This is a genomic window from Streptomyces vinaceus, assembly GCF_008704935.1.
GTDB lineage: Bacteria > Actinomycetota > Actinomycetes > Streptomycetales > Streptomycetaceae > Streptomyces > Streptomyces vinaceus.
In genome coordinates, this window is record NZ_CP023692.1 from 3,614,950 (window position 1) to 3,670,581 (window position 55,632).

Below are 55,632 nucleotides of genomic sequence, written 5' to 3' on the forward strand. Positions count from 1 at the left end.
TGACCCTGGTACCGCGATCCGTACCGCTCACTCCCGTAGGGGTACTCGGCGGGCGAGCTGAGCCGGAACATGCACAGCTGCCCGATCTTCATGCCGGGCCACAGCTTGATGGGGAGGGTGGCCAGGTTCGACAGCTCAAGCGTGACGTGGCCCGAGAAACCGGGGTCGATGAACCCGGCGGTCGAATGCGTCACCAGCCCCAGGCGGCCCAGGCTGGACTTCCCCTCCAGTCTGGAGGCGATGTCGTCGGGCAGCGAGACGACCTCGTAGGTCGAGGCGAGCACGAACTCACCGGGGTGGAGGATGAAGGCCTCGTCCCCCTCCGGCTCGACCATGCGGGTCAGGTCGGGCTGCTCGACGGCGGGGTCGATGTGCGCGTAGCGGTGGTTCTCGAACACCCGGAAAAAGCGGTCGAGACGTACATCGATGCTGGAGGGCTGCACCATCGATTCCTCGAACGGGTCGATGCGAACCCGTCCGCTGTCGATCTCGGCCCGGATGTCTTTGTCTGAGAGAAGCACGTCCCGAGGATACGCAGTGCGCACGGGCCACCCCCAATCGAGAGCGGCGCCGCGCGCCCCGCGGACCGCTATCGCTTGACGGCCGCCGACCCGACGGGCACGGCGTGCCTCAGCCGCGCACACCGCGGGCACCGCAGCAGCCGCCCGGGCCCGATCCGGCCGGCACCGAGGTGCTGCAGCGGAAACGAAGCGGTACTGAAAACGTGCCCTTCGGCACAACGGACGACGGTGTTCTCCATCGAGTCCCTTTCCCCAACCTGCCGTACTGCGACGAATCGCCACATTAGGGGATGATCGCGACCCGCTCCAGCCGCCACTCCAACACCGCCGGCGCACCACGACGCACGCGTACGTTACGCCCCAACTCCCGCCCCCACGACTGTCGGTGCACCCCACACACGACGACGACCCCGCGGCCGATTCACCGGGGGTCGATCATGGGGTAGAGTGTCCAAAGATACCGCTCCAGGCAACTGGAACGTTATGCGGATGTAGTTTAATGGTAGAACATGAGCTTCCCAAGCTTATAGCGCGGGTTCGATTCCCGTCATCCGCTCCAAAGCAAAGCCCCAGGTCAACGACCCGGGGCTTTTGTGTTGCCTAGACCTCTCTACCGTTCCCGTGCCAGATCCGTGCCAGATGCTTGCTCGGCGGCCTTGGCCCGCAGGCTCTGGACCCGGGCATCGATACCGGCGGCGACCTCCCGCTGACGCTCAAGGTTCGAGTGCTGGTAGATCATTGCCGCCTTCTCCGAGGACTGGCCGGCCCGCACCATCGTGTCCTTGAGGGTGGCGCCCGACTGCGTCGAGAGGGTGTGCCCGGTGTGACGAAGGTCGTAGAAGGTGAACGTCTCCGGCAGCCCTGCCGCCTTACGCGCCTTCTTCCACTTCCGACCGAACGTCGTACGCCGGAACGGTGCTCCCCGCTCCCCCACGAAGAGCAGCCCATCCGGCTTCTGCTCGGCGTACAGGTACATGTGCGTCTTGAGATCGCCCGCCATGAAGCGCGGCAGAACGATGAACCGCTTACCCGCCTCGCTCTTGGTCTCACCGGGCGCACGCCGACCGGTGTTGAGCTCCGGCTCGGCGCGACGCACCCAGACTCCGCAGTTCACAAGGTCAACGTCCGGGCGACGCAGCCCCGCTTGCTCCTCGGGCCGAGCCGGACCGTACGCGGCGATGTAGACCATCAACCGCCAGCGCGCCCCCATGGCCTTGGCGAGGGCATCGACCTGGTCCACGGTGGCGGTGGACCGCTCGGCAGGCGACTCCTTGCCCGCGCCCTTGATCCGGCAGGGGTTCCGCCTGATCAACTCGTCGTCCTCGGCGGTCCCCATGATCCCGCTCAGCAACCGGTACGACTTGGCGACGGTCGTACCTCCGGTGACCTTGAGGCACTCGGCTCGCCAGGTGCGGACCCGGGGCGGGGTGATCTCGTCGAGGTCGTACTCCTCGAAGGCCGGCAGGATGTGGAGCCGCAGTAGCCGCCGGTACAACTCGTCGGTTGTGGCGCCAACCCCCCGCTCATCCACCCACTGAAGCGCGTACTCCTTGAAGTTGACCGCGCCCGCGTCCGGGTCCCGCCAATCCCCCTTATTGATCTCGGTCTGCTTCTCGGCAAGCCAGTCATCGGCGTCCCGTGAGGTCGCGAAAGTCTCGGGAGCCGGTCTCATGACCCCATCTGGCCCCGGATAGCGAGCCTGGAACCGCCCGGACGGCAATTTCCGAATGGCGCCGAACACGCGCTTCCGGCCTTTGCGGTTACCACCCACTAGGCAGCCCTCCGAAAGCGCGACCGCTGCGGCCGACGCGGCTCGACGGTGTGGGCAGCGATGTACTCCTGTACGGCGCTCTCCGGAATCCGCACGTGGGTGCCGACCTTGACGTACCGGATGCGCCGCTCGGCGACGAGCCGCCGGGGGAACCGCACGGTGGTGCCGAGGAGTTCGGCGACCTGGACGACGCTGAGGTAGCGCTCATTCATGCTGCTCTCCTTGCAGGGCTTCGCGAGCGGTCTGGCGGTTGAGTTGGATGTCGCGGGCGATGGAGGCGGCGAGGACGGATTCACCCGGGGAGTGGCCGTGGCCGGCGTACTGCCAGGAGGCGAGGACCAGGACGGTGTCCGGCTCGATGTCGACGAGGCCGCGTGCTTCGCGTTCTTGGGCTGCGCGGTAGTCGGCCCGGGTCTGGCGCAGGGCCCCGAGGGTGGTCGAGTAGGCGCGGGACTTCGTGGAGAAGTGGCCGCGGAACCCGAGCATGTGCGACCACGCGGCAAGGCGCCGGTCCGGGTAGAGCGGGTCGAGGTCGAGGCAGGCCGTGATGAGGCGGGCGGTGTGGTCGGGGACGTCGAGGAGGACCAAGGCCTCACGGTTGCCGATCCGGCGGTCGAGGGTGCCGGTGTTCTCCGCCGCCTTGGTGGCGTACTTGGCGACGTAAGAGGCGACGGCCTGTTCGGTGATGTCGGAGCCGTCCCCGAATGCCTTGATCGGCCGGACGTCGAGTTGCGTGCCCCACCGGAAGGTACGGGCGGACTGCTCTCCGGCCGCTGGCACGGTGATCGAGGTGTACGAGTGGGCGACGGCGCTTCGGATCGCGGCGGTCAGCAGTTCGGTCGTGGCCCAGGAGGGCGGCGGGCTGTCCGGCCCGTCAGGACCGTCAATCCGTACGACGGCGTGGAAGTGGATGGCCCCGCGCTTCTGGAACTCGGCGACCTTGCCGTATGAGAGGCGGGCCATGTCCTTCAGCTCCCGTTGGGTCAGTCCGGCGTGCCCGGCGATCTCGCGGCGCAGGCGGGTGGTGAAGCGCTGCCAGAGCTGTCCGGCGTGGTTGTTGAAGAGGACGGCGCCGGCGTAGTCGTACATCGCAGGGTCGAGGGCGGTGCCGAGTTCGGCGTCGTGCTCCTGGTGGTGGATGCCGCAGCGGCAGGGGCGACCGCCGGAGGGACGGTTGTGGACCGGGCCGAAGGAGGGGGCGGTGAGCGTGGCGAAGACCCGAGGGTGCTCGCGGACGGTGGCGGGGATGTCACGGCGGTCGTCCCCGGCGAGGCCTGCGCGGATCAGTTGGTACGTGTCTCCGGCGTAGGTCCAGGCGCAGGCGGGGCACCGGGACACGCGGCGGTTGCCGCAGGCGATGCGGAGGCGGCCTCCGGGTTCGACCTCGGTGGAGTAGCGGTGCAGGGTCTCGCCGGTGGTCTTGTCCTTGGCGAGGGTCCAACCGGTGATGTGGATCGGGTCGGAGCAGCCGCCGGTGCGGTGGATCTGGTCTTCCCAGCGGGCGTAACCGGGAGTCCCGGCCACCTTGAGCATGTCGCTCAAGGTGGCCGGGTCCCAGTCCGCGAGGGTCGCGGAGTCGGTCACCAGCGCCGCCCCCGTCGCGGTCGGGGGGTGTTGGCGTTGTCGCAAGACGGTCCCGAAGCCGGGCCGCTCGGCTTGCGGCTGACCTCACCGCGGGAGGCGTCGTGGTCCTCGTGGGCGTAGCGAACCCGGTGCTGGAAGACGTTCTCGGCGCCGATGTCCTCGGCGACCTGCTCCAGGTTGTACTTGAAACGGTCGTCGTCGCTGATGGACGGCTTGCGGTTGAAGATGCCCATCAGACGCGCACCCCCGCGGCAGTGGTGCGGACGAGCCGGAGGCCGGTGCCGTGGCAGGCCGGGCAGTGGGCGGTGATGGTGCGCAGGTGGCCGGCGCGGTCGCGGCCGCCAAGCGTGACGGCGACGGAGGCGTGTCCGTCGCAGTTCGGGCAGATGCGGCGCGGCGGGAGTGCGGCGCGGTCCATGATGGTGGTCCTTTCGATTGCGGTCGGGAGGTGTCGGCTGTCCGGGCGGCGGCGATGCTTGGTGGCTTGTGCGCCGCTCGGGAGCCGGTCAGTGGGTGATGTGGCGGGTACTGCGGCGGCCGGTGGTGCCCTTGGCCGCGTACATGGCCGCATCGGCGGCGGTGAGCGCGTCGCGAAGCGACGGCAGGGGCAGGTTCGCCAGTCGGCAGGAGCCGACCGAGACGGAGACCGGCAGCTCCTGGCCCTCGTACGTCATCGGGGTGTTGAGTGCGGCGGTCAGGTCGTCCAGGGCCCGGGAGTAGTCGGGGTGGCGGTGGACGGCGACGAACTCGTCTCCGCCGAGACGTCCGGCGATGCCGTGGCGGCCGCACCAGGCGGTGAGGCGAGCTGCCGTGGTGGCGAGCGCGGCGTCCCCGGCAGCGTGGCCGTACGTGTCGTTGAGGGCCTTGAACCCGTCCAGGTCCAGGAGAAGGACGACGGAGTCATTGCGGCGGATGAAGCGCTCGGCCTGGTGAGTCCATCCGGCGCGGGTGCGCAGGCCGGTCAGCGGGTCACGGCGGGCGGTGGCGAGTCGGCGGGTCAGTAGACCCGAGTGCGCGGCCCAGCCGACGAACGGCAGGCATAAGGCGAGCGATTGGGGGTCCACGATGCTCCTTCGTGCGGTCGGTTGTGATGGCGGAGCGGGCTCCGGGTGGCGGCGATGCTTGGTGGCTTGTGACGCCTGCGGAGACCGGCCGGTCAGTGGTTCTTGAAGTCCTGGCGGAGTGCGCGGACGAGGAACAGCAGGACGACGCCGCTGACGGACAGGGCAACCGCGGTGACCGCGACGGCCAGGAGCAGCGAGACGGCGACGGACGCCAGGGCGAGGACTCCGGCCACTCCGCCGGCGGCGAGGGCGAGCGCGGTACCGGGCGACTGCTGGACCAGGCCGCCGAGGGCGCCCGGGGCCCTGTGCGGGACCGTCGCCCCCTCGGGCTCCTCGACGGGCGCCGGGGTCGGGCGGATCGTCGCCGGGCTGTAGGTGTCGGGGGTGGGGTACTGAGGCTTGAACACGGCTGTTCTCCTTCCTGGATGGACTACTTGTTGATCGCGGTGTCGATGGCCGGGGCGAGGAAGCTGCCCGCGAGGAGGAAGCCGCCGAGGAGGATCACGGCGACGAGCCACCAGGGCGGGCGGGTGAGCTTCACGCCGAGGACTCCTACGGCGAGCAGGGCGAACCAGAGCGGGACATCCATGGCGGTGGCCTTTCGGGAGCGTCAGCTGACGCGGCAGCGGTGAGTGCGGGCGGCGAGCTGGGCGGCGGTCGAGGAGCTGTAGTCGGAGGACCAGCCGCATCCGTCGGTGGTGCAGACAGCGGCGTCCTTGGTGCGACCGCGACGGTCGCGATAGGTGCCGATCTGGACGGGGCCGATCTTCATGAGCGAGCGGAAGCTGATCCAGGCGGGCATGGGATCTCCTCTCAGACGAGCTGGGCGGCGATCGCGTCGGCCAAGGCGGGCGGGACGCCAAGCCGGGCGCGCAGGGTCTCGGCGTCGATGTCCGAGCCGGTGCGGGTCCGGTGGTCGGCGGCGATCTTCTGGGCGTGGGCCACGAGGGCGGGCGGTGCCGTGACCGTCGGCGCCGGGGCGGCCGGTTCAGGGACGGGCAGGGCGGGGAGCTCGGCGGTCTGTACGCCGGGTTCTGTCGCCCGCTCGACCACGGGCACGGGCAGGGGCGCCGCTTCGGGTTCAGGCTCGGGGTCGGAGGCGATGGGCGTCGTAGGCCGGTGGACCAGGAGCGTTCCGCCGAGGAAGGCGAGTGCGGGCCATCCGGCGACGAGGATGCGGAGCCAGTCCGGGACGTCGGCCAGATCGAGAAGGCCGGCGGTCGCGACGTTCGCGCCGAGCGAGGCCGCCAGGGCGACGGCGAACCAGGACCAGGCCGAGCGCGATGGTTCTCCCGCATCCCGCAGGGAGCGCAGGCGGTGCCAGGCGGCGACGAGGAGCAGATCCACGCTGACCGGGTAGGCCCAGGCCTTCCAACCGTCCTGTCCGGCGGCTTCGGCGAGGTCGTGCAGGTGGGCGAAGGAGAGGGCTCCGGCGATGACGGCCTGGACGAGGACGGCGTCCGGGCGCAGGCGGGCGGTCACGTCCCCGGCTGGTCTGAGGAGCGGCGCTCGCTGAGCATCAGCGCGATCTCCTCCTCGGAGAGCCACCGCCAGGAGCAGTCGTCGATCTCGTGATCGGAGCCGGTCTTCTCTCCGTTGTCGTCGCCACAGAGCGTGCAGAACATGGGGTTCTCCCGGATCTAGACATGGGTGGGGCAGGGACCTGGCGCGATGAGGCCGCGCCGACCGGGCGAGAGGGGTGATCAGAAGGCGGGAGCCGAAGCGGTCTTCGGCTGGACCTTGCCGACGTGGACGCGGACAGGGAGCGCGGGCCGGAAGGGATCCAGCTCCGGGATGCTCGGGGTGCGGTGCGCGTGGGCGTTGCAGGTGTCCACGGCCTGGCGGAGCGTGGTGTGCGGGGCCCGGATACGGGACCAGCCGCCGGAGGAGTCACCGGCCACGGCGGTGCCGGGGCGGTCCCTGTCGATCTGGACTGCGGCGAGGACGGCGTCCGGGGAGATGTCCCCGAAGGCCATGTTCGCCGAGGTCTCGTCGTTGACGCGGTGGGCGGTGCGTCCGGTGAGCTGGGCGCGAAGCATGGTGATGCCCTTGCCGAGCTCGGAGCCGAAGCGCTGGCCGCAGATCTCCAGGTGGATGCCGGCGGCGCGGCCGAGCTGGGCGAGGCGTACGAGGTCGGTGACGATCTGGTCCCGCCGGGTCTCCTCGGCCCTACTGGCGGCGAGGGCCAGTTCGGCTACCTCGTCCACCACGACCACGACGGGTACGGGGCGTAGGTGCGCCGGGAGATCCCAGATGTCAGCGGTGATCTCCGCATCCGGCAGGCTGACGCTGATGCGCTGCTCGGCCCGGATGACCTGGTAGACGCGGCCCATGTACTGCACGAGCGCGGTGAGCAGGTCGGCTGCGTCGGTGGGATTGTCCGCGAGGGCCGTGAACCGCGCGGCCAGTGGGAACAGTTCCACACCGTTCTTACAGTCGATGCCGACGAGCGCGACGTTCTGCGGTGCCAGCCCGGAGACGAGCGTGCGCTGATAGACGGACTTCCCCGACTTGGTGGCGCCGACGTTCAGCGCGTGCGGGGCCTGCCGGTAGTCCCGGTAGTGGAGCTCCCCGTCCTCCCGCAGGGCGACAGGTATGCGGAGTACCTCGGAGGGTGGAGCAGTCGGCATGCGCACGAGCTTGAGGACGTCGTACCCGGTCATTCGCAGCTCCACGACGCCGGACCGGATCTCGCGGGAGACGACGTTGTGCAGAGCGAAGGAGTGCCGTAGCCGGTCGGAGGAGGCGGAGAAGTCGAACGCGTCCTGCCCGGGCCGGAGTTTCAGACGGAGGACCAGCCCGGTCGCGGTGGGCCGCAGCCGCAGGATGCGCGGCGAGCGGGCTTCGGGGACGGGGCGGTTGGTGACGCGGGCGAGGGCGAGTCGCCAGCGGGCGGGCGGGACGGTGAGCCCGCAGGCGTCCATCGCCGACCGGTAGCGGATCAGGACGCGGATCGCGGCGAAGGTGACCCCGAAGGTCATCCAGTACCAGGTGGGCCGCTGCCAGCGCAGGACGAGTGCGAGGGCCAGGACCACCAGCAGCGTGACCCATAAGGCGGTCATGCTCAGCCTGCCTTGGCCAACGAGGTGACGGCGACGGCGCGGAAGCTGAGTCCGTGCCGCTTCTGGCCGTTGAACTCGTTCTCCCACGGGCGGGCGACGAGACCGGTCAGCGCGACGGGGGTGCCGGTGACGAGCTCACCGGAGATGTCGGGCTCGGCGACGGTCACGGACACGACCTCGGCGTTGCCGTTCATCACGAACAGCACGTCCACGGTCATGAGGTTGTTGCCGCTCTCGTTGTCGACGGCGACCTGTCCCGTCTTCTTGTCGCGCAGCTTGAGCTGCGGGGGCTGGGCGACCATCACGGTCGCGCCGGTGGTGTCCACGGGGATCTGACGCACGGAAGATCACTCCTCTATAGGGGTGGAACTCCGTCACTCATGTATAGGAGCGACATGAAGAAGAGTGCCTGACTCCTATACATGAGTCAACCCGCTACGAAGAGAAACTCGCAGCGGGCTGTGGTGAGTTGAGCGGGCGTCAGTCGCGCGCAGGGATCCGGTACTCGAATACGAACTGGTCAGCGGCCATGAGGGTGTCGCAGACCTCGACGACGCGGCCCTCCTCCGTGACGGCGTTGCGCAGCAGATGCACCACGGGGGCGCCGGGGCTCAGCGACAGCTCGGTCGCTTCGGCCTTGGCTGCCGGCCGGGCCTGGAGCGTCTCCACGTACTCGGCGAAGACGTGACCGTGATCCTCCAGCCGCGCGTAGATGCCGCCGGGACCGGGGTTCTCCGCGAACAGCTCCGGGATGTCCTTCACCACGTCCCACGGCAGGTACGAGCTGGCCGTCTCCACCGGGGTCCCGTCCCGGAAGTACAGCCGACGTCGGGCCAGGACCTGAGTCCCCGCGGTGACCCCGAGGCGTTCCGCAATCTCCTCCGGCGCCTCCATGGGCCCGATGAACAGCACGCTCACCTTGGCCTCGGCACCGGACTGCGCGGACTCAGCGAGGTATGCAGCCCGCCCTTCCTGCCTATGCGTACGCCGGAACCGATCCGAGGACCGGTGCCGTACGGGCGGCCGGGCCTTCACCATCGAGCCCTTGCCGTGCCGGGTCTCCACGAGCCCGCTGGCCCGGACTTCCACCATGGCCTTACGGATCGTCCCACCGGCGACGCCGTAGCGCTCGATGAGCTCCGACTCACTCGGCACCATGTCTCCTGGCTCCAGCGTGCCGGCCCGGATCTGCTGAACGATGTCGTCAGCGATCTGCACGTAGCGCGGCACAGCCCCTCGGCCACCTCCTGCTGCGGTTCCCATAGTCCTTCTCTTCCTCCTATGCTCCTGTACATGAGTACGGGTTCCCCGCAGGTCAAGTCAACGCCACTGCACTCCGTGTCCGTAGCCGGGGCAGTGCTGCGCGAGGACGGCCGACTCCTGGCGATCCGCCGAGCGGACAACGGGACTTGGGAACTGCCGGGCGGAGTCCTTGAACTCACCGAGTCCCCGGAGGCCGGCGTCCGCCGCGAGGTCCTGGAGGAGACGGGCATCGAGGTCGAGGTCCAGGAGCTCACGGGGGTCTACAAGAACACGAGCCGAGGCATCGTCGCCCTGGTGTTCCGTTGCAAGGCGACCGGCGGCGCCGAGCACACCTCGGAGGAATCGACCGCGGTCGCGTGGCTCACGCCGGACGAGGTCTCAGCACAGATGTCCGAGGTCTTCGCGATCCGCCTCTTGGACGCCCTGGACGATGAAGGCCCCCACGTCCGCAGCCACGACGGCCGACAGCTGATCTCAACGCCCTGACCAGCCGGTCACGCATCCGCCCACACGCGGCGATCCCTGGCGACGCTGTAGACGCGTTCGATCTGGGGTGGAGTGAGCTCACCGGACAGAGGACCCAAAGAGGAGACCGCCCGCTCCTGTAAGACTCGGACGCCGAGCTGTGTAGGCACCACATCGATCTTGAGGGCGCCCACAAAGACCAGGACCGCTCGCACGGGCACATCGAAGTCGCAGTGGGTCGTCAGAACCTTGCGCGCCCGCTCGGCCTCGGCCCGACTCTTGATCACATAGGGCTGGGCCTTGCCGCCGTTGACTTTCACCATGTCGTCGCCCACCCACACTCGTTTCTGCGGATGGTGCTTGGTGTTGATCGCGAAGACTCCGCCGGGCCCAATCAGCAAGTGATCGATGTCCACTTGGCGCGGTAACGGAATCGAGTGCAGCACCCGCCAGCCCTGACGTTCGAGCCGTTCAAGCTCCTGCCCGACACGACGTTCGCCAGCCAGCCCCGTGCGCCATGAGTCCTCATCAGTCCTACGCCGCAGCAGCCAAGCCACGAAGCGGTACCAAAGCCCCGGACCCGACTCGGCAAGCCGCTGCCGCAGCTCCTCACCAGGTCGATTCTTCGCGAGATCGTTCTCAGGCGTCAGCAGGGGCAGCCCAGGACGGATTCGATCACCTGCCGACGGCACCGGGGGCGGAGAGGGAGACGGAATCGGATCGGAAGCCATCTCAACCAGCCGGGCCAGCACATCGCCGGCAGCATCCCGATACTCGCTGCGCAAGACCGTGATCTCCCCAGTCCTACGGTCCATCCAGGCGACTGCTGTCCCGTCGGGCAGGTTCACGTATAGGCGATCATGCCCGTACCGCTTCCACGAGGTCACCTTCAACTCATCCACCAGGCCCCCAGCCCCCGCAGGAATGTCAGGGCCATGGGACCAGTGGACCAGGGGAGCCACAAGAGCGCCCCTGCGATAAGACTTTCCCTACTTCATCAAGCACCCGGCTGCGCTCCGCTCCGCCGGGCGGGCTTCCCGGCTCCGCTCGGGGCGACGCTCCTGCCTTCGGCCCGCTCCGCCCCCGCTGCGCCGACGCCCGCCCCTGCAAGGCGGGATAGGCCAAGGGGCATGAGGCAGTCCCCAACGGCCTCCGGTCCCATCTGTCACCAACATGCCTCCGGCGGGGGCGCTCCGACTCCGGGATGGCGGGGGCGCCGCGGGCGAGTGCCGGCCGTGGATGGCTGGGGCGGGGAACTCCCATCCCGTCTGCCATCGGCCCAGGACAAGCCGAGCAGACACGGCGCCGGGCGTCCAGGTCGTTCGTACAGTGGCGCGCTCCACCTGGACGCCCGGCACCGCGTCCGCTCCACATGCGTGTGGGCCGACGGCAGACGGGATGGGAGTTGGGGCGAGTGGTGGGCGGGCCCACGAACCGGCATGACAGCCCTACTGGTTTGCAGGTCAAGGAACTTGAGTGCCCGTCATCGCGCCGCGTTGTCGGTGGCGCACGCTACGCTTATAAAAATCGCTCCTCATGTGAGGGGGCGTTCCTATAACCCCTAGGGAGGGGTGTGTGATCGGGAACTCCTGGGCCAGGCCTGATGAGCACGGCGGCCACGAAGAGCAGCTTGCGGAGCTGGGCCTCAAGTACGAGTACTTCGAGCAGCTGATCAGGGAGGGCGAGGAGGCCCGGGCCGCCGCAACGAAGGACGACGCGAACAATGCAGCCGGGACCTTCGACTACTTCGCCAGGGTGCGCACCCTGAGGAACCTGCTCAGGACCGAGGAGCAGTGGCACCGCTACGACCCCAAGCAGTCCCCGCTCACGGTGAACCCTGACAAGAGCATGGGTATCGGCGTACTGCTCGGAGACGCCCGCACAGGCCTCCCCGGCAACCCGCAGCCGCGGAGCCACCGTCCGGCCGGCGTCGCGAAGGAGTCGTTGGTCGCCCGGAACCAGGACATCGACCCCGGACTCTTCCCGATGCCGCTGGCCGAGGAAGAGCTTGAGGCCCAGCGCAATGAGGACGAGTACGCCAACTTGACCACCTGGTACCTGCTGACCTTCCGCTACACCGCGAGGAAGCAGGGGTTCATCGAGGTGCGGAGCGAGCTGTCTCTGCCCAGTAGGGTTGGCCCTCGCGGCAAGATCGACAGTTGGGACCGCAGGATCCTCCTGCCTGCCATCCGCTTCAAAAAGACGTTCGATTACCCTGATGGCGACACCGGCTTCGACGTTGCCGTCGAAGAGTGGTGAGATAGGGGCGAAGCGGGCATACGTGAGGGTGGCGGTAGTAGATGGTTTCTTCGTCGCGCATCGCCATCGCTCGCAAGCGGAGAGGGCTCACTCTCGCAGAACTCAGCGAACGCGCGGGAGTGAGCCTCCAGAGCTTGTCGAACTACGAGACTGGGCGCACCGATCCCGCTAGCGAGACCTTGGCGAAAATCTCGGCAGCCTTGGACTTCCCTGAGTCCTTCTTCCACAAGTCGAGTATCGAGCTGCTGCCCCTGGAAGCGGTGTCATTCCGCGCGCGCAGCAAACTCGCCGCAGCACCCAGAGATGCTGCTCTAGCTGCAAGCACTCTGGCATTGGAGCTTAACGAATGGATTTCCAGCCGCTACAAGCTCCCCACCTCTCACGTTCCTACACTCGGACGACTCGATCCAGAATCCGCAGCTGATGTTCTGCGCGCCCGGTGGGATCTAGGAGATGCGCCAATTTCGAACATGGTGCATTTGGTTGAATCGCGTGGCATTCGAGTTTTCTCTCTCCCGCCAGAATTCTCCGATGTTGACGCGTTCTCCTTTTGGCGCAACGGGACTCCTTTTATCTTCTTGAGCACATTGAAGAGTGCGGAAAGAGGGCGATTCGACGTTGCGCATGAGCTAGGTCACCTGGTGCTCCACGGCGAGGAGCGTGAGCTGTACGGGCTAGCTGCCGAGAAGGAAGCAAACGCGTTCGCCAGCTCGTTCCTCATGCCGCGATCGAGCGTGGTAAATATCATGCCCGATTCCCCCCTGCCTTCCCAAATCATCGCCGCCAAGCGCGTATGGAAGGTTGCGGCTATGGCTTTGACTTATAGGCTGCATGACCTAGGGATCCTTTCGGATTGGCACTACAGGAAAGCCTGTGTGGAGCTAAGCAAGAAGGGATACCGATCATCAGAGCCGCAGGGAATGCCGGGGCGCGAGAAGTCTCAACTCCTGGAGAAGGTTTTCCATATGGCGCAATCCAAGGGAATCTCTTTGCGTCACGTGGCAGACGAGCTTGATGTCAGCGCGCAGGAATTGAGTAGCTGGATATTTGGCCTCGTCGTCACCGTTCGCGCGGGGTCTGGCCGCCCTGCTACAAAGCCGACATCCTCGAGGGCCCGTCTCACAGTCGTCCGCTGAGCGGCAGCTGCCTACGACCAAGGATGCGCACCCACGGCAGCAGTGGTCCAGCCTTGGCAGCTCACGTGAGCGCAACCCGCGGAACGCACTGGTGCGGTGACGGCGCGGCCTGTTTGACCACTCTGACTGTGCCAGACGCGTGCCAGGTAGGGCGGGGAACGGCGGTCAACGGCGGGCGTCAGGGCGGGCCATGGGGTCCTCCCTGGCGCCCGTTCTCGCTGGTCACACGCCGGACGAGGCGTGGAAGATCGGTGATTCCCAAGCTTATAGCGCGGGTTCGATTCCCGTCATCCGCTCCACACGAAAGCCCCAGGTCAGCGACCTGGGGCTTTGTCATTGCCTAGACCTATCCAGCTCCGCAGTGCCCTCCGCGTGAACCGGGAGATTCCGTCGCGATACCGACGAATCCGCACGCGTGATCGAGATTAGGGTGTCCCTCAAGCCGCTGAGGGGGAGTTCGTGGACGTAGACATCAAGACGCACTATGTGCGGCAAGGTGCAGGGGGCGCCCGCACGGTCGCCGAAGGGGCACTGGATGACCTTCGCACGTCACTCGATTCGAGCGACACGGCAGCCGACGGCCACCACGGCTGGGCCTCCGCCGCGGCGTTGAAGCGGTGCGCGGCCGCGTGGGAGGACCACATGGTCGACCTGGGGAAGCAGATGAACACCATGGCGGACAACCTCCACACCACGGCCAACGCCTACGACACCACGGACGCCCAGGCGAGGGACGCCTTCGGGAGGCTCCAGCACGGCCTCGCCGATTTCGGAAGGAACTGACCCGTGGTCGCGTATCACGACCTGTACGACTGCCGCGTGCACCAGTGGCAGAAGGCTGCGGACGACTGGGTCGACCTCGCCCGGCGCTCTTCTTCCGCCTGCGAGGACATCCGCGCACAGGGCAAGAAGCCGCTCGACGACCACTGGGCGGACGCCACCGGCAAGACGGCCGGCAAGCGCCTGGAGGACCTCGCCAACCGTCTGGAGTCCGGCGGCGACATCATGAAGGGCGTAGCCATGGTCCTCGACGCGCTGGCCCATTCCATGGGCTTCGCCCAGCGCACCCTTTTCCACGCGGTCGAGCTGGCGAGCGAGCACGGGCTGAGCATCCAGGACGGCCGCGCCGAGGGTGCGTACACGGGCGCCGCCCCAGTCGGCCCGAACGTCCCGCAGAACGTGCGCGACGCCTACACCAAGGAACTGGGACACATAGCCGAGGTCAACGGGCTGATAGAGGAAGCCCTGTGCGAGGCCTCCCAGGCGGACGCGAAGGCCTCCACCGAACTGGACAGGCTGGCAACGACCATAGGCGTCGCCGACACCTCGCAGGCGCACAACGAGATCCTGGTCGAGGCGTCCCATGTCGAATTCGACTTGCTCAGGGCGGACATCCCGGTCGGGAAGGACCCGCACCTCGTCCGCGCCTGGTGGGACGGCCTGACGCCGCAGCAGCAGAAGGACCTCATGCGGGCCGATCCCGTGACCATTGCCGACCTCAAGGGCCTGCCGCCCGAGGTCGGGCACGAGCTCCGCGGACCCGACGGCAAGATCGACCGGGTCGAGATGGTGCGGTACGCGCTCGACCACTGGGACAAGCTGGACGATCTTGAGTTCAAGAACAACTGCGCCAATTTCACCTCGTCGGCTCTTGAGGCCGGAGGGATGCAGAAGAAGTTCGACTTCTGGATGGGGCCACGCGGGGACAACACCTGGGGACGTGAGAGCGGCCTGGGGGTGGACTGGATCGACCAGCGGGCATACCACTCCCGTTCGTGGTCGCAGGCCAAAGGCCTGCATGGCTTCCTCCTGCGCAACGGCGGCGAGGAAGTCGCGAGATCGGAAGCACGCCCTGGCGACGTGATCTTCTACGAGCAGGTCGCTCCCGACCCGGACGAGCCGCAGGGCGAGATCTACCACGCTGCCGTGGTGACCTCGGTGACCCCTGATGGCGACGTCAAGTTGACTCAGCACACCAGCTCGTTCCAGAACGTGAGTCTGGACAGCCGCGAGCATGTTGCCACCAGGAACCACGGCGAGCAGCGCATCCACATCGTCCGACCGCACCCGAATTGGTACTGATGGAAACCTCCTCCTCAGCCGCGTTGTCCGGCGCCGCGCAGGACCGCACGGTCACGCCAGGCATGGTGATCACGGCACTGCTCGTTCCGGTCGTGGCCGTTCTCGGTGTGGTCACCTCCTTGCGCGTCCAAGACATCGACCGTGACTGGGTACACCGGCAGCAGGCGGCCTGTCGGCACATGCCTTTCCCGAACATGGAATACGTCGTCGCGTGGTCGGGACCGATCCTCGGCGTGGCGGCCATGGCAGTCTGCGCACTGCTCGCCCGGTGGATCCGCCGCCGCTGCGGCATGCGGCTCTGGGACACGTGGCCGGGGCTCTTGGCCTTCGTCTGCGCCATGCTCAACATACTGGCGATTCTGCTGGAGCTGTTCATGCTGTGGGCCACGTACACCCCCGACGGGTCCGGGCCGATCCTGGGCGACTGCGGGTAAGAAACGGGGCGTTCACAAGCCGTGGAGCGTGCCTGGCTGGTTCGTGGCGCATCTGGGTGCCTCCAGGGCAGGGCCGTGCCACAACGTGCCAGTAGGGGCGGTGAACAACGACCAACAAGGGGTTCGTCGAGACAGTCAGAACAGGGGCACCGTTTAACATTTCCGCAGGTCAGGTGCCATTCCCGTGGTCAAGTGCCGCGTGATTCCCAAGCTTGTGGCGCGCGTCCGATTCCCGTCATCCGCTCAGATACGAAGGCCCAGGTCAGCGACCTGGGCCTTCGTTGTTGCCTAGACCTCTTAGGCCTCGCCGCTTACCGGAAGACCTGACACCACAGCCGCTATGAGAACGAGGCGCGCGGGCTGTCGGCGGTGCGTCCGCGAACTGCGGTGCAAGGCTGGGAACCAGCACGCCCTGGTCTGGTGCGAAACCCCGCTGCCTGCGATGCGGACCCTCGAGGCGATCAACCGCTACCTGCACAATCGTTGCCCATCCGCCCTCCTCGTCGCCGGCACGCCAGGAGCGTGATCCAGCGAGGCGGCCATTGCGGTCGTACGGACCGTGCCGCACCCCGAAGCCCGAGCGGGTGATCGGCACTCCATAGACCACATGACTCATGGAAAGCCGCTATGAAGGTTGCATGTCCGCACTCTTCCCTGAACCACCTAGCCCCGCCCTCGCCGGCAACCTGGATGCCGCAGGCCGCGTCGAGGTGGGTGACGCGCTCCTGGTTCAGTTCCCCAGTGATACGGCTTGCCGTACGAGCGCCTTCAAACGAGCAGCCACCCGCTACGGTCTGCCAGTAGCCAGGGCAAGGGAGTACGTGGCCCTTGCCAGGTGGTTCAGCCCCGACATGCGCGCGCGCATCTTCGCTGATGTCCAGGTCTCCTACTCCGTCTTGAGGGAGGCAGCCTGCGACTATTCAAGGTCAGGTATGCCTGATCACCAACGCTGGGACGCTCTTCGCTCGTTGATCGACACCGCCGCCGAGCAAGGTCTGAGGCGCGTGACGGCGAGTGAGTACCGATCCGCAATCGGTTCCCGGCAGATCCCGAACCAAGCCAGTGCCATGCCGGCCGAGGCAGTGGTCCGACAGCTGGAGCGCCCTGATGTCTGGCAAGCCGTGGTCGACTACATCGTGACTGACCCTGCCAGCCGCCGAGAAGTACTGTTGCGACTCTCGGCCTAGAGCCTGTCGTCAAAGTGATCTTGGGTTGTGGATCATGGAGTGATGATATGCCGCCATGAACTGTCCGATGCCGAGTGGGAGCTCATACGTCCCTTGCTGCCCCGGCCTGCGCTGGGGCGGCCCCGGCAGGACGACCGGATGGTCCTCAACGGGATCGTATGGAAGTTCCGCACCGGTGTCCCCTGGCGGGACGTGCCCGAGCGGTACGGCCCGTGGGCCAGCCTCCACACCCGCTTCCGGCGCTGGGCGGCGGACGGCACGTTCGACCGGATGCTGCGGGCCGCGCAGGCGAACGCGGACGCGGCGGGTGACATCGACTGGCTGGTGTCGGTCGATTCCACCATCGTCCGCGCCCACCAGCACGCCGCCGGGGCCCGAAAAGGGGGCACCAAAACCCGGCCCTCGGCCGGTCCCGGGGCGGCCTGACCAGCAAGGTCCACCTCGCCTGCGACGCGACCGGCCGCCCGCTCGCATTCGTCCTGACGGGCGGGAACACCAACGACTGCACCCGGTTCACCGCGGTGATGGACGCCATCCAGGTGCCCCGCCTCGGACCGGGCCGGCCCCGGAGCAGACCCGATCGCGTCATCGGCGACAGGGGCTATAGCTCCAAGGCGATCCGCACCTGGCTGCGGCGCCGCGGCATCAGGCACACCATCCCTGAGCGTGCCGACCAGGTGCGCAACCGGGCCCGGAAAGGAAGCCTCGGCGGCCCACCTCCGGCCTTCGACAAGGAGGTCTACAAGCACCGCAAGGTCGTGGAACGGTGCTTCAACCGCTTGAAGCAATGGCGCGGGATAGCCACCCGATACGACAAGACCGCCGAGTCCCACCAAGCAGCCGTCTCCCTCGCCTCGCTCCTGATGTGGGCGTGACACGTTGAAGTCACTTCTTACAGGGGCTCTCCGGCGCGACGGTCAGTCCGAGAAAGGACTCCGGTAACGGACGCTGAGAACGGCTCTCGTTCGGTGCGCGGCAGCGGCACTTCGACCAGTTTGCCGTCATAGATCATCCATAGGCCGAAGCAGTCGTCCTCCTCGTCACGAACGAGGACTTGAACGGAGTGCGGATCCGGCCATGCCAGAGACTCCAGGTGGCTCAGCAACCCACGCCAGTTGTGGCGGATGAACTGAACAACCCACGCGTAACACTCTTCGGACGGCGTGCGCAGCCCGGCGAACATATGGTCATCCACCGGTGTGAAGCACTGGTGCCAATCCCGGCTGTCGCTGGGGCGAGTGAGGGGTTCCATGACCTCTTCGGCCCGTCGCGCCAGGACGATGACCTCTGTGTATCGACTCATCAGCCCATCATGACCGTGCCCCGTCAGAATGGGACCGAGAGGCGATCACACTTTGACGACAGGTCCTAGCGCTCTCACCCAACCCTGCCTTCAAGCCGTTTGTGCCCTCTCCCCATCCCGTGCCAGCCGCGTGCCAGATGCGCAATCGGCTCCCATTCCGCTCAGGGCACGCATTCGGGCATCGATCCCCGCGGCGGCTTCCCTCTGACGCTCAAGGTTCGAGTGCCGGTAGATCATCGCCGCCTTCGCCGGGGGCTGGTCGGCGCGGACCGTCGTGTCTTCCACCCACTGGAGGGCGTACTCGCGACAGTTGACCGCCGCTGAGGCCTCGTCCTGCGAGGTCGCGGAGCGGGTCTGCCGGGCTTGAGGGTGTGCCGACTTTGCGTCGGTGTGCGGTCAGGGGAGCGTTGTGAAGATCCGGTCCAGGTGGTGGCTGAGCACCGCGATCGCCGACTCCGGGCTTCGCTGGCCCACGAGGATGCTGGTGCCCATGGTCGCCGCCATCGCGAGCAGGCTGATCGCCTCCGTGCGCGCGTCAGCGTGCGGATCCGCCAGGCCGGCCCCCTGCGCCTGCTGGAGGAGTCCGGTCACGGCGTTCTCCGCGGCGTCGGGGTTGTCGATGAAGGGCTGGGCGGCCAGCGCCTCGTCGGTCACCGACAGGATCGCGTAGGAGCTGTACAGCAGGTGGAACGTGCGGCTCTCCTCGTCGGTCGGCAGCGAGGCCAGCAGCAGGGCCTCGATGGTCGTGCGCGGGCCCGGGTCCGGACCGGCGGCCGCCAAGCGGGCGCCCACCCTCGCGGTGAAGCGGTCGGTCAGGTGCTGGAGGCCGTAGAAGAGCAGCTTCTCCTTGGTCTCGAAGTAGTACTGCACGAGCCGGAGCGACACACCGGCCTCCGCGGCCACGTCGCGCATGCCGACGGCATGCAGACCCCGCCGCCCCGCGACCCGGATGAGCGCCTCGGAGATCTGGGCGCGCCGCTCCTCGTGATCCACGCGCTTCGGCATGTTCCCGCATCTCCGCCTGTCGACAGTGGGTTCCCGCTCGGGTGCCCGAGCCCCTTCATGGTACCGATGTACCACATTGATGATACGGTCGTACCACGAAGACCGGATTCCACACCGGAGGTGCCGCCGTGCCCGAGAACACCGCCCGCGTACGCCGCGACGTCGGCCGCTACGTCAACGACGACCTGCGCGACCGCTACTTCGCCGCCGCCGACGTCCTGTTCGCGATGGGCGCGCCGGCCCGCTCCGAGACGGACGTGGAGACGAGCTTCGGCACCACCCACGTCTACCGGTACGGCCCCACGGCCCCCGCCGCCGAGGCCCGGACCCCGATCGTGCTGATCCACGGCGCCGGTTACAGCTCGGCCATGTGGTACCCGAACACCCCCGGACTCAGCCTCGACCGCCCCGTCTACGCCCTCGACACCCCCGGCGACGCGGGCCGCAGCGTGCACCGCGAGCCCATGTGGCAGCCCGAGCGCGCCGCCCAGTGGATGGACGAGGCCCTCGACGCGCTCGGCCTCGACCGGGTCCACCTCGTGGGCTCCTCCTACGGCGGCTGGCTCGTCCTCAACCAGGCCCACCGGCGGCCCGGACGGCTGGCTTCGGTCACGGCCCTCGATCCCGGCGGCCTGGAGAAGGTCGGCCTGCGCTTCTTCGCGTGGATCTTCGTGAGCCTCTTCGCCACCGTCGCCCCGAAGGCACTGCGCCCCCGGCTCGCCAGGTGGCTGGACCAGCCGGTCCTCGCCATCCCCGAAATGCGCAAGTGGATCCAGCTCGGCGCCCGCGCGTACCGGATCCGCCGCCCCGCACCCCTGCCGCTCGCCGAGGACGCGCTGCGCTCCATCCGGACCCCGCTCTACCTCGTCATGGGCAAGCACAGCCTGCTCCTGCACCCCAAGCGGCAACTGGAACGCATACCGCGCCTCGTTCCCGGAGCCCGCGCCGAGATCATCACCGCGACCGGACACGGCCCGCAGATCGACCACCCCGACGTGGTCAACGCCCGGATGCTGTCCTTCATGGAAGACGTCGACTCCCTCGACCCCGCCGCGGTCACCGGCGCATAGGCCACAGCGGGGAGCCGAGGCGCGGATCGTCGCGCACACCTCCGTTCGGGGGCGGCGGGCACCTCGCCCGCCGGTCCGGGTCGGGGGCGCCTAGGATCGCGGGCATGGCCCTGACGCGGAGCGACGTGGACCGATTCCAGGCCGCCAGGCCCCGGCTGGAGGCCATTGCCTATCGGCTGCTCGGCTCGGCGAGCGAGGCGGAGGACGCCGTGCAGGAGACGTTCCTGCGCTGGCAGGCGGCCGACGTCGGGCGGATCGAGGTGCCTGAGGCCTGGCTGACGAAGGTGCTCACCAACTGGTGCCTCAACATGCTCACTTCGGCACGTGCCCGGCGCGAGACGTACGTGGGCAGGTGGCTCCCGGAGCCGCTGCTCGCCGGGGACCCGATGCTCGGGCCGGCCGATACCGCCGAGCAGCGCGAATCGGTGTCGTACGCCGTCCTGGTCCTGCTGGAGCGCCTGTCGCCCAACGAGCGGGCGGTGTACGTCCTCCGTGAGGCCTTCGACTACCCGCACCGGGAGATCGCCGAGGTCCTGGAGATCGGCGAGGCCGCCAGTCAGCAGCTCTACCACCGGGCCAAGAAGCACATCACCGACGGCAGGGCGCACACCGAGGTCGACGAGGCCGCCGCCCGGAGGATCGTCGAGGAGTTCCTCGCCGCCGCGAGCACCGGTCGTACCGAACCGCTCGTACGCCTGCTCACCCAGGACGCGTTCGCGGTCGGTGACGGCGGCGGGAAGGTCCCGGCCCGCACGAAGGCGTTCGAGGGCGCACTGGCGGTCGCGACGTTCATGCGCGGCCTGTTCAAGCCCAGTGCGGCCAAGCGGGCCCATGTCGGCGGCGCGCCCGAGATCTACGCCACGACGGCCAACGGCGGGCCCGCCGTGGTGGCGGTCGTGGAAGGCCGGGTCGTCGGGATCATCTGTCTGGAGGCGACCGCGGAGGGCATCGTCGCGGTCCGGACCCAGGCCAACCCCGACAAGCTCGTCCGCGCCAGCGAGCAGTGGTCCGCGGCCGACCACGCGGAGGGCCCGCTCCACACCCTCTGAAGGAGAGTGGCGCGGCTCACACTCCGGTCCTGTCAGGAATCGCGGGGCTGCCCGGTTCAGGGTGCGAAACCACGCCGGACAACGGCGGCCCCGCCCAGACAGGAGCACGGACATGCAGCACCGCATCGTCGTTCTCGGAGCCGGATACACCGGTGCCGTCGCCGCCGGACGCCTCGCCAAGAGGCTGCACCGCGCGGACGTCGCCATCACCCTCGTCAACCCCGAGCCCGACTTCGTCGAGCGGGTCAGGCTGCACCAGATCGCGGCCGGCCAGGACCTCAGGCCGCGGCCGTTCCGCGAGATGTTCGCGGGCACGGGTGTGGAACTGAAACTCGCGAGGGTCACCGCCGTGGACGTGGACCGCAAGGCGGTGACGGTCACCGCCGCCGACGGCCTTGAGCGGGAGGAGCTCGCGTACGACACCCTGGTCTACGCCCTCGGCAGCGGCTGGAACGACGGAGGCGTCCCGGGCACGGCCGAACATGCCCACGAGATCTCAAGCCGACCCAGCGCCGTCCGCCTCCGCGATCGACTGGCCGCCTTGGGCGCCGGACGGCCCGTGCTCGTGGTCGGCGGAGGCCTCACCGGTCTGGAGGCCGCGACCGAGATCGCCGAGGCCCGCCCGGACCTCGACGTCGCGCTGGCGGCCCGCGGCGCCCTCGGCGACTGGCTCTCGCAGAAGGGGCGCACCCACCTGCGGAAGGTGGTGGACGAGCTCGGCATCACGGTCCACCCTCACACCGTGGTCAACGCCGTGGAGGCGGGCGGCGTGACGACCGCCGACGGCCGGACGATCCCCGCCGAAGTCACGGTCTGGACCACGGGCTTCGCCGTCCACCCGATCGCGCGGGCCAGCGGCCTGGAACTCACCGACCGCGGCCAGATCGAAGTCGACACCACGATGCGCTCGGTCTCCCACCCGGACGTGTACGCGGTGGGTGACGCGGCGATGGCCATCGGCCCGGGCGGCAAGCCCCTGCGCATGTCGTGCGCCTCGGGTATGCCCATGGCCTGGCAGGCCGCCGACGCCATCGCCGCCCGTCTCGCCGGCACCAAGGTCCCCCGCACTCCCATCCGTTATTTCCAGCAGTGCATCTCCCTCGGCCGCAAGGACGGTCTGATCCAGTTCGTCACCGCCGACGACCGAGCGCTCGACAGGGCGCTGACGGGGCGTGTGGCCGCCGGATACAAGGAATTGATCTGCAAGGGCGCGGCGTGGGGCGTCGCCAACCCGACGGTGGGCATGCCGGCCCGGCGCCGTCGGGTCGCCCGGCAGCAGACGCGGAGCGGCGAGGTCGACTACGCAAGGTCCTGAGGTCGGGTGTCCAGGGTGGTTCCCAGGTCGATTCGGGACAGGCGCTCGGGGTCCGTGAGGATGTCCAGGGCGACGATCTTGCCGCTGCGGACGGTGAAGGCCATGAGCGACAGGGGCTTGCCCTCGGCCAGCGCGAGTGCGCCGGGGATGCCGTTGACGAGGACCGGGACCGCGGCCGCGGCGAAGCGGGCGAAGGTGATGGCGTTCGAGGCGACGTCGGTCGCACCGCGCCGGACCGAACTGGGCCGCAGCGCGCCGCCGTCGGAGCGGGCCACTACATCGGGGTCGAGGAGGTCGACGAGCGCGTCGAGGTCCCCTCCGCGGGCGGCGGTGAGGAAGGCGTCCACGACCTCGCGGGTGCGGGCCAGGTCGAGGTCGGGGGTGGGAGCGGCGCCCTCGACCCGGCGGCGCGCGCGGCTGGCGAGCTGCCGCGTGGAGGCGGCGGTACGGCCGAGCACCGGGGCGATCTCGTCGAAGGGGACGGCGAAGAGGTCGTGCAGGACGAAGGCGAGCCGCTCGGCGGGGGACAGCGTCTCCAGGACGACCAGCAGGGCGATGCCCACGGAGTCGGCGACGAGCATCTCGCGCTCCGGGTCGACGCCGGAGAGCCCCGTGACGACCGGGTCGGGCAGGCGGACGAATCCGTCCTGGTCGTACAGCGGGTCCTCGCGCCGCGAGGTGCGCGAGCGCAGCATGTCCAGGCACACCCGGCCGACGACGGTGGTCAGCCAGCCGCCCAGGTTCTCCACGGCCGAGACGTCCGAGCGGCTGAGCCTGAGCCACGCCTCCTGTACGGCGTCCTCGGACTCGCTGAGCGAGCCCAGCATGCGGTAGGCCACGGCCCGCAGGTGGGGGTGGTGCTCTTCGAAGCGCCGGGCCAGGGTCTCCTGCTCGCTCACGTGTCCCGTCCTCGCCTCGTGATCGTCACTGCTCATGAGGACGCTAACCGGGATACCGCATCGCCGGAGCGGTGTTTCACGTGAAACGTCGTCCGACCCTCCCCGGGGTCCACATCATGGACAACTACGCTCGGGACATGAACGCAGAAGCCGCCGACGCGCTCGCCGCCGTGAAAGACGCCGACCGGAAGCACGTTTTCCATTCCTGGTCGGCGCAGGAGCTCATCGACCCGCTCGCCGTGGCCGGAGCCGAGGGCTCGTACTTCTGGGACTACCAGGGCAACCGCTTCCTCGATTTCTCCAGTGCCCTCGTCTTCACGAACATCGGGTACCAGCACCCCAAGGTGACCGCGGCCATCCAGGAGCAGGCGGCCAGGCTCTGCACCGTCGCCCCCGGCTTCGCCGTCGACGTCCGTTCGGAGGCGGCCCGGCTGATCGCCGAACGCACGCCCGGCGACCTCGACAAGATCTTCTTCACCAACGCGGGCGCCGAGGCCGTCGAGAACGCCGTACGGATGGCGCGCCTGCACACGGGCCGGCCGAAGGTGCTGTCCGCGTACCGCTCGTATCACGGCGCCACCTCCACCGCGATCAACCTGACCGGCGACGCGCGCCGCTTCGGCAACGACAGCGCGACCGCCGGTGTCGTGCACTTCTGGGGGCCGTTCACGTACCGCTCGCCGTTCTACGCGGCCACCGAGGCCGAGGAGTGCGAGCGGGCCCTGCGCCACCTTGAGGACACGATCGTCTTCGAGGGCCCGCAGTCCATCGCCGCGATCATCCTGGAGACGGTCGGCGGGGCACCCGGCGTGCTCGTACACCCCGACGGCTACCTCGCCGGGGTCCGCGAGCTCTGCGACCGCTTCGGCATCGTCTTCATCCTCGACGAGATCATGGTCGGCTTCGGCCGCACCGGAAAGTGGTTCGCCTCCGAGCACTGGGGGGTCACCCCCGACCTGATCTGCTTCGCCAAGGGTGTGACCAGCGGATACGTACCGCTGGGCGGGGTCGCCATCTCCGCCGCCATCGCCGAGACCTTCGCCCGCCGGCCCTACCCGGGCGGGCTGACCTACTCCGGGCACGTGCTGGCCTGCGGGGCCGCCGTGGCGACGATCAACGTCATGGAGGAGGAGGGCATCGTCGAGCAGTCCGCCCGCACCGGCGCGGAGCTGCTGGGGCCGGGCCTGCGCGCCCTCGCCGAGAAGCACCCGTCGGTCGGGGAGGTCCGCGGCCTCGGCACGTTCTGGGCCCTGGAACTCGTACGGGACCCGCGCACGCGCGAGCCGCTCGTCCCGTACAACGCGGCCGGGGCGGACAACGCGCCGATGGCCGAGTTCGGGGCCGCATGCAAGAAGGGCGGCCTGTGGCCGCTGACCGCGGGCAACCGCATCCACGTGGCGCCGCCCTGCAACATCGCCCCGCAGGACGTGGCCAAGGGGCTGGCGATCCTCGACGAGGCCCTGTCCGTCGCGGACGCGCACATGGCTTGACCTGGACAGATGCACGGTCACCCAATCCGTGGGTGCCTGTCTTGGACGTTCCGCGCCATTCCGAACACCACGTGAACGTGCTGGAATCCGAGAGAGCACCTACGGACCGGGATGCACGTCAGTCCCGGGGCGGTCCTCCGTGACCGAACGGCGGGGAGCGGGCCGACCGCTGGACGCCGGGCGTACGGGATCCAGTCGGTCGGACTCCGTGTACCCGAAGGAATACAGCCATGAGCAAGCACGTCCTCGCGCAGAACCAGTACGGCAAGGCCGAGAACCGCATCGTGAAGGTCACCCGCAAGGGCTCCGACGGTTCGTGGCACGAGATCCGCGACCTCAACGTGTCGGTGGCGCTGCGCGGCGAGTTCCGCGACGTCCACCTGACCGGCGACAACGCCAACTGCCTGCCCACCGACACCACCAAGAACACGGTGTACGCCTTCGGCAAGGAGCACGGCATCGCCTCCCCCGAGGCCTTCGGCATCCTGCTCGCCAAGCACTTCGTCTCCTCCCAGTCGCCGATCCGCGAGGCGCAGATCCGGATCGAGGAGTACGCGTGGGAGCGGATCCCGGTCCCGACGCGCAAGGAGCAGCACTCCTTCGTCCGCAAGGGCCAGGAGGTGCGCACGGCGCAAATCACGTACAGCGAGACGACCGGCCTCCAGGTCATCTCGGGTCTGAAGGACCTGACCGTGATGAACTCGACGAACTCCGAGTTCCACGGCTACATCAAGGACAAGTACACGACGCTCAAGGAGGCGTACGACCGCATCCTGGCGACCAAGGTCACCGCGCGCTGGGCGCACTCGGCGCTGGCCGCCGACGACGCCGCGTTCGACTGGGACCAGTCGTACAAGAAGGTCCGCAAGAACATGCTGGAGGCCTTCGCCGAGACTTACTCGTACTCGCTCCAGCAGACCCTGAACCAGATGGCCGAGCGGGTGCTCGACAACTGCCCGCGGGTCAACGAGGTGCGCCTGAACCTCCCCAACAAGCACCACTTCCTGGTGGACCTGGAGCCCTTCGGCCTCAAGAACGACAACGAGGTCTACTTCGCGGCGGACCGGATGTACGGCCTGATCGAGGGCACCATCCACCGCGACGGGGTGCAGCCGGTGATCGCGACGAGCGACTGGATCGTCGCGTAGCGGCTAGGCCGTTTCCTTCGGATCACCTCGCTGACCAGATGAAGATGGCGGCGATGTGGAGTCCGGCGAGGTAGATGGTGGCCGTCTTGTCGTAGCGAGTGGCCAGACCGCGCCACTGCTTGAGCTTGTTGATGCAGCGTTCGACGGTGTTCCGCTGTTTGTAGGCCTCGCGGTCGAAGGCCGGTGGGCGGCCGCCGAGCCGGCCGAGCCGCTTGCGGTTGGCGGCCTGGTCGGCGGGCTGCGGCATCACCGCCCGGATTCCTCGGCGCCGCAGATGACGGCGGATAGCCCGGGACGAGTAGGCCTTGTCCGCCAGGACCACGTCCGGGGTGATTCTGGGACGGCCGACCGGCCGGGGCACCCTTAAGCAGGCCATCACCTGCACGAATGCGGGCGCATCGGCGGCCTGGCCTGGCGTGAGGACGAACGCGAGTGGCCTGCAGCGGCTGTCGGCGGCGAGGTGGATCTTCGTGGTCAGTCCGCCGCGAGAGCGTCCGAGGGCGTGGTCGGACGGCTCGCCGGCCGGGGCCCCTTTTGCCGGGCCCCGGCGGCGTGCTGGTGGGCACGGACGATCGTGGAGTCGACGGCGACGACCCAGTCGAGGTCGCCTTCGGCGTCGGCCTGGGCGAGCAGGGCGGTGAACGCCTTCGCCCAAGTGCCGTCCGCGGCCCATTTCCGCAGGCGGTTGTGGGCGCCCTTCCACGACCCGAAGTGCTCGGGCAGGTCCATCCACGGCGTCCCGGTGCGGTACTTGAACGCGATCGCGTCGATCACCTGCCGGTGATCCCGCCACCGCCCACCCCGCCGAGGTGTCCGGTCCGGCAGCAGCGGCTCGATGCGTGCCCACTGGGCGTCAGTCAACGACACACATCAACCAACGATCCGATGATCGGAAAGAAACGGCCTAGCGGTCGAGCGGCTGCTCCAGCGGCTGTCCGAGCTGGAGGTTCCACCGGCCGAGCCGGCCGGTGAGGGTGGTCACCGTGTCCGGGCGTACGTCGAGCCGCCAGAACGCGGCGGCCGGCAGTTCCAGCGCGTGCACCACGCCCGCCCGTACGACGGCCTGGTCGACCTCGGCGCGATGCGTGCCGGGGGGCAGGCCGGCCAGTGCCGCTCCGACGCGGGCGGTCAGCGCGGTGACGGACTCCCCGCCGGGCGGCGCGTAGTCGGGGTCGCTCAGCCATCGCCGTACGGCGGCCGGATCCTCGGCGGAGACCTCGTCCAGGGTCCGGCCCGCCCACTGCCCCGTGTCCGGGCCGCGCAGGCCCTCGTGGCCGGGGCAGGGGGCGCCGTGGCCGAAACGGATCTGCCGTGAGGCGGCGTCGAACGGGCGTGTGACGAACTGAACTCGTACCACGGCACTCTTCATAAGGGGAGCGTAAACGCGGTACGGTCTCGGACGACAACCTAAAAAAGACGACGGTATGACGGAAGTACCGGTGAAAATCCGGCACGGTCGCGCCACTGTGAATCCTCCCGGAGGGGGAGGGAAAGTCAGACCCGCCATGTCGTCGCGAGCACCACTGACCGGGACGCGTGTTCCCTCTGGAGGTACTGCCATGGCTCACTCCGCCGTGCCCACGACGGCCCCTGCCGTCGCCCCGATCTCGCTTTCCGCGCTGGCCCCCTGGGCCGTGTTCGTCGGCGTCCTCATGCTGGTCCTGCTCTACCTCGTCGGTGCCGAGCAGGGCGCCACGGCGCTCTTCGAGGGCGACACCGTCCACGAGTGGATGCACGACGGCCGCCACCTCCTCGGCTTCCCCTGCCACTGATCTCCACCTCAGCGAGGGAAGTACCGAACCATGAACCCCATTTCACCCCGCGTCCTGCTGGTCCGGGGCATGCTGGCCGGTCTGCTCGCCGGCCTGGCAGCCTTCCTCGTCGCGTACGTCCTCGGTGAGTCCAAGGTCGACGCGGCCATCGCCATCGAGGAAGCGGGCCACGCCGCCCACGACCACGGCGAGGAAGCGGCCCCGGTCAGCCGGGCCCTCCAGGCCACGGCCGGCCTCGGCACCGGCACGCTGCTGTACGGGATCGCGCTCGGCGGCATCGCCGCGCTCGTCTTCTGCTACGCGCTGGGCCGCATCGGCCGCTTCGGCCCCCGGGTTACGGCGCTGCTGGTCTCGGGCGGCCTGTTCGTCGCCCTCAACCTGGTGCCGTTCCTCAAGTACCCCTCCAACCCGCCGGCCGTCGGAGACCCCGACACCGTCGTCCGGAGGACCACCCTCTACGTCCTGATGATCGCGCTGAGCGTGCTGCTGTCGGCGGCCGCGCTCATCCTGGGCCGGCGCCTGGCGCCCAAGCTGGGGAACTGGAACGCGTCGATCGTCGCCTCGGTCGCCTTCGTCGCCGCGGTAGCCGTCGCCTACGCGTCGCTGCCCGGCATCAACGAGGTCCCGGCGGACTTCCCGGCCGCCCTGATCTGGCAGTTCCGCCTCGCCACCCTGGCCATCCAGGCGGCGATGTGGACGACCTTCGGCCTGGCCTTCGGCGTCCTCGCCGAACGCGCCCTCACCCCGGCCGCCGCTCCCCGTGCGGCGGTGCAGCCCGCGAGCTGATCCCGCGAACGGCAACCCGAGGCCCTGACCGCCCCTGGCGGTCAGGGCCTCGTTCCGTCTGGGGGCCACCCGTTCGGTCGTATCTTGCGCAATCCTCACAACGGCGGTGGCTCACCCGTCGCCAGCTGGGAAGACGTCCGGAGCGAGGTGGCGACACGCCTGTGACGCGGCGTCACTCTCCGGCGTTATAAGCGGTACTGACGGGCACGGAGGGGGTCCACTGCTCTCAGGAGACCCGGCCGCCGGAGCCGGGGGATCGGACCAGGAGGGAATTCCATGCCCCGCGCCAAGTGGGTGGCCGTCGTGCTGACAGTGGCTCTGCTGGGCGCCGGGATAGGGATGTTGATGAATACCGAGGGCGCCCGGCCCACGGCGGCCACCGCCGCCGACGCCCTGCCCTCCCGGGCACTCGGCCTGTCCGGCCACCGCCGGCTGGTCGAGCAGCTGGAGCACGCCGGGCAGCACGCGCCGGGCAAGGGGTCCCGGCCGGCGCGGGCCGCCTCCATCACGCCGCTGCGGTTCTCACGGCCCCTGCGGCTGCACATCCCGAGCCTGGGCGTCGACCTGCCGTTGGGCAGGGACGCGGAGGAGGCCGCCTGGGACCACGACAGTCCGGCCCCGGGGTCACCCGGCACCGCCGTGGTCACCGCCGCCGATCTGCGCCTCGCCGAGCTGCGGCGCGGGCTGACGATCGAGATCGCGCGGGCGGACCGCCGTACCGCCGTGTTCACCGTCGACCGGGTCTCGCCCGGCGGGATCACCGGTCGCGGACAGCGGCCGGGACGCGCCCAACTCCGGCTGGTCAGCGGTGAGACCACCGTCCTGGCCAGGCTGACGGGCCAGCACCGCACCGGCTGAGCGGACTGGCCGCGCGCCCGGGCCACTGGCTGATCCGGCGGGGCGCACCGGCTTCCTGTCAGCCGTGGGGGGTGTCTTCGTCCCCCGGTCGGGGGCTTCTGGGGCCCGGTCGGGGAGTTGTCCGGCGTGTCGGGGCAGACCCCTCGCATGAGCGGGACGCGGTACGCACGCACGTCACTGGCCAGGGCCCTTTCGGCGGCCTGCGTCGTGCTGCTGTGCCTGTTCGCGTCCGGTCCCGCCGTCACGACAGCCGCGGCGGCGGCCTCGGCCGTCGAACGCGCCGCATCCGGGGTGCCGGGCGATCCGGGCGCCCCTGCCGAGGGGGAGGCCGATCCGGCCGCGGATCCCGAAGTACGGGTCGCCGTACGGCTCTCCGTGCGCGGGCTGCCGGGAGTGCGGCAGCTGCCACGGCCGGTGTTTCACGTGAAACCTGCCGAACAGGCCGTCCTCACCCGCGCCCACGGGGCGCAAGGCCCGGTGCTGTCCGCGTGGACGGAGCGGAGTGTGGTCCTGCGCTGCTGAGCGTGCCCGAGCAGCGCACACGCCCACACACCCCCGCACACCGTGAGGTTCCGCCATGCCCATCGACCCGTACACCGCCCTGAACGCCATGCTCCGCGCCGAGGTCACCCGCTACACCCCGACGGCCCCGAAGCCCCCGAGCCGTGGGACCGACGGCGAGGACTCCCCCGGCGCATCCGTGGCGGCCGCGGCCGCCCCCGCCGCCGACTCCGAGTCCTCGCCGGAGGTCTGAGCCCGGCCCCGGGATACGAGCAGGCGCCGGTCCTCGTGCGGACCGGCGCCTGCCACGGCTTCTTGGCTTCTGGTCAGGGCTCGCGCATGTGGTACCGGTAGAACGCCGTCACGCCGACGCCGATGCCGACGATGAAGCCGACCCAGCACGAGCGGAGGATCGAGTGGTCGGCCAGGCTGTACAGGTAGCCCACGGCGATACCGCCGAACGCGCCGTACGCCGCGGCGTGCAGCTCCTGCATCAGCCGCGGGCCCACGCGGGCGAGGGTGTACATGATGGCGGCGAAGATCGCGCCGCACAGGATCCCGTAGAAGACGTTGCCCGCGTCGACGGGGCCCGTCTGGCGCTGCATGAAGGCCGCCCAGACGCCGTAGACCAGTCCGAGGAGCAGTGCCCGCACCAGCGGACCCTTGCTCACGTGCTCGGTGCCGGTCGCCTGAAGGTGCCGCCCCGGGGCGGTGGGTGCCGCATGTGCCATGACAGGGCTCCTCTCTCCCATCATCCAGGGCACACCCGCCACACCCGACCGGCAAGTGGATCAACGTACGGCAGCCCTCCGCCACCCGCCCGCAGCAGCACCGCTCGCGTCCCCGCGCGCCGCGGCTTTCCCTGGTGACGTGCGCACCTTCCTCTCGGCGGTACTCATCGTGCTGGTGGCCCTCCTGGTGCCCGCCGGCGCCGTCGCGTACTGGGCCGACCACGAGCTGGGCGACGCCGACCGGTACACCGCGGCGATGGCCCCGCTGGCCGAGAACCCGGCAGTGCAGGAGGTCGTGGTCACCCAGGCGGGCCGCGCCCTCTCCGGGCAGATCGACGCCGGGCCCTTCCAGGGCGGGGTCGACGCACTGCTCGGGGAGGCCCTGCGCTCCTTCGCCGGCACCCCGGCCTACCGCACCGCCTGGGACGCCGCCAACCGCGCCGCGCACGCCGCCTTCTTCAAGGCCCTCACCACCGGTGAGGGAAACGCCGTCACCATCGACCTGGCTCCCGTGATCGAGCAGGTCAAAGGGGACCTCGTCGCCGACGGCGTGCCGTTCGCCGACCGGATCCCGGTGACGCACGTCGCGGTGACGGTCATGGAGTACGACAACCTCGGCGCGCTCCGGAAGGGCTTCCGCATGCTGCAGATCGCCGGCATCTGGCTTCCCGTGCTGACCGTGGTGCTCGCGGCGGCGGCGATCGCCGTCGCCGTCCACCGGCGCCGCGCCGTGATCGCCACCGGGCTGGGGGTGGCCGTGGGCGCCGTACTGCTGTGGATCGCGGTGGCCGTCTTCCGCCGGCTCACCCTCGACGATCTGCCCGCCGACATCGACCGGGCGGCCGCCGCGGCGGTGTACGACGCGCTCACCGCGTTCCTGCGCACCACCGCCTGGGTGGTCCTGGCGATCGGGCTCGCCGCCGCGCTCGCCGCCTGGCTGACGGGCCGACTGCGCCGCACCCCATAAGCTCGGAACGTACCGGAGAGCGCAGAACGCCCCAGAAGAAGACGAGAAGAACCCAAGAAGAACGCAAGACCCCGGAACAGCGCAGAAGAACCGATTCACGAGCGGCCGCACGGAAGCTGAATGAGCACCGAACGCACCGAACACATACCCTCCGGGCGCCCCCGGCACCGTCCGCCGGCTCCGCCCGCCTGGCTGCTCAAGGGACTGCGGCCGAGCACCGCCCCGATCCCCTGGGCCGCCGCCGCGCGCGCCGGCATCGCGATGGCCGCCCCCCTCGCCGTCGGATTCGCCCTGAACGAGCCCGAGTACGGGGCCCTCGTCTCGATGGGCGCCCTGTCCGGGGTCATCGGCGACACCGCCGACGCATACCGGATGAGGGTGCTGAACATCGCCGTGCCCCAGCTGTTCGGCGCGGTCGGCGTCGCCCTGGGCACGCTGGTCTACGGCCACGGCTGGCTCGCCGTCGGCGCCCTCACCCTGATCGCCCTCGTCTCCGGGATGATCTCCTCGATCGGCACGGTCGCGTCCGTCTCCGGACTGCTGCTGCTCCTCAACGCCGTCGTCGGCGCCGGCCTGCCGCTCCCCCAGCCCTGGTGGACGGCGCCCCTGCTGCTCAGCGCGGGCGGGCTCTTCGTCCTCCTGCTGACCCTGCTGGGCTGGCCGCTGCGCGGCCGGCAGCCGGAGCGCGCCGCCGTGGCGGCCACCTACCGGGCCCTCGCCGACGCCCTGGACGCCGCGGGCGGACCGGACTACGACGAGCGCCGCCGGCAGGTCACGCACGCCCTCAACCAGGCCTACGACCTGGTCCTGGGCCGGCGCGCCCGGGTGCACGGCCGCAGCCCCGCGCTCGTACGGATGCTGGCCCAGCTGAACGTGGTGATCCCGCTGGTCGAGGCCGCGCCCGCCATGCACCTGCGGGGCAGACCGCTGCCGCCCGAGATCCCGGCGGCCGTACGGGACCTGGCACAGGCCGTGGAGGAGGGCCGCACCGGCAAGCCCGTACTGGACCTGCCCGCGCCGCACACCCCCGCCGAACGGGCCCTCGACGCGGCCCTGCAGCACGCCGCGGCCATCGTGCACGTGCCCGAGCCGGACCTGCACAACATCGACGACCGGCTCGGCAAGCCCGCCGCGCTGACGGTCCGCGCCCGGCGGGCGGTACGCGACATGATGCTGTCCGGCGCCTCCTGGCGGTACGGACTGCGCCTGGCCCTGTGCATCGGGCTCGCCCAGACCCTGGTCTCCGTGGTGCCGGTCGAGCGGTCCTACTGGGTCGCGCTGACCGTCACCTTCGTCCTCAAGCCCGACTTCGGCTCGGTGTTCTCCCGGGCCGTGCTGCGCGCCCTCGGCACGGCGGCCGGGCTGGTCATCGCAGCCGCCGTGCTCGCCGAGGTGCCGCGCGGCTGGTGGGACGTGCCGGTGATGGTGGTACTGGGCGCGCTGATCCCGGCGTTCTCCGCCAAGGGGTACGCCTTCCAGACCGCCGCGATCACCCCGGTGATCCTGCTGCTCTCCGACCTCCTCAACCACCAGGGCTTCGACCTGATCCGGCCCCGGCTGCTGGACAGCCTGATCGGCTGCGCCATCACCCTGATCGCCGGCTATCTGCTGTGGCCCGAGAGCTGGCACACCCGGATCGGCCACCGGCTCGCCGACACCGTGGACGACGCGGCGCGGTACGTGGAACGGGCCTTCGGCACCCACCCGGACACGGACGCCGGCCGGCAGGCCGCGCGGACCGCCCGGCTCCAGGCCCGGCGGAGGATCTACCGCGAGATGTCGGGCGTACGCAACGAGTTCCAGCGGGCGCTGACCGAGCCGCCGCCGACGGGGGTGCGGGCCGCCGCGTGGTGGCCGCTGGTCGTCGCCGTCGAGCGGATCGTCGACGCGACCACCGCGGCCCGGGTCCGGGTCAATCACGGCGCCGAAGCCCCCGCCGACGAGGAGGTGGCGATCGTCATCTCCGACCTGCGGGCCCTCGCCGAGGGGGTACGCAGGGTCAGGACGCCGACCCAGCTGCGCCCTGCGGCGCTGCCGCCCGGGGACGAGGCCTCCGTCCTCGCCCCGGTGCGCCAGGAGCTCGCCGCGGCCCGCGCCATCGCCGCCGACGACGACCACTGACACGGGAGCGCCCTCCCCGGGCCCGGCCCGCGCGTCACCCGAACGGCCCCGGGGCCGGGCCCGCACGCCCCGGCCGGGAGAGCATCGGTGCATGAGGCCCCTCTCCCGGCGCGGCCGCACGGCGGCCCCGGTCCTCGCCGCCGTCCTCGCGGCGGCGGCCGGGTGCGCGGATGTGGACGGGCTGCACGACGACGGCGACCTGGGCACGGTGCACGCCCCGCAGTCCCTGTGGGCGGACATCCATCCGGACCCGCCCGGCCCGGGCCAGAACCCCGGTACGGCCGCAGTGGTCCCGGGGCTGCCCAAGGTCGCAGGGCTCAGCATGCGGGGCGTGAACGCGGTGGAGGTCGTACGGGCCGACATCACCGCCGCCACCGCCCAGGACGAGGGGACCGGACGCCTCGTCGACCCCCGGGCGGTGCAGCGGCTCGCACTGTGTACACAGGCTGTGGACGGAGGTCCCGACTGCCCGGTGCGACCCCCGGTGCTGCACGACGTGACGGGCGACGGCCGCGAAGAGCTGATCACCGCACTGGACATCGACGGCCGGGTCAGCGAACTCCGCGTCTACACCGTCAAGGACGACGGGACGATCGCCCGGATCCTGTCCCGGCGCGGGGTGCTGGAAGGCGTGGAGGTGGCCGCCGAACACCTGGCGGTCCGCGAGCCGACCTCGAACCCGGAGAAGGTCTCCGTCTCCGACTACGTGTGGGACCCCAAGGCCGGGATCATGAACCTGTCCCAGCTCACCCTCGACGAATGCCCGGGCGCGAAGAGCGGCGCCACCCCGTGCTCCTCCGCGAGCCGGGGCTGAGGGGACCGGCCGCCATGCGGGTGACGAGCAGTCTGCGCTGGAAGATCGCCCTGACCACCACGGCGGTGTGCTGCGCCGTCGCGGCGGTCCTCGGGATCCTCGTGCACAACGTGGTCGCCCGGCAGATCGTCGGAGAGGTCCGCAAGGACGCGGACCGGGACCTGGACTACGCCCTCGCCCAGTACCAGTACGGCACCTCCCACGGCGATGTGAACGTCGCCGTCGATCCACCCGAGCTCCCCGGCGCGCTGCGCAGGCTCGTGGCGGGCGGACGCACCGGCAGCATGGTCGGCGAGCGCGCCGGCGAACCGGTCATGTGGGCCGCCGGACCCGCCGACGACAAGGCCCTCGCCATCTGGCTCCCGTACGAGAGCACCCGCCACCGGCTGCGGGACATCGACACCGCGATCCTCGCCTCGGCGGCGCTCGCCGCCGGAATCGTCGCGCTGGCCGGCCTGTTCCTCGCCAACCGGATCAGCCGCCGGCTGACCACCACGGCGGCCGTGGCCCGCCGGATCAGCGCCGGGGACCTGGACGCGCGCGTGGGATTCCCCGTCGAGCACGACGGCGGGGACGGCAAGAAGGCCGCGGACGGCACGGCAGGCTCCGCCGCAGGCGGCGGACGGCGCCGGCCGCGCTACCGCGACGAGGTGCGGGACGTCGCGGTGGCACTGGACTCGATGGCCCGGTCCCTCCAGGAGCGGATCGAGGCGGAGAAGCGCTTCACCGCGGACGTCGCGCACGAGCTGCGCACCCCGCTCACCGGCTCGCTGGCCGCGGCCGCCCTGTTGCCGGAGGGGCGGCCCAAAGAGATGATCAACGACCGGCTCAAGGCCCTGCACCTGCTCACCGAGGACCTGCTGGAGATCTCCCGGCTGGAGTCGGGCGTCGAGCGCGCCGACCTGGCCCGGGTCGAGCTCGGCGAGGCGGTGCGCCGGGCCGTCCGGGCGACTCGCCTGGAGGCCTCCGTACGGGTCGTCCGGGACATCGTGGTGCTCACCGACCGGCGGCGGCTGGACCGGATCCTGGCCAACCTGCTCGTCAACGCCGACAAACACGGGGAACCGCCGGTCGAGGTGACCGTCGAGGGCCCGGTGGTCGTCGTACGCGATCACGGGCCCGGCTACCCGCCCGAGCTGATCGAGCAGGGCCCTCAGCGTTTCCGCACCGGGGACCCGGGCCGCGGCCGGGGCCACGGGCTGGGCCTGACCATCGTGGTCGGCCAGGCGGCGGTCCTGGAGATCGCCCTGAGCCTCGCCAACGCGCCCGACGGAGGGGCGATGACCACGCTCAGGCTGCCCGTCGGGCGCCTGGCGGATGAAAGCATGGAAGTCAGACAATCCTTCCCCGAATGATATCGGGAGATATCGCATGAAACGCCAACGGGCGGTGGGTGTTTCACGTGAAACACCCACCGCCCCGGTGGATTCAACCGGTCAACTGACCGTGCCTACCGGCCCGATCACACGCCGATGTTCTTGCCGTCCTTGCGCCAGACCGACACGACCGCCGGACGGACGATCTTGCCCGGGCCGTCGGGCCACACCGACTGGGGCTTCTCGACGGACGCCCCGTCGATCTCGCCGGGGTGCTGGACGGCGACGAGGACGCGCTTGTCCTGGACCAGCGGGCCGCAGGTCTCCGCGCCGCGGGGCACGGTCAGGAACTGCTTCAGCTCACCGCGGCGGTCACCGGCGGTGGCGACGCCGAACAGGCCGTCGTGGGAGCCGAGCTGGTTGCCGTCCGTGGAGATCCACAGGTTGCCGTGCGGGTCGAAGGTCACGTTGTCCGGGCAGGAGATCGGGCTGACCTTCTCCTTCGGGAAGCCGGCGAAGAACGTGGACGGGTCCTTCGGGTCACCGGCGACCAGGAAGAGGCGCCAGGCGAAACCGTCGCCGGCCGGGTCGTCGAAGTTCTCGGCGAGCTCCAGGATCTGGCCGTGCTTGTTCGTGTTGCGCGGGTTGGCCTCGTCCGCTCCGGCCTTGCCGGCCTTGCCGCGGTCGCTGTTGTTGGTGAGGACGACGTACACGCGGCCGGTGCGCGGCGAGGGCTCGATGTCCTCGGGGCGGTCCATCTTGGTGGCGCCCACCTTGTCGCCGGCCTCACGCGTGAAGACGACCACCTCTTCGGCGGTCATGCCCTCGACGTGCGAGACGTTGCCGGAGGGGGAGGAGGTGAGGAGCTTGATCCAGACACCGGAGCCGTCGAACTGGCCGTCGGACGGCAGCTTGCCGGTTCCGTCGAACTCGGCGGCCGGGGAGTCACCGGTCAGCTTGGCGACGTAGAGGGTGCCCTCGTCGAGCAGCGTGAGGTTGTGCTCCTTCGCCGCGCGCGAGTTGCCCTTCTTCATCTGCTTCGAGGAGACGAACTTGTAGAAGTAGTCGAACTTCTCGTCGTCGCCCATGTAGACGACCGGGCGGCCGTCCTCGGTCAGGCGGGGCTGGGCGCCCTCGTGCTTGAAACGGCCCAGCGCGGTGCGCTTGCGCGGGGTGGAGTGCGGGTCGTACGGGTCGAGCTCGACGACCCAGCCGAAGCGGTGCGACTCGTTGGGCTCCTGGAGCACGTCGAAGCGCTTGTCGAAACGCTCCCACTTGCGCTCGGTGGCGCCGGCGGTCACGCCGTAGCGCTTCAGGCGGGCGGCCTCGGTGGCGTCGGTGACCTGGCCGGCGTTGGCGAAGTACTGGTTGAAGTTCTCCTCGCCGTGCAGCGTGGTGCCCCACGGGGTGGTGCCGCCGGAGCAGTTGTTGAGCGTGCCGAGGACCTTGGTGCCGGTCGGGTCGGCGGAGGTCTTCACCAGGGCGCTGCCCGCGGCCGGGCCGGTGAGCTTGAACTCGCTGGTCGCGGTGAGGCGGCGGTTGAGCTGGTGGCGGTTGACCGCGGTCAGCTTGCCGCTGCGGTGGTCCTCCTGCACGACGACGACGCCGAGGCCGTGCGCGGCCCAGGCGATCTCGACCTGCTCGCGGGTCGGGTTCGCCGGGTCGTAGCCCTTGAACATGAGGATCTCGTCGGTGTACTCGTGGTTGGCCACGAGCAGCTGCTGGCGCTCGTAGTCACCGCCGAGCGGGAGCAGCGAGAGGAAGTCGTTGTTGTAGCCGAACTGACCGGCCTGGGCGGCGGCGGTCTGCTTGTCGGCGTTGAAGCCCGGAGCGCCCTTGACGATGGGCTCGCCCCAGCGGATGACCACGTTCTGCTCGTAGCCCTCGGGGACGGTGACCCGGTCGTCGGTGTTCGGCGCGACGGCCTTGAAGCGCAGACCGCGGGCGCCCGCGGCGTCGGCGGCGGACGCACCCTGGGCGTCGGCGGAGGGCGCGGCGGTGGCCGAGGAGCCGTTGCCGCCGAGGGTGATGGCGGTACCGGCGGCGGACGCGACCGTGACGACGGCGGCGGAGCGCAGCATCGAGCGGCGCGAGTAGGCGCGCGCGATGACGTCACCGACGTATTCGTTGTCGCTCTTGTTCGGCACCTCGTGGAAGCAGGCGTCGCCACAGCGGTAGCGGCAGGTGAGGGCGGAACGGCCGCCCCCATGCGAGTTGCCTATGAGCGGCAGGAGCTTGCGCACGAGTGTCCTCCGTAGATGCACGGGTGCCGACAGCATGTCGGTCGAATCCAGCCGTGACGGTAGGCGCGGGTTGCGCCGAAGCGGCGGCGCTGGAATGAACGCCCGGTGAACCGGGCACGTCGGTGCGGGAGTTCGGCAAGATGGGGTGTGTGCTGGGCGGGCCGGGCGCCACGAAGGGCGCCCCTGCCGAAGTTCCAGCCAAGCGGCCGATAACCTTACGTGTCCACTCTGGGCAGGGATCAACCGCGCAGCACGGACAAATGACGCACGCACTCATGCGAAAGGCCTGGCCCATGGGTATTCGGAGCTTGTTGCGCAAGGTGTTCGGACGGTCTGCCGAGCCGGTTCCGGAGATGACGGACGCCACTTCGGCCGCCGTCCCGAGCCAGGCGGAACGGACCCCCCTGGACGTGGCGGCCGAACTGGTCGCCGCCTCCTTCGACAATCCGACGGTTCCCCCGCAGTCCGCTCCGCGGGACCGTGAACCGGGGACCCTCCTCACCGCCCCGGCCCCGGACCCGACGGTCCCGGAGGCACGGCGCCCGCAGCCTGCGGCCGCACCCGAGCCGGTCGCCGCTCCTGCGGCGGAGGTCCCGGCGGAGCCGGTCGCCGAGCCGGCGGCCGCCGAGGCCGAGCCGGTGGCCGAGGTCGCCACCACCGAGCCGGAGCCGGAGGTCAAGGCCGAGACCGTCGCGGCCGAGGCGGAGACGGCGACGACGACGGCCGAGCCGGCCACCGAGGTCGAGGTGGAGCCCGAGGCAGTCACCGAGCCGGAGGCAGTCACCGAGGTCGAGGCTCCCGCCGTGGCCGAGGACCCGGTGGCGGCCGAGGACCCGGTCGTGGCCGAGCCCGTGGCGGCCGAGGTCGAGGCCCCCGTGGCCGAGCCGGTGGCCGAGGTCGCCGAGCCGGTCGTCGAGCCCGTGGCCGAAGCGGAGACGCCGACGGCCGAGCCGGTGGCCGAAGTCGAGGTCGTCGCCGCCGAGGCCGAGGTTTCCGAGGCGGAGCCCGTCGTCGAGGCGGAGCCCGAAGCGGAGGCCGTCGTCGAGGCGGAGCCCGAAGCCGAGGCCGTCGTCGAGCCCGTCGTCGAGGCGGAGCCCGAGGCCGAGGCCGTCGTCGAGGCCGAGGCCGAGCCCGAAGCCGAGGCCGTCGTCGAGCCCGTCGTCGAGGCGGAGCCCGAGGCCGAGGCCGTCGTCGAGCCCGACGCCGAACCCGTCGCCGAACCCGTCGCTGCCGAGGCCGAGGTTGTGGGCGAGGTCGTCGCCGTCGAGGCCGGGGGACCGGCTCTTGCGCTGGCCGACGTGAAGCGGGCGGCTCCCGGGGTGGCCGGGGCGTACAAGGCCGCCGGGACGGTGCTCCGGGGCAAGGGCAAGGCCGGCGCGCGGGCCAAGGTGTACCTGGTCCTGGACCGTTCCGGGTCGATGCGCCCGTTCTACAAGGACGGCAGCGCCCAGCACCTCGCGGACCACGCCCTCGCCCTCGCCGCGCACCTCGACGACGAGGCGACCATGCACACCGTGTTCTTCTCCACGGACGTGGACGGCACCGCCGACCTGACGCTCGACGCCCACGACGACACCTGGGTCGAAGCCCGCCACGCCGAACTCGGCCGCATGGGCCGCACCAGCTACCACGTCGCCGTGGAGGCCGTCGTCGAGCGGTACCAGAAGGACGGCGGCGAAGGCCCCGCCCTCGTCGTGTTCCAGACCGACGGCGCCCCCGACAGCGTCCGGCCCGCCAAGCAGGCCATCGCGGACGCCGCCGCCTCCGCACCCGGCGTGTACTGGCAGTTCGTCGCCTTCGGCGACCACGACGCCAAGGCCTTCGACTTCCTGCGCAAGCTGGACGCCGAGAACGCCGGCTTCTTCCACGCCGGCCCCGCCCCGGCCGGGCTGCCCTCGGCCGCCCTCGCCAAGGGCCTGCTCCAGAGCTTCTGAGCCCTCAGCCCTCAGCCCTGAGCCCAGAGCCGCCTACGCGGATGACGAAGGGCCCGGGATCCATCGGATCCCGGGCCCTTCCTCCTGCGTACGGCGATTACCGCGCGGCGTCCGGGTGGACGGCCTCCGCGATCGGCTTGGCGTCGGCGGCCTTCGTCTCCACCGGCTTGCGCAGCGCGATGTTCAGCTCGCGCAGGCGGGACTCCTCCAGGACGGTGGGCGCGCCCATCATCAGGTCCTGCGCGTTGCCGTTCAGCGGGAAGGCGATGGTCTCGCGGATGTTGGGCTCGTCGGCGAGCAGCATCACGATGCGGTCCACGCCCGGGGCGATGCCACCGTGCGGCGGGGCGCCGAGGCGGAAGGCGCGCAGCATGCCGGCGAACTCGCGCTCGACGGTCTCGGCCTCGTAACCCGCGATCTCGAAGGCCTTCAGCATGACCTCGGGCTCGTGGTTGCGGATGGCGCCGGAGGACAGCTCGATGCCGTTGCAGACGATGTCGTACTGCCAGGCGAGGATGTCGAGCGGGTCCTTCTCCTCCAGGTCCTTCATGCCGCCCTGCGGCATGGAGAAGGGGTTGTGCGAGAAGTCGATCTTGCCGGTCTCCTCGTCCTTCTCGTACATCGGGAAGTCGACGATCCAGCAGAACCGGAAGACGTTCTCCTCGAACTGGCCGGCGCGCTTGGCGGCCTCCACGCGCACGCCCGACATGATCTTGGAGACCTCGTCGAACTCGCCGGCGCCGAAGAACACGGCGTGGCCGGGGACCAGGCCCAGGCGCTCGGTGAGGACCTTGACGTTCTCCTCGGTGAGGAACTTGGCGATCGGGCCGGTCAGCGAACCGTCCTCGCCCACGCGGACCCAGGCCAGGCCCTTGGCGCCGAGCGAGATCGCGTACTCGCCGAGGCCGTCGAAGAACTTGCGCGGCTGCGCGGCGGTGTCCGGGACGGCCAGCGCACGCACGTGCTTGCCGGCGAACGCCTTGAACTCCGAGCCCTCGAAGACGTCGGTGATGTCGACGAGCTCCAGCTTGGCGCGCAGGTCGGGCTTGTCGTTGCCGTACTTCAGCATCGACTCGCGGAAGGGGATCCGCGGGAACGGCGAGGTGACCTCGCGGCCGCCGCCGAACTCGGTGAAGAGCTCGGTCATCAGGCGCTCGATCGGCTGGAAGACGTCCTCCTGCTCGACGAAGGACATCTCCACGTCGAGCTGGTAGAACTCGCCCGGCGAGCGGTCGGCGCGGGCGTCCTCGTCGCGGAAGCAGGGCGCGATCTGGAAGTACCGGTCGAAGCCCGAGATCATCAGCAGCTGCTTGAACTGCTGCGGGGCCTGCGGCAGGGCGTAGAACTTGCCCGGGTTCAGACGGGACGGGACGACGAAGTCGCGCGCGCCCTCGGGGGAGGTCGCGGTGAGGATCGGGGTCGCCATCTCGTTGAAGCCGAGGGCCACCATCTTCGAGCGGATCGAGGCGATGACGGCCGAGCGCAGCATGATGTTGCGGTGCATGCGCTCGCGGCGCAGGTCGAGGAAGCGGTACTCCAGGCGCCGCTCCTCGTTCACACCGTCGTCGGTGTTGATCGTGAAGGGCAGCGGGGCGGCCGCGCCGAGCACCTCGACCTCGGCGGCCTCGATCTCGATCTCGCCGGTGGGCAGGTCGGGGTTGACGTTCTCCGTGCCACGCGAGACGACCTTGCCGTCGACGCGGACGACCGTCTCCTTGGAGAGCTTGTCCAGGACGGCGGCCGCGGCGGTGCCGGGGCGGGCGACGAGCTGCGTGATGCCGTAGTGGTCGCGCAGATCGATGAAGAGGATGCCGCCCAGGTCTCGACGGTTGTGCAGCCAGCCGCTCAGCCGGACGTCGGCGTTGACGTCAGAGGCGCGGAGCTCGCCGCAGGTGTGGGACCTGTACCGATGCATCAGTCATCCAGTTCTTCGCGATACCAGGGTGGATTCAACCCTCACAAGGTTACCGTCCGGGCCGGGGACCGTGCCGGTGTGCCCGCCGACCCCCGTGAACAGGCACGCCGGAGGGATGACCTGTAAAGATGACCGGGTGCGCACCGAGGACGTCCTGGCCGCCATCGCGACGGGCCTGTGGCGATGGGACAACGCCTCCGGGACGGTCACCCTCGACAGCGAGGCCGCCCGGCTGCTCGGGCTGCCCGCCGAGCCCGCCGTGCTGCCGGAGGTCGTCGTACGGTCGCGATTTCACCCGGTGGACTGGAACGAGATCAACGGGATCGTCAACCTCGCGGTGGCCGAGGACACCCTCGCCGAGGCCCGGCTGCGGATCATGGACGAGGACGGGCGGGTGCTGCGGACCGTACGCAGCCGCTCCAAGCCCGTGGAGAACCTGACCGCCGACGGCCGCGTCGACTACGAGCTGATCGGCACCATCCAGGAGATCGCCGAGCCGCAGCCCGGCACCACCGCCGTCCACACCCCGATCACCGGCGACTGGCGGCGCTCCCGCGAGGCCTTCCTGCTGGACGCGGGGCGGGCGCTCGCCGAGGCCCGGTCCACCGCGGAGGTCCTGCGCGTGGCCGCCTCGCTGTCGATGCCCGGATTCAGCCCCGACGGGCTGGCGGTCTTCGGGGTGGCCGGGGACCGGCTGTCGATCATCGGGCACCACGGGCACGGCCCCGGGGACGAGGCCCCCTTCTCGGACATGCGGCTGGACACCGACTACCCGGCCGCCGAGGTGGTCCGTACGGGACGGGCGATCTACCTCCCCTCCCCCGAGGACTACAAACGGCGGTTTCCCGCCACCTGGCCGCTCGCCCAGCGCTTCGGCCGGGCCTCCTGGGCCTTCCTCCCCCTGATCGTCGCCGGGCGCACCATGGGCGCCTGGATGGCCGCGTTCAAGCACCCGGTGTCCTTCTCCCCGGACGAGCGCTCCGTCCTGACCACGGTGGCCCGGATGCTGGCCCAGGCCCTCCAGCGGGCGGGCGTGGCCGAATCCGAGCGGGAACTCACCTCCGACCTGCAACGGTCGATGATGCCCATGCTGGGCCCCGACATCCCGGGCATGCGGATCGCCGCCCGGTACGTCCCCACCGGCGGCGGGCTGGAGGTCGGCGGCGACTGGTACGACATGATCCCGCTGCCGTCGGGACGGTTCGCGCTGGTCATCGGGGACGTGCAGGGGCACGACGTACGGGCCGCCGGGCTGATGGGCCAGCTGCGGATCGCGGTCCGCGCGTACGCCTCCGAGGGCCACCGGCCCGACGCGGTGCTCTCCCGCGCCTCCCGCTTCCTGGCGGGCATCACCGACTCGTACGAGGACGACGACTTCCGCAGCCCGCGCTTCGCGACCTGCCTGTACGTGGAGTGCGACCCGGCGACCGGGCTGCTGGAGGTCGCCCGGGCCGGCCACCCCGACCCGGTGATCCGGATGCCGGACGGCACGGTGCTGATGCGGCCGACCGCCGGGGGCCTGCCGCTCGGCATCGTCCCGGACACGGACTACCCGACGACGCGGTTCACGCTGGAGCCCGGCGAGACGATGATGCTCTGCACCGACGGGCTGATCGAGACCGGCGGGCACGACCTGGACACGGGCTGGGCACGGCTGCGCGCGATCCTGGAGTCGGAGACGTACGAGCCGGGCGCGGCGCACGGCTCCGACGCCCTGGAGAAGCTGGCCGACCTGCTGGTGCAGGCCGTGCACGGGCCTTCCTCGCACCACACCACCGGCCCGCTGGCCGACCGGCGCGAGGACGACATAGCCGTCGTCCTGCTGTGCCGGGAGGGTGCGGAGTGCGGCTGCGGGGCCCCCGCGGAGCACCCGGTGCGGCCGGCGCGCCGCACGATGCTGACCGTGGCGCAGGCCGAGCCGGAGCGGATCGCGGGCGCACGCCGGCAGATCCGGGAGCTGCTGCACGACTGGGCGGACGCGGAACAGGTGGACTCGGCGGTGCTCATGGTCTCCGAAATGGTCACCAACGTCCTGATGCACACGGACGGCGACGCGCTGCTCGTCGCGGAGGCGGCGGGGGAACTGGGGACGCGGCGGCTGCGCATCGAGGTCGCCGACGCCAGCGACGAGCTGCCCCACAAGCGGCATCCGGGCGAGATGGCTTCGAGCGGCCGGGGCGTCCTGCTGATGGAGATGCTGGCGGACACCTGGGGCGTGGACCCGCGCGGCGAGGGCAAGTCGATCTGGTTCGAGATGTACGAACAGGGCAAGGACGACTCCTAGCGCAGCCGATCCCGCGCCGCGGCGCCGTGGTTGGATGCAGGGGTGCTGACTCTGCTCCCGCCGCCGGTCAGGCGGCTGGCCGCCTGGTGCGTGGTCGCCCTGCTCGTCACCGGCGTGGTCGCCGTCGGCGTGTGGCTGTGCATCACCTTCAAGACCGCCGTCACGCCCGTCCTGCTCGCGCTGCTCGGCGTCGCCCTGCTCCGGCCGATGCACCTGCGCCTCGTACGGATGGGGATGCACCGCTCACTGGCCGCCGCGCTCACCTGCCTCGGCGTGGTCGCGGTGTTCGGCGGCGCCGGGTACGTCGTCGTCCACGCCCTCATCGACACCGGCGACCAGATCCTCGGCTCCCTCAAGCAGGCGGGGCAAGACCTCGCCGGCCGCTTCGGGCCCGCCGGGACCTCGCTGGAGGACCTGGCCTCGAACGCCAAGGAGCTGCTGGCGAAGTTCGGCGGTACGGCCGCCTCCGGCGTCATCACCGGCCTCAGCGTCGTCGGCGAGGTGCTCGCCACCGCCGTGCTCGCCCTCCTGCTGATGTTCTTCTTCCTGCGCGATGCGCACCGCGCGGCCGCCACCCTGCGCTCGCTCGCGCCCCGCGGCGCCGGCGACACCGTCGAGGCGACGGCCCGGCGCGCCTTCGAGGCCGTGGAGGGCTTCATGCGCGGGACCACGTTCATCGCCCTGATCGACGCCGTGTGCATCACGGTCGGGCTGCTCGTGCTCCGCGTCCCCGGCGCGGTCGGTCTCGGCGCCCTGGTCTTCGTCGGCGCGTACATCCCCTACCTGGGCGCCTTCATCTCCGGCGCGGTCGCGGTCCTCGTCGCCTTCGCCGAGCGGGGCTGGTTCATCGGCCTGTGGGCCGTGGGCGTGGTGCTCGCCGTACAGGTGCTGGAGGGGCACATCCTCCAGCCCGTGATCCAGAGCCGGACCGTGCAGATGCACCCCGCCGTGGTCATGCTGGCCATCACCGCCGGCGCCAGTGTCGCCGGGATCCTCGGCATGCTCCTGTCGGTACCGCTGACCGCCGCCGCGTTCGGGGTGGTGTCGCAGATGCGGGCGCGCTACGCGGGGGCCGGGGCGGAGCCGGGGCCCCCGGAGTAGCGCGCCGCACGGGTCAGGAGTGCTGGTCCGCCGACTTGTTGCGCTCCCGGGCGGTGGTGGGGATGGTCCCCAGCCGGCCGGCCTGGAAGTCGTCGAAGGCCTGCTGGAGCTCCTGGCGGCTGTTCATGACGAACGGCCCGTAGTGCGCCATCGGCTCCCGGATGGGACGCCCGCCGAGGAGGACGACCTCCAGGTCCGGGGTGTGGGAGTCCTGGGACTCGTCCGCGCGCACCGTGATCGAGCCGCCCTCGCCGAAGACCGCCGTCTGCCCGGTGTGGACGGGCCGCCGGTCGGTGCCGACGCTGCCGCGCCCGGCCATGACGTACGCGAGGGCGTTGAAGTCCTCGCGCCACGGGAGGGTGAGCTGCGCGCCCGGGGTGACGGTCGCGTGGATCATGGTGATCGGGGTGTGGGTGATGCCGGGGCCGGCGTGGCCGTCCAGTTCACCGGCGATCACGCGGAGCAGGGCGCCGCCGTCGGGGGTGGACAGCAGCTGGACCTGGCCGCCGCCGATGTCCTGGTAGCGCGGGGGCATCATCTTGTCGGAGGCCGGGAGGTTCACCCACAGCTGGAGGCCGTGGAAGAGCCCTCCGGACACGACCAGGGACTCCGGCGGGGCCTCGATGTGCAGGAGGCCGGAACCCGCGGTCATCCACTGGGTGTCACCGCCGTTGATGACTCCGCCGCCGCCGTTGCTGTCCTGGTGGACGAAGGTTCCGTCGATCAGGTACGTGACGGTCTCGAAGCCGCGGTGGGGGTGCCAGGGGGTGCCCTTGGGCTCACCGGGGGCGTACTCCACCTCGCCCATCTGGTCCATCATGATGAACGGGTCGAGGTGCTGGTAGTTGATCCCGGCGAACGCCCTGCGCACCGGGAACCCCTCGCCCTCGAAACCACCCGGGGCGGTCGTGACGGCCAGCACCTTGCGGGCGGCGGTCTCCTGGGCGGGCTCGGCGACGCGGGGGAGCGTCAACGGGTTCTCCACAGTCACTGCAGGCATGGTCGTAACCTCCTTCTGCGTCGAGTTTAGTTGAAACTCGAACTTTCTGCCACACCCCCACGCAACAGGAAGGGCCCCGAAGGAATTCCCCCCGGGGCCCGAAGCCTCTGACCTGCGCCTATGGACTTACGGCGTGACGACGACCGAGTTGATGGGTGTCAGGTCGACCCACCACAGCTCGTCCTGGGCCATCGTGTAACAGGTCCCCGTGCCGTTCCACCCGGTGCACAGCCGGAACTTCCAGCCACCGGTCTGGTTGTTCTTCACGTAGTGCCAGTTGTTCTGGCCGCTCAGGTTGTAGGTTCCCGCCCTCCAGAAGGAGTTGGTCGGGCCGGTGCTGAGGGCCGCGCCCGCCCCGTAGATGCACGCGGCCCCGGAGGGACAGCCGTAGAACATCTGGTCCGAGGCCGCCGCGGGCGGTGCCGCCAGGACCCCCGTGCCCAGCGCCAGTGCCCCGGTGGCCGCGAGCGCGGCGAGGTTCGTACGCAAGGACGTGCGTAAGGGCATACGTGACATCGCAGTCTCCCTCTCGACAGGAGCGGGCTTCCCCCGCACCACCGATGGTCGGGAGCCGGGGGGCGCACCGCGATCCTTTCGGGCACGGCCGAAAGGTCAGCGCCCGCTGTGGAGCAGGTCCACGCCCAGGCCCGTCGCCGAGTGGAGGACCGCCTTGCCGTCCCGCGCCGTCGTGATGAGCCCGGCCGCGCGCAGGGTGCGGGTGTGCTCGGACACCGAGGGCAGGCTGATGTCGAGGTCCCGGGCCAGTTCGCTCGTCGTGCGCTGCTCCACCAGCAGCTGGAGCACGGCCGCCCGCGTCCGCCCCAGCAGCGCGTCCAGCGCCCCCGCCGCCGGGCCCTCCGCCACCAGGGGCAGCGGGCTCATCGCGGGGTAGTGCAGTACGTGCGACCCGTCGGGCCGGTCGGCGAGCAGCGGGCGCCCCGTCCAGAACGCCGACGGCATGAGCAGCAGGCCGCCGCCGCCCAGCCGGACCTCGTAGTCCGGCGGCTCCCCGACCTCGAACACGGTGCCCGACCAGCCGGCCTTCGGGTGGGTGCCGGCCAGGCACGCCTTGATGCCGTGGGTGGCCAGCAGCCGGGTGCGCCAGGCGACGTCCGCCTGGAAGGACTGCCGTATCCGCGGCCAGTGCGGGGCGATGACCGCCTCGTGCGCGGACCGGACGGCCGTCTCCAGCTGGTCCCAGGCCGTACGGTCCTGGCCCCACAGCGCCCGCAGCCAGGAGGGAGCGCCGGGAGCCCGGCCCGCGACCCGGTACAGGAGGCCGTCGCCGAGCCGCGGCGCCGCCTCCCGTACGGCCGCCAGCCCGTCCTCCAGGGTGCGCGACAGCGGCTCGATGAACTGCGGATTGTCGCCGTCGGGCCGCAGCAGGTCCAGCAGCGGGCGGGCCCGGCCCGGCAGCTCGCGGCCGACCGCGGCGCGCCAGCGGCCGAAAACGGCCCGCTCGTCCGTGCGCTGCCAGGCGATCAGCGCCATCGACAGCTCCACCAGGGGGGCCGGTTCACTCGCGAACGTGACGTTCAGCAGGTCCTCGGCGGTGAAGTGCACCCGTAGCATCGTCCGCCGCCCCCCTGGCGCACCGGCCGCGATCGGCCGCTCAGCCGTGCATGAAAGCCGTACGCCCCGGCCGCACCGGTCGGCCCGTACGCGTCAGCCGTACATCCGGCGCATCGCGTAGTCGACCATCTGCTCCACGGCCTTCGCGTCGAAGACCATGCGGTGGTCGCCCTCCATGTCGAGGACGAAGCCGTAGCCGGTCGGCAGCAGGTCGATCACCTCGGCGCCCGTGATCACGAAGTACTTGGACTCCTTGCCGGCGTACCGGCGGAGCTCCTTGAGCGTGGTGAACATGGGGATCACCGGCTGCTGCGTGTTGTGCAGCGCCAGGAAGCCCGGGGTCTCACCGCGCGGGCAGTAGACCTTCGACGTGGCGAAGATCTGCTGGAAGTCCTCGGCGGACAGCGACCCGGTCGTGAAGGCCCGCACCGCGTCGGCGAGCGACGGCGGCGAGGGCTCGGGGTACAGCGGCTGCTCGCCGTACCCGCCGGCCATCTGCTGCGGGGCGGCGTACTGCTGCTGCCCTGCGCTCACGTTCTGGTCGTAGCCGTACATAGGGCGAAGCCTACCGAGCGCCCCCTGCCCCGTGGACGCGCATTCCCGCCAGGGTTGCGGACCCGCGGCCGGGTGGTGTCCGGCTTGACCCTGGTCACAGTCACCACATCAGGGGTTGCGTCTTATTACCCGTGGGTAGCATCATGACATTACCGATTGGTATGTACGAGGAACCTGTCTTCCCGAGCCTTAACGGAGCCGTCGCCATGGGGCACTACAAGTCGAATCTCCGCGACATCGAGTTCAACCTCTTCGAGGTGCTCGGCCGCGACAAGCTGTACGGCACCGGACCGTTCGGTGAGATGGACACCGAGACCGCCAAGAGCGTCCTGTCCGAGATCGCCCGCCTCGCCGAGAACGAGCTGGCCGATTCCTTCGCGGACGCCGACCGCAACCCGCCGGTCTTCGACCCGGCCACCAACACCGCGCCGGTCCCGGCGTCCTTCAAGAAGAGCTACGAAGCCTTCATGGACTCCGAGTACTGGCGCCTGGGCCTGCCCGAGGAGATCGGCGGCACCACCTCGCCCCGCTCCCTCATCTGGGCCTACGCGGAGCTGCTGCTCGGCTCGAACCCGGCCATCTGGATGTACTCCTCCGGCCCGGCGTTCGCCGGCATCCTCTTCGAAGAGGGCAACGAGGCGCAGAAGAAGGTCGCCCAGATAGCCGTCGAGAAGCGCTGGGGCTCCACCATGGTCCTCACCGAGCCGGACGCCGGCTCGGACGTGGGCGCCGGCCGCACCAAGGCCGTCCAGCAGGAGGACGGCTCCTGGCACATCGAGGGCGTGAAGCGCTTCATCACCTCCGGTGAGCACGACATGGAGGAGAACATCCTCCACTACGTCCTCGCGCGCCCCGAGGGCCACGGCCCGGGCACCAAGGGCCTGTCGCTCTTCCTCGTCCCGAAGTTCCACTTCGACTGGGAGACCGGCGAGCTGGGCGAGCGCAACGGCGTCTACGCGACCAACGTCGAGCACAAGATGGGCCTCAAGGCCTCCAACACGTGCGAGATGACCTTCGGCGACCAGCACCCCGCCAAGGGCTGGCTGATCGGCGACAAGCACGACGGCATCCGCCAGATGTTCATGATCATCGAGTTCGCCCGCATGATGGTCGGCACGAAGGCCATCGCGACGCTCTCCACCGGCTACCTGAACGCCCTGGAGTACGCCAAGGAGCGCGTGCAGGGTCCGGACCTGGCCAACTTCATGGACAAGACGGCCCCCAAGGTCACCATCACGCACCACCCGGACGTGCGCCGTTCGCTGATGACGCAGAAGGCGTACGCCGAGGGCATGCGCGCCCTGGTGCTGTACACCGCCTCCGTCCAGGACGCCATCCAGCTCAAGCAGGCCGCGGGCGAGGACGCCTCCGCCGAGATCGGCCTGAACGACCTGCTCCTGCCGATCGTGAAGGGCTACGGCTCGGAGCGCTCGTACGAGCAGCTCGCGCAGTCGCTGCAGACCTTCGGCGGCTCCGGCTACCTGCAGGAATACCCGATCGAGCAGTACATCCGCGACGCCAAGATCGACACCCTCTACGAGGGCACCACGGCGATCCAGGGCCAGGACTTCTTCTTCCGGAAGATCGTCCGCGACCAGGGTGCCTCGCTGAACGTCCTCTCCGAGACGATCAAGAAGTTCCTGGCCGAGGCCGTCGGCGGCGAGGAGCTGGCCGGCGCCCGCGACGCGCTCGCCAAGGCCGCCGTGGACCTGGAGGCCATCGTCGGCCAGATGATCGTCGACCTCACCGCCACCGGCGAGGACGTCAAGAACATCTACAAGGTCGGCCAGAACACCACCCGCCTGCTGATGGCCTCCGGTGACGTCGTCGTCGGCTACCTGCTGCTCAAGGGCGCGGCCGTGGCCGCCGAGAAGCTGGCCGCCGGCGCCCCCGCCAAGGACGTCGCCTTCTACACCGGCAAGATCGCGGCGGCGAAGTTCTTCGCCTCGCAGGTCCTGCCGAACGTCTCGGTCGCCCGCGCGCTGGCCGAGGCCGTCGACAACTCCCTGATGGAGCTCGACGAGGCCGCGTTCTAGCCCGTACGGTCATCCGCCCGGCGGCCGGGCCCTCACCGAGGGGGCCCGGCCGTCGGCATTCACAGGTTGTCGGTGGTTCGTGGGACGCTCGTAGGCATGAGTCCGGCAGAGCAGCACAGCAACAGCAGGGGGTACTCCGTCCCGACCGGGCGGCCGTACGCCCTCAAGGAGCTGCAGGCCGCCCTGGGCAGCCTCGGCGACCATCTGCGGGAGCTGTACGACGGCGCCCACCCCGCCGAGTACGAGGCCGTCGCCGACGCCCTGTACACCGCGTTCCAGACCGCGGCCGGCCTGGCGCCCGCCAAGAGCTACACCGGCTGCTCCGAGCACCCCAACGGGGCCCTGGACCCCGAGGCGCCCGACGGCTGGGGCCGCTGCCTGATCTGCAACGACCGGCGCCGCCTCGGACTGCGCGCGCAGGGCGCCCGCGCGGCCACCGCCGCCCCGCCCGCGGGGGAGCAGCGCCGGCTGGGCTATCCCGTGCCGGACCCGCCGTACACGCTGCAGGCCCTGCGCGACCACCTCCGCACGGTCGAGGACCGCCGCTTCCACCTGGGCTTTTCATCCCCGGCCGAGGAGTTCGTCCGGATAGCGGACGATCTCCACCGGGCGTTCATCGTGGCGCGCGAGCTGTCCAGGCCGCGCAACGCCTCCGGCTGCTCCGAGCACCCCGGCGCGCCCATCGATCCGGACGCGCCTCCCGGTGAGGCCTGTATCTTCTGCGCCGGACGCAAGAGACGCGCGCAGCGCTCCGCGACGACCCCGGAGATGCTCCCGCGCATCCGCCGGGGCGAGCGCAGGCAGCTGCAGCGCAGATTCGAGCGCCCGCCGGGCTGAAAAGCCGCCGGGAAGCGGACCACGCAGCCCGCGCGCCCGGCGTTTCGGCTATCCGCCGCAGTCCGACCATGGCGAACACGACCGTCGTTAAGGTGAACCACATGAGCTCTCCCGCCCGCTTCGACCGCGGCCACACCGACGATCTGATGACCTTTTTGACGGCCAGTCCGTCGCCGTACCACGCCGTGGCCAATGCGGCCGAGCGGCTGGAAAAGGCAGGCTTCAGGCAGTTGTCGGAAACGGACGCCTGGGACTCGGGCAGCGGGGGCCGGTTCGTCCTGCGCGGCGGAGCGCTCATCGCCTGGTTCGTCCCGGAGGGCGCGACCGCGCACATGCCGTTCCGGATCGTCGGCGCGCACACCGACTCCCCCAACCTGCGCGTCAAGCCGCTGCCTGACACGGGCTCACAGGGATGGCGGCAGATCGCGGTCGAGATCTACGGCGGCACCCTGCTCAACACCTGGCTCGACCGGGACCTGGGCCTGGCGGGCCGGCTGACCCTGCGCGACGGCAGCGAGCGGCTGGTCAACGTGGACCGCGCACTGCTGCGCGTCCCGCAACTGGCCGTGCACCTGGACCGGTCGGTCAACAGCGACGGGCTCAAGCTCGACAAGCAGCGCCACATGCAGCCGATCTGGGGCCTGGGCGAGGTGCAGGAGGGCGACCTCATCGCCTTCCTGGAGGAGGAAGAGGGCCTGGCGCAGGGCTCGGTGGCCGGCTGGGACCTGATGGTCCACTCGATCGAACCGCCCTCGTACCTGGGGCGCGACCGCGAGCTGGTCGCCGGCCCGCGCATGGACAACCTGGTCTCGGTGCACGCGGGCGTCGCGGCGCTGACCGCCGCCTCCGCCGCCTCCACCGCCGACAAGCTGGACCACATCCCGGTGCTGGCCGCGTTCGACCACGAGGAGAACGGCTCGCAGTCGGACACCGGCGCGGACGGCCCGCTGCTGGGGAACGTGCTGGAACGTTCCGTCTTCGCACGTGGGGGCACGTACGAGGACCGCGCGCGGGCCTTCGCGGGCACCATCTGCCTGTCCTCGGACACCGGCCACGCCGTGCACCCCAACTACGCGGAGCGGCACGACCCCTCGCACCACCCGCGCGCCAACGGCGGCCCGATCCTCAAGGTCAACGTCAACCAGCGGTACGCCACGGACGGCGGCGGGCGCGCGGTGTTCGCGGCGGCGTGCGAGCGGGCCGGGGTGCCGTGGCAGTCGTTCGTGTCCAACAACTCGATGCCCTGCGGGACGACGATCGGCCCGATCACGGCCGCGCGCCACGGCATCCAGACCGTGGACATCGGCATCGCGATCCTGTCGATGCACAGCGCCCGCGAGCTGTGCGGCGCCGACGACCCGTACCTGCTCGCGAACGCGCTGTTGGCGTTCCTGGAGGGCTGAGTCCGACCCGCGGGCCGCGCCGCCACCGGTACCCGGAGGCGGCGCGGGCTTCGGCCGGGCGGGTCGATCTCGGCGGCGCCGCGGTGCGATGAACCGATGGTGACACTCCGTCATGTTGTGCTGGGGTCCCGCCCTTCCCGGCCCGACAAGGAGAGTCCCGTGCTCCGCCTGTTCCGCCTCACCCCCGTGCCGCGCCTCGCGGGCGCCCTGGGCCTCGCGCTGGCCCTGCTCCTGACCGCACCCGCCGCGGCCACTCCGAAGCCCCCGAAGTCCCCGGAAGCCGACCTCTCCCTCGCGGATCCGCGGATCATCGCCCACTTCGACTTCGCGTCCGGGCAGACGCCGGAAAACATCGCCCTGGAGCCCGACGGCTCCGCCGATCTGACCCTCGCGCTCGCCCGTCAGGTGGTCCGCGTGGACCGGCACGGCGGAAAGCAGGTCCTCGCGACCCTGCCCGACGTCGCGGACCCCCAGACGCCCCTGCTCGGCGTCCCCGTCGTCAGCGGGATCGTCCGCACCCACGACGGGACGCTGTACGTCGGCTACAACACCGGCACCGCCGAGAGCGGCATCTACCGGATCACCCCCGACCGCGAGGTCTCCAAGCTCGTCGACATGTCCCCGAAGGGCTTCGTGAACGGCCTCGCCCTCGACGAGCACCGCGGGCTGATCTACGCCGCCGACTCCGTCCTCGGCACGGTGTGGCGCATCTCCCTCGACGAGGAGCCCGAGGTGACGGCCTGGGCCACCGGAGCGGCGCTGGAGCCGACCACCTTCATCGGCGCGAACGGCATCAAGGTGCGCGACCACGCGGTCTGGGTGTCGAACTTCGACCGGGCCACGCTGCTGCGGATCCCGGTCGACGAGGACGGGTCCGCGGGGAAGACCATGACGCACGCCACCGGGCTGACGGGCATCGACGACTTCGCGTTCGCCGGACACGGCGAGAGCGTCCTCGCCGCGCTGAACACCACCGCGAGCGAGCTCGCCCTGGTCCGGCCCGACGGCACCCACACCATCGTGCTGACCAAGGCGGACGGGCTGTCCGGGCCCACCGCCGTGGCGGTCCGCCACCACAAGGTCTTCGTCACCAGCGGCGCCTTCCTCGACGGCGTCGACCCGAACCTGCTGGTCGCCGACGTTGCGGAGGGCGAGGAGACGCCCGAGGACCACGGCCGGCCCCAGGACCACGGGCAGCGCGAGGACCACGGCAAGCACGAGGGCTGAGCCGCAGAGCCGTACCGCCGGAGCCCGCCCGGGGCTCCGGCCGTCCCGCCGCGTCGTCGTGGCCCCCGCCCCTAGGCAGCCATCCCCTAGGCGTCCATCCCCGCGAGGACGAGCGGGAGCCGGGTGGCGCCGTCGGCCGTGACGGTCACCGGCACTCCCCAGTCCTGCTGGTGCACGTGGCACGCCGGGTACTCGTTCGCCGGGTCGTCGTCGCACGAGGCCGCCATCGCCGAGACGTGCAGCACACCCTCGGTGACCTCCGGGTTCAGGACCAGCTCCCGGAACAGGTCCGTCCCCGTCCCCTCGCCGCCCACCAGCAGCTCCGGCGGCGTCGAGGACACCAGCAGCCGCGTCGACGGCCCGTAGCGGGTGTCCAGCTTCTGGCCGGTCGGCGCCTGGAACACCACGTCGAGCCGGAGCGTGCCCGGGGCGACCTCGGTCGCGGCCCGCTGTGTGCGGTGCGCGACGGCGTCGACCCGTACCGCCTCCTCCGGCAGCCGCAGCCGGGTCAGCCGGTGCCGGGCGGACTCGACGACCACGATGTCCTCGCCGACCAGCACCGCGTCACTGGGCTCGCGCAGATCGGTGGCCAGCGTGGAGACCTGCCCGGTCGCCGGGTCGAAGCGGCGCAGGGCGTGGTTGTACGTGTCGCACACCGCGACCGAGCCGTCCGGCAGGGCGGTCACCCCGAGCGGGTGCTGGAGCAGGGCCTGGGCGGCGTCGCCGTCGCGGTGGCCGAAGTCGAACAGGCCGGTCCCGACGGCGGTGCGCACGGCGTACCCGTCGCCGCCCTCGCCCTCGGGTTCCACGTACCGCAGGGCGCTGTTCTCGGAGTCCGCGATCCACAGCCGGTCCCCGGCGGCCGCGAGCCCGGACGGCTGCGCGAGCCAGGCCTCCGGGGCGGGCCCGTCGTGCAGGCCCTCGCTGGTCGTCCCGGCCGACACGGCGACGGTCCCCGTCTGCGGGTCCCAGGTCCACAGCTGGTGCACGCCCGCCATGGCGATCCACACCTTGCCCCGCCACCAGGCGACGTCCCACGGCGAGGACAGGTCCACCTCCAGGGCCGGACCGGAGGTCGGGGAACCCTGCCACCACTGGCGGCCGGTCCCGGCGACGGTCTCGACGGCTCCGGTCGCCGGGTCGAAGCGGCGCAGCGCGTGGTTGACGGTGTCGGCGACGACGACGGTGCCGTCGGGGAGCAGGGCCAGGCCCTGGGGCTCGCTGAAGGCGTCGGGCCCGAAGCCGCGCTCGCCGCTGCCGATGCGCCGTACGACGCTCTCGCCGTCGGGGGCCAGCTCCACGAGCTGGTGCCGCGTCGAGTCCGACACGAGGAGGTTCCCGCTCGGCAGGAGGAGCGCCTTGCCGGGGAAGCGGAGGTCGGTGGCCACCGGCTCGGGCGCGACGTACGGCCCGTCCCCGCGGCGCAGCGTGCCCTTGGCCTCGTGCTCGGCTTCGAGCTCCTCCACGAGGCGCGCGATGGCGTGTGCGTGCCCCTCGCCGGCGTGCTGCGCGACGATGTACCCCTCGGGGTCGATGACGACGAGCGTCGGCC

At 70.5% G+C, this 55,632-nt stretch carries 58 protein-coding genes and 1 tRNA gene (2 of these 59 cut by a window edge); 30 read left to right on the plus strand and 29 right to left on the minus strand.

Annotated elements, in window-relative coordinates; all coding sequences use genetic code 11:
* Nucleotides 1-521 carry the 5' portion of a dCTP deaminase gene (gene dcd / locus CP980_RS16135; protein WP_099890393.1) on the minus strand. 67 nt of this gene lie to the left of the window's left edge, so the window shows 521 of its 588 coding nt (coding positions 1-521); it begins with the start codon at nt 519-521; its stop codon lies beyond the left edge, outside the window.
* Between the two features lie 485 nt (nt 522-1,006).
* Here dcd and CP980_RS16145 point away from each other — a divergent pair.
* A tRNA-Gly gene (locus CP980_RS16145) sits at nt 1,007-1,080 on the plus strand.
* A gap of 51 nt (nt 1,081-1,131) precedes the next feature.
* Here the strand turns inward: CP980_RS16145 and CP980_RS16150 are convergent.
* The 14 genes from CP980_RS16150 to CP980_RS16210 all read right to left on the minus strand — a co-directional run bounded on the left by CP980_RS16150 (nt 1,132) and on the right by CP980_RS16210 (nt 9,265).
* On the minus strand, nt 1,132-2,292 hold the full coding sequence (locus tag CP980_RS16150; protein WP_483028304.1) for a tyrosine-type recombinase/integrase: 1,161 nt from the start codon (nt 2,290-2,292) through the stop codon (nt 1,132-1,134).
* On the minus strand, nt 2,292-2,504 hold the full coding sequence (locus CP980_RS16155; RefSeq protein ID WP_132758310.1) for an excisionase family DNA-binding protein: 213 nt from the start codon (nt 2,502-2,504) through the stop codon (nt 2,292-2,294). The genes CP980_RS16150 and CP980_RS16155 overlap by 1 nt, the downstream gene beginning before the upstream one ends.
* Nucleotides 2,497-3,825, minus strand: a complete 1,329-nt coding sequence (gene repSA / locus CP980_RS16160) for a replication initiator protein RepSA (protein WP_150530241.1) — start codon at nt 3,823-3,825, stop codon at nt 2,497-2,499. Before repSA ends, CP980_RS16155 begins: the two co-directional genes overlap by 8 nt.
* A gap of 47 nt (nt 3,826-3,872) precedes the next feature.
* Complete coding sequence (locus CP980_RS16165; protein WP_150528454.1) at nt 3,873-4,109, minus strand: hypothetical protein; 237 nt, start codon at nt 4,107-4,109, stop codon at nt 3,873-3,875.
* Complete coding sequence (locus CP980_RS16170; protein WP_150528455.1) at nt 4,109-4,294, minus strand: hypothetical protein; 186 nt, start codon at nt 4,292-4,294, stop codon at nt 4,109-4,111. The genes CP980_RS16165 and CP980_RS16170 overlap by 1 nt, the downstream gene beginning before the upstream one ends.
* An 88-nt stretch (nt 4,295-4,382) precedes the next feature.
* Complete coding sequence (locus CP980_RS16175) at nt 4,383-4,940, minus strand: GGDEF domain-containing protein (RefSeq protein WP_132758305.1); 558 nt, start codon at nt 4,938-4,940, stop codon at nt 4,383-4,385.
* Between the two features lie 92 nt (nt 4,941-5,032).
* Nucleotides 5,033-5,347 (minus strand): SpdD protein, encoded by a 315-nt coding sequence (locus CP980_RS16180; protein WP_150528456.1) that lies wholly within the window; start codon nt 5,345-5,347, stop codon nt 5,033-5,035.
* Between the two features lie 23 nt (nt 5,348-5,370).
* A complete protein-coding gene (locus CP980_RS16185) occupies nt 5,371-5,529 on the minus strand; it encodes a hypothetical protein (RefSeq protein ID WP_150528457.1) in 159 nt (52 codons plus the stop codon).
* 21 nt (nt 5,530-5,550) lie between these two features.
* Nucleotides 5,551-5,742 (minus strand): mobile element transfer protein, encoded by a 192-nt coding sequence (locus tag CP980_RS16190; protein WP_167535841.1) that lies wholly within the window; start codon nt 5,740-5,742, stop codon nt 5,551-5,553.
* A gap of 11 nt (nt 5,743-5,753) precedes the next feature.
* A complete protein-coding gene (locus CP980_RS16195) occupies nt 5,754-6,422 on the minus strand; it encodes a DUF2637 domain-containing protein (protein ID WP_150528458.1) in 669 nt (222 codons plus the stop codon).
* On the minus strand, nt 6,419-6,565 hold the full coding sequence (locus tag CP980_RS35145) for a hypothetical protein (RefSeq protein WP_167535842.1): 147 nt from the start codon (nt 6,563-6,565) through the stop codon (nt 6,419-6,421). The genes CP980_RS16195 and CP980_RS35145 overlap by 4 nt, the downstream gene beginning before the upstream one ends.
* Before the next feature lie 78 nt (nt 6,566-6,643).
* Nucleotides 6,644-8,002, minus strand: a complete 1,359-nt coding sequence (locus tag CP980_RS16200; RefSeq protein WP_150528459.1) for an FtsK/SpoIIIE domain-containing protein — start codon at nt 8,000-8,002, stop codon at nt 6,644-6,646.
* Nucleotides 8,003-8,004: 2 nt separating this feature from the next.
* Complete coding sequence (locus CP980_RS16205; protein ID WP_132758293.1) at nt 8,005-8,343, minus strand: SCO3933 family regulatory protein; 339 nt, start codon at nt 8,341-8,343, stop codon at nt 8,005-8,007.
* Nucleotides 8,344-8,482: 139 nt separating this feature from the next.
* On the minus strand, nt 8,483-9,265 hold the full coding sequence (locus tag CP980_RS16210; protein ID WP_150528460.1) for a GntR family transcriptional regulator: 783 nt from the start codon (nt 9,263-9,265) through the stop codon (nt 8,483-8,485).
* Between the two features lie 18 nt (nt 9,266-9,283).
* Here CP980_RS16210 and CP980_RS16215 point away from each other — a divergent pair, with 18 nt between their 5' ends.
* On the plus strand, nt 9,284-9,751 hold the full coding sequence (locus CP980_RS16215) for an NUDIX hydrolase (protein ID WP_150528461.1): 468 nt from the start codon (nt 9,284-9,286) through the stop codon (nt 9,749-9,751).
* Between the two features lie 8 nt (nt 9,752-9,759).
* Here the strand turns inward: CP980_RS16215 and CP980_RS16220 are convergent, their stop codons facing one another.
* Nucleotides 9,760-10,632: a nuclease-related domain-containing protein gene (locus CP980_RS16220; RefSeq protein WP_150528462.1), complete on the minus strand. Its 873-nt coding sequence runs from the start codon at nt 10,630-10,632 to the stop codon at nt 9,760-9,762.
* 673 nt (nt 10,633-11,305) lie between these two features.
* On the opposite strand from CP980_RS16220, the gene CP980_RS16225 reads away from it, so the two are divergent.
* The 7 genes from CP980_RS16225 to CP980_RS16255 all read left to right on the plus strand — a co-directional run bounded on the left by CP980_RS16225 (nt 11,306) and on the right by CP980_RS16255 (nt 17,703).
* Nucleotides 11,306-11,989 carry a hypothetical protein gene (locus tag CP980_RS16225; protein ID WP_150528463.1) on the plus strand — a complete coding sequence of 228 codons (684 nt, stop codon included), beginning with the start codon at nt 11,306-11,308 and terminating at the stop codon, nt 11,987-11,989.
* A 41-nt stretch (nt 11,990-12,030) separates the two neighbouring features.
* On the plus strand, nt 12,031-13,125 hold the full coding sequence (locus tag CP980_RS16230) for a helix-turn-helix domain-containing protein (protein ID WP_150528464.1): 1,095 nt from the start codon (nt 12,031-12,033) through the stop codon (nt 13,123-13,125).
* 459 nt (nt 13,126-13,584) lie between these two features.
* The gene (locus tag CP980_RS16235) at nt 13,585-13,908 is read left to right on the plus strand and encodes a type VII secretion target (RefSeq protein WP_150528465.1); all 324 of its coding nucleotides are present in this window, start codon (nt 13,585-13,587) and stop codon (nt 13,906-13,908) included.
* 3 nt (nt 13,909-13,911) lie between these two features.
* Complete coding sequence (locus CP980_RS16240) at nt 13,912-15,207, plus strand: amidase domain-containing protein (RefSeq protein WP_150528466.1); 1,296 nt, start codon at nt 13,912-13,914, stop codon at nt 15,205-15,207.
* Nucleotides 15,207-15,641 carry a hypothetical protein gene (locus CP980_RS16245; RefSeq protein WP_150528467.1) on the plus strand — a complete coding sequence of 145 codons (435 nt, stop codon included), beginning with the start codon at nt 15,207-15,209 and terminating at the stop codon, nt 15,639-15,641. The genes CP980_RS16240 and CP980_RS16245 overlap by 1 nt, the downstream gene beginning before the upstream one ends.
* Nucleotides 15,642-16,279: 638 nt before the next feature.
* Nucleotides 16,280-16,828 carry a hypothetical protein gene (locus CP980_RS16250; RefSeq protein WP_150528468.1) on the plus strand — a complete coding sequence of 183 codons (549 nt, stop codon included), beginning with the start codon at nt 16,280-16,282 and terminating at the stop codon, nt 16,826-16,828.
* A 42-nt stretch (nt 16,829-16,870) separates the two neighbouring features.
* A protein-coding gene (locus CP980_RS16255) for an IS5 family transposase (protein WP_425281765.1) occupies nt 16,871-17,703 on the plus strand; the annotation gives its coding sequence in 2 pieces (ribosomal slippage) (nt 16,871-17,210 and nt 17,210-17,703; 834 coding nt in all).
* A 17-nt stretch (nt 17,704-17,720) separates the two neighbouring features.
* On the opposite strand, the gene CP980_RS16260 is transcribed toward CP980_RS16255, so the two are convergent.
* Both CP980_RS16260 and CP980_RS16265 read right to left on the minus strand, forming a co-directional pair.
* The gene (locus CP980_RS16260) at nt 17,721-18,131 is read right to left on the minus strand and encodes a hypothetical protein (RefSeq protein WP_150492357.1); all 411 of its coding nucleotides are present in this window, start codon (nt 18,129-18,131) and stop codon (nt 17,721-17,723) included.
* A 396-nt stretch (nt 18,132-18,527) separates the two neighbouring features.
* The gene (locus tag CP980_RS16265) at nt 18,528-19,136 is read right to left on the minus strand and encodes a TetR/AcrR family transcriptional regulator (RefSeq protein ID WP_150528469.1); all 609 of its coding nucleotides are present in this window, start codon (nt 19,134-19,136) and stop codon (nt 18,528-18,530) included.
* 128 nt (nt 19,137-19,264) lie between these two features.
* Here CP980_RS16265 and CP980_RS16270 point away from each other — a divergent pair, with 128 nt between their 5' ends.
* From CP980_RS16270 to CP980_RS16280, 3 genes are all read left to right on the plus strand, one after another.
* Nucleotides 19,265-20,206 carry an alpha/beta fold hydrolase gene (locus CP980_RS16270; RefSeq protein ID WP_150528470.1) on the plus strand — a complete coding sequence of 314 codons (942 nt, stop codon included), beginning with the start codon at nt 19,265-19,267 and terminating at the stop codon, nt 20,204-20,206.
* Nucleotides 20,207-20,310: 104 nt separating this feature from the next.
* Nucleotides 20,311-21,255, plus strand: coding sequence for an RNA polymerase sigma factor SigJ (gene sigJ, locus CP980_RS16275; RefSeq protein ID WP_150528471.1), 945 nt, complete (start codon nt 20,311-20,313; stop codon nt 21,253-21,255).
* A gap of 112 nt (nt 21,256-21,367) precedes the next feature.
* Complete coding sequence (locus CP980_RS16280; RefSeq protein ID WP_150528472.1) at nt 21,368-22,570, plus strand: NAD(P)/FAD-dependent oxidoreductase; 1,203 nt, start codon at nt 21,368-21,370, stop codon at nt 22,568-22,570.
* On the opposite strand, the gene CP980_RS16285 is transcribed toward CP980_RS16280, so the two are convergent.
* Nucleotides 22,555-23,505, minus strand: coding sequence for a sigma-70 family RNA polymerase sigma factor (locus CP980_RS16285; protein ID WP_373312972.1), 951 nt, complete (start codon nt 23,503-23,505; stop codon nt 22,555-22,557). The genes CP980_RS16280 and CP980_RS16285 overlap by 16 nt on opposite strands.
* Nucleotides 23,506-23,606: 101 nt before the next feature.
* Here CP980_RS16285 and CP980_RS16290 point away from each other — a divergent pair, with 101 nt between their 5' ends.
* The gene (locus CP980_RS16290) at nt 23,607-24,959 is read left to right on the plus strand and encodes an aspartate aminotransferase family protein (RefSeq protein WP_189999058.1); all 1,353 of its coding nucleotides are present in this window, start codon (nt 23,607-23,609) and stop codon (nt 24,957-24,959) included.
* 230 nt (nt 24,960-25,189) lie between these two features.
* Entirely contained in the window at nt 25,190-26,107 is a 918-nt protein-coding gene (pucL, locus tag CP980_RS16295; protein ID WP_030857495.1) for a factor-independent urate hydroxylase, read from the plus strand.
* 22 nt (nt 26,108-26,129) lie between these two features.
* Here the strand turns inward: pucL and CP980_RS16300 are convergent.
* Nucleotides 26,130-26,974 (minus strand): IS5 family transposase gene (locus CP980_RS16300; protein WP_373312971.1). Its coding sequence is split into 2 segments (ribosomal slippage): nt 26,130-26,644 and nt 26,644-26,974, totalling 846 coding nucleotides; the frame shifts between segments, so codons are not numbered across the junction.
* 37 nt (nt 26,975-27,011) lie between these two features.
* Nucleotides 27,012-27,476: a histidine phosphatase family protein gene (locus CP980_RS16305; protein ID WP_229907325.1), complete on the minus strand. Its 465-nt coding sequence runs from the start codon at nt 27,474-27,476 to the stop codon at nt 27,012-27,014.
* Between the two features lie 190 nt (nt 27,477-27,666).
* Between CP980_RS16305 and CP980_RS16310 the strand changes: the two genes are divergently transcribed.
* The 5 genes from CP980_RS16310 (at nt 27,667) to CP980_RS35155 (ending at nt 30,277) form a co-directional block, all read left to right on the plus strand.
* Complete coding sequence (locus tag CP980_RS16310) at nt 27,667-27,879, plus strand: CbtB domain-containing protein (RefSeq protein ID WP_030857499.1); 213 nt, start codon at nt 27,667-27,669, stop codon at nt 27,877-27,879.
* 30 nt (nt 27,880-27,909) lie between these two features.
* Nucleotides 27,910-28,665 carry a CbtA family protein gene (locus tag CP980_RS16315; RefSeq protein ID WP_132758267.1) on the plus strand — a complete coding sequence of 252 codons (756 nt, stop codon included), beginning with the start codon at nt 27,910-27,912 and terminating at the stop codon, nt 28,663-28,665.
* Between the two features lie 276 nt (nt 28,666-28,941).
* Nucleotides 28,942-29,523: a class F sortase gene (locus tag CP980_RS16320; protein ID WP_132758265.1), complete on the plus strand. Its 582-nt coding sequence runs from the start codon at nt 28,942-28,944 to the stop codon at nt 29,521-29,523.
* A 147-nt stretch (nt 29,524-29,670) separates the two neighbouring features.
* Nucleotides 29,671-30,045: a hypothetical protein gene (locus tag CP980_RS35150; protein ID WP_167535843.1), complete on the plus strand. Its 375-nt coding sequence runs from the start codon at nt 29,671-29,673 to the stop codon at nt 30,043-30,045.
* A gap of 55 nt (nt 30,046-30,100) precedes the next feature.
* Nucleotides 30,101-30,277: a hypothetical protein gene (locus tag CP980_RS35155; protein ID WP_165937315.1), complete on the plus strand. Its 177-nt coding sequence runs from the start codon at nt 30,101-30,103 to the stop codon at nt 30,275-30,277.
* Nucleotides 30,278-30,350: 73 nt separating this feature from the next.
* On the opposite strand, the gene CP980_RS16330 is transcribed toward CP980_RS35155, so the two are convergent.
* Complete coding sequence (locus CP980_RS16330; protein WP_132758263.1) at nt 30,351-30,755, minus strand: hypothetical protein; 405 nt, start codon at nt 30,753-30,755, stop codon at nt 30,351-30,353.
* 139 nt (nt 30,756-30,894) lie between these two features.
* On the opposite strand from CP980_RS16330, the gene CP980_RS16335 reads away from it, so the two are divergent.
* The 4 genes from CP980_RS16335 (at nt 30,895) to CP980_RS16350 (ending at nt 36,012) form a co-directional block, all read left to right on the plus strand.
* The gene (locus CP980_RS16335) at nt 30,895-31,722 is read left to right on the plus strand and encodes a hypothetical protein (RefSeq protein ID WP_132758261.1); all 828 of its coding nucleotides are present in this window, start codon (nt 30,895-30,897) and stop codon (nt 31,720-31,722) included.
* 120 nt (nt 31,723-31,842) lie between these two features.
* On the plus strand, nt 31,843-33,843 hold the full coding sequence (locus CP980_RS16340; protein WP_150528475.1) for an FUSC family protein: 2,001 nt from the start codon (nt 31,843-31,845) through the stop codon (nt 33,841-33,843).
* Nucleotides 33,844-33,934: 91 nt separating this feature from the next.
* Nucleotides 33,935-34,657, plus strand: a complete 723-nt coding sequence (locus tag CP980_RS16345; RefSeq protein ID WP_229907324.1) for a hypothetical protein — start codon at nt 33,935-33,937, stop codon at nt 34,655-34,657.
* Nucleotides 34,603-36,012, plus strand: a complete 1,410-nt coding sequence (locus tag CP980_RS16350; RefSeq protein ID WP_373312970.1) for a sensor histidine kinase — start codon at nt 34,603-34,605, stop codon at nt 36,010-36,012. The genes CP980_RS16345 and CP980_RS16350 overlap by 55 nt, the downstream gene beginning before the upstream one ends.
* A gap of 107 nt (nt 36,013-36,119) precedes the next feature.
* On the opposite strand, the gene CP980_RS16355 is transcribed toward CP980_RS16350, so the two are convergent.
* Nucleotides 36,120-38,216, minus strand: coding sequence for a PhoX family protein (locus CP980_RS16355; RefSeq protein WP_150528476.1), 2,097 nt, complete (start codon nt 38,214-38,216; stop codon nt 36,120-36,122).
* A 353-nt stretch (nt 38,217-38,569) separates the two neighbouring features.
* Between CP980_RS16355 and CP980_RS35160 the strand changes: the two genes are divergently transcribed.
* On the plus strand, nt 38,570-40,150 hold the full coding sequence (locus tag CP980_RS35160; RefSeq protein ID WP_229907323.1) for a VWA domain-containing protein: 1,581 nt from the start codon (nt 38,570-38,572) through the stop codon (nt 40,148-40,150).
* Between the two features lie 97 nt (nt 40,151-40,247).
* Here the strand turns inward: CP980_RS35160 and aspS are convergent, their stop codons facing one another.
* Entirely contained in the window at nt 40,248-42,065 is a 1,818-nt protein-coding gene (aspS, locus tag CP980_RS16365) for an aspartate--tRNA ligase (protein ID WP_132758255.1), read from the minus strand.
* 136 nt (nt 42,066-42,201) lie between these two features.
* Here aspS and CP980_RS16370 point away from each other — a divergent pair, with 136 nt between their 5' ends.
* Both CP980_RS16370 and CP980_RS16375 read left to right on the plus strand, forming a co-directional pair.
* Nucleotides 42,202-44,349: an ATP-binding SpoIIE family protein phosphatase gene (locus CP980_RS16370; protein ID WP_150530246.1), complete on the plus strand. Its 2,148-nt coding sequence runs from the start codon at nt 42,202-42,204 to the stop codon at nt 44,347-44,349.
* Between the two features lie 45 nt (nt 44,350-44,394).
* Nucleotides 44,395-45,450 carry an AI-2E family transporter gene (locus CP980_RS16375; protein WP_150530247.1) on the plus strand — a complete coding sequence of 352 codons (1,056 nt, stop codon included), beginning with the start codon at nt 44,395-44,397 and terminating at the stop codon, nt 45,448-45,450.
* Between the two features lie 13 nt (nt 45,451-45,463).
* Here the strand turns inward: CP980_RS16375 and CP980_RS16380 are convergent, their stop codons facing one another.
* The 4 genes from CP980_RS16380 to CP980_RS16395 form a co-directional block, all read right to left on the minus strand.
* Complete coding sequence (locus CP980_RS16380) at nt 45,464-46,450, minus strand: pirin family protein (protein ID WP_132758253.1); 987 nt, start codon at nt 46,448-46,450, stop codon at nt 45,464-45,466.
* Nucleotides 46,451-46,576: 126 nt separating this feature from the next.
* Entirely contained in the window at nt 46,577-46,957 is a 381-nt protein-coding gene (locus CP980_RS16385; RefSeq protein ID WP_132758251.1) for a hypothetical protein, read from the minus strand.
* 105 nt (nt 46,958-47,062) lie between these two features.
* On the minus strand, nt 47,063-48,013 hold the full coding sequence (locus CP980_RS16390; protein WP_132758249.1) for a winged helix-turn-helix domain-containing protein: 951 nt from the start codon (nt 48,011-48,013) through the stop codon (nt 47,063-47,065).
* Between the two features lie 102 nt (nt 48,014-48,115).
* On the minus strand, nt 48,116-48,577 hold the full coding sequence (locus CP980_RS16395; protein ID WP_099890461.1) for an SseB family protein: 462 nt from the start codon (nt 48,575-48,577) through the stop codon (nt 48,116-48,118).
* 206 nt (nt 48,578-48,783) lie between these two features.
* Here CP980_RS16395 and CP980_RS16400 point away from each other — a divergent pair, with 206 nt between their 5' ends.
* The 4 genes from CP980_RS16400 (at nt 48,784) to CP980_RS16415 (ending at nt 54,080) form a co-directional block, all read left to right on the plus strand.
* Entirely contained in the window at nt 48,784-50,613 is a 1,830-nt protein-coding gene (locus CP980_RS16400) for an acyl-CoA dehydrogenase (RefSeq protein ID WP_150530248.1), read from the plus strand.
* A gap of 96 nt (nt 50,614-50,709) precedes the next feature.
* On the plus strand, nt 50,710-51,450 hold the full coding sequence (locus CP980_RS16405; RefSeq protein ID WP_150528477.1) for a hypothetical protein: 741 nt from the start codon (nt 50,710-50,712) through the stop codon (nt 51,448-51,450).
* 101 nt (nt 51,451-51,551) lie between these two features.
* Complete coding sequence (locus CP980_RS16410; protein ID WP_132758245.1) at nt 51,552-52,853, plus strand: M18 family aminopeptidase; 1,302 nt, start codon at nt 51,552-51,554, stop codon at nt 52,851-52,853.
* 159 nt (nt 52,854-53,012) lie between these two features.
* Nucleotides 53,013-54,080: a hypothetical protein gene (locus CP980_RS16415; protein ID WP_189999056.1), complete on the plus strand. Its 1,068-nt coding sequence runs from the start codon at nt 53,013-53,015 to the stop codon at nt 54,078-54,080.
* A gap of 86 nt (nt 54,081-54,166) precedes the next feature.
* Here CP980_RS16415 and CP980_RS16420 read toward each other — a convergent pair whose 3' ends face one another.
* Nucleotides 54,167-55,632, minus strand: the 3' portion of a protein-coding gene (locus CP980_RS16420; RefSeq protein ID WP_150528478.1) for an NHL domain-containing thioredoxin family protein. It continues 382 nt past the right edge of the window; the window shows 1,466 of its 1,848 coding nt (coding positions 383-1,848); the start codon falls outside the window, past its right edge — the gene reads right to left on this strand; it ends in the stop codon at nt 54,167-54,169.

Bases quoted from the DNA above. Each gene is read 5' to 3' on its own strand.
- CP980_RS16215 (WP_150528461.1), top strand. From the start codon at position 9,284: ATGCTCCTGTACATGAGTACGGGTTCCCCGCAGGTCAAGTCAACGCCA.
- CP980_RS35155 (WP_165937315.1), top strand. From the start codon at position 30,101: ATGCCCATCGACCCGTACACCGCCCTGAACGCCATGCTCCGCGCCGAG.
- CP980_RS16230 (WP_150528464.1), top strand. From the start codon at position 12,031: ATGGTTTCTTCGTCGCGCATCGCCATCGCTCGCAAGCGGAGAGGGCTC.
- CP980_RS16155 (WP_132758310.1), bottom strand. From the start codon at position 2,504: ATGAATGAGCGCTACCTCAGCGTCGTCCAGGTCGCCGAACTCCTCGGC.
- CP980_RS16405 (WP_150528477.1), top strand. From the start codon at position 50,710: ATGAGTCCGGCAGAGCAGCACAGCAACAGCAGGGGGTACTCCGTCCCG.
- CP980_RS16320 (WP_132758265.1), top strand. From the start codon at position 28,942: ATGCCCCGCGCCAAGTGGGTGGCCGTCGTGCTGACAGTGGCTCTGCTG.
- CP980_RS16350 (WP_373312970.1), top strand. From the start codon at position 34,603: ATGCCCGGGCGCGAAGAGCGGCGCCACCCCGTGCTCCTCCGCGAGCCG.
- CP980_RS16315 (WP_132758267.1), top strand. From the start codon at position 27,910: ATGAACCCCATTTCACCCCGCGTCCTGCTGGTCCGGGGCATGCTGGCC.
- pucL (WP_030857495.1), top strand. From the start codon at position 25,190: ATGAGCAAGCACGTCCTCGCGCAGAACCAGTACGGCAAGGCCGAGAAC.
- CP980_RS16305 (WP_229907325.1), bottom strand. From the start codon at position 27,476: ATGAAGAGTGCCGTGGTACGAGTTCAGTTCGTCACACGCCCGTTCGAC.
- CP980_RS16185 (WP_150528457.1), bottom strand. From the start codon at position 5,529: ATGGATGTCCCGCTCTGGTTCGCCCTGCTCGCCGTAGGAGTCCTCGGC.
- CP980_RS16290 (WP_189999058.1), top strand. From the start codon at position 23,607: ATGAACGCAGAAGCCGCCGACGCGCTCGCCGCCGTGAAAGACGCCGAC.
- CP980_RS16395 (WP_099890461.1), bottom strand. From the start codon at position 48,577: ATGTACGGCTACGACCAGAACGTGAGCGCAGGGCAGCAGCAGTACGCC.
- CP980_RS16250 (WP_150528468.1), top strand. From the start codon at position 16,280: ATGTCCGCACTCTTCCCTGAACCACCTAGCCCCGCCCTCGCCGGCAAC.
- CP980_RS16410 (WP_132758245.1), top strand. From the start codon at position 51,552: ATGAGCTCTCCCGCCCGCTTCGACCGCGGCCACACCGACGATCTGATG.
- CP980_RS16380 (WP_132758253.1), bottom strand. From the start codon at position 46,450: ATGCCTGCAGTGACTGTGGAGAACCCGTTGACGCTCCCCCGCGTCGCC.
- CP980_RS35145 (WP_167535842.1), bottom strand. From the start codon at position 6,565: ATGTTCTGCACGCTCTGTGGCGACGACAACGGAGAGAAGACCGGCTCC.
- CP980_RS16285 (WP_373312972.1), bottom strand. From the start codon at position 23,505: ATGAGCAGTGACGATCACGAGGCGAGGACGGGACACGTGAGCGAGCAG.
- CP980_RS16200 (WP_150528459.1), bottom strand. From the start codon at position 8,002: ATGACCGCCTTATGGGTCACGCTGCTGGTGGTCCTGGCCCTCGCACTC.
- CP980_RS16165 (WP_150528454.1), bottom strand. From the start codon at position 4,109: ATGGGCATCTTCAACCGCAAGCCGTCCATCAGCGACGACGACCGTTTC.
- aspS (WP_132758255.1), bottom strand. From the start codon at position 42,065: ATGCATCGGTACAGGTCCCACACCTGCGGCGAGCTCCGCGCCTCTGAC.
- CP980_RS16345 (WP_229907324.1), top strand. From the start codon at position 33,935: ATGAGGCCCCTCTCCCGGCGCGGCCGCACGGCGGCCCCGGTCCTCGCC.
- CP980_RS16385 (WP_132758251.1), bottom strand. From the start codon at position 46,957: ATGCCCTTACGCACGTCCTTGCGTACGAACCTCGCCGCGCTCGCGGCC.
- CP980_RS16280 (WP_150528472.1), top strand. From the start codon at position 21,368: ATGCAGCACCGCATCGTCGTTCTCGGAGCCGGATACACCGGTGCCGTC.
- CP980_RS16265 (WP_150528469.1), bottom strand. From the start codon at position 19,136: ATGCCGAAGCGCGTGGATCACGAGGAGCGGCGCGCCCAGATCTCCGAG.
- CP980_RS35150 (WP_167535843.1), top strand. From the start codon at position 29,671: ATGAGCGGGACGCGGTACGCACGCACGTCACTGGCCAGGGCCCTTTCG.
- CP980_RS16330 (WP_132758263.1), bottom strand. From the start codon at position 30,755: ATGGCACATGCGGCACCCACCGCCCCGGGGCGGCACCTTCAGGCGACC.
- CP980_RS16245 (WP_150528467.1), top strand. From the start codon at position 15,207: ATGGAAACCTCCTCCTCAGCCGCGTTGTCCGGCGCCGCGCAGGACCGC.
- CP980_RS16260 (WP_150492357.1), bottom strand. From the start codon at position 18,131: ATGAGTCGATACACAGAGGTCATCGTCCTGGCGCGACGGGCCGAAGAG.
- CP980_RS35160 (WP_229907323.1), top strand. From the start codon at position 38,570: ATGACGGACGCCACTTCGGCCGCCGTCCCGAGCCAGGCGGAACGGACC.
- sigJ (WP_150528471.1), top strand. From the start codon at position 20,311: ATGGCCCTGACGCGGAGCGACGTGGACCGATTCCAGGCCGCCAGGCCC.
- CP980_RS16210 (WP_150528460.1), bottom strand. From the start codon at position 9,265: ATGGGAACCGCAGCAGGAGGTGGCCGAGGGGCTGTGCCGCGCTACGTG.
- CP980_RS16190 (WP_167535841.1), bottom strand. From the start codon at position 5,742: ATGCCCGCCTGGATCAGCTTCCGCTCGCTCATGAAGATCGGCCCCGTC.
- CP980_RS16170 (WP_150528455.1), bottom strand. From the start codon at position 4,294: ATGGACCGCGCCGCACTCCCGCCGCGCCGCATCTGCCCGAACTGCGAC.
- repSA (WP_150530241.1), bottom strand. From the start codon at position 3,825: ATGCTCAAGGTGGCCGGGACTCCCGGTTACGCCCGCTGGGAAGACCAG.
- CP980_RS16310 (WP_030857499.1), top strand. From the start codon at position 27,667: ATGGCTCACTCCGCCGTGCCCACGACGGCCCCTGCCGTCGCCCCGATC.
- CP980_RS16340 (WP_150528475.1), top strand. From the start codon at position 31,843: ATGAGCACCGAACGCACCGAACACATACCCTCCGGGCGCCCCCGGCAC.
- CP980_RS16400 (WP_150530248.1), top strand. From the start codon at position 48,784: ATGGGGCACTACAAGTCGAATCTCCGCGACATCGAGTTCAACCTCTTC.